The organism is Thiofilum flexile DSM 14609, assembly GCF_000380185.1.
Lineage (GTDB): Bacteria > Pseudomonadota > Gammaproteobacteria > Thiotrichales > Thiotrichaceae > Thiofilum > Thiofilum flexile.
The window spans coordinates 1-57,671 of record NZ_KB904746.1 but is presented as its reverse complement, the minus strand read 5'-3'; the positions used below and the strand labels follow the sequence as shown (position 1 = coordinate 57,671).

General features: G+C 45.0%; 40 protein-coding genes, 1 tRNA gene and 3 pseudogenes (1 of these 44 running past the window's edge). 24 read left to right on the top strand and 20 right to left on the bottom strand.

Annotated features, from left to right (window positions below; genetic code table 11):
* From tkt to A3IK_RS0100190, 8 genes are all read left to right on the top strand, one after another.
* A protein-coding gene (tkt, locus tag A3IK_RS0100230; RefSeq protein WP_020557941.1) for a transketolase crosses the window boundary here: on the top strand, positions 1–1,965 show its 3' portion. It extends 42 nt beyond the left edge of the window; only the last 1,965 of its 2,007 coding nucleotides appear in the window; its start codon lies beyond the left edge, outside the window; its stop codon occupies positions 1,963–1,965.
* Positions 1,966–2,100: 135 nt separating this feature from the next.
* Positions 2,101–3,102: a type I glyceraldehyde-3-phosphate dehydrogenase gene (gap, locus tag A3IK_RS0100225; RefSeq protein ID WP_020557940.1), complete on the top strand. Its 1,002-nt coding sequence runs from the start codon at positions 2,101–2,103 to the stop codon at positions 3,100–3,102.
* Between the two features lie 185 nt (positions 3,103–3,287).
* Entirely contained in the window at positions 3,288–4,472 is a 1,185-nt protein-coding gene (locus A3IK_RS0100220) for a phosphoglycerate kinase (protein ID WP_020557939.1), read from the top strand.
* A gap of 107 nt (positions 4,473–4,579) precedes the next feature.
* Positions 4,580–6,022 (top strand): pyruvate kinase, encoded by a 1,443-nt coding sequence (gene pyk, locus A3IK_RS0100215; protein ID WP_020557938.1) that lies wholly within the window; start codon positions 4,580–4,582, stop codon positions 6,020–6,022.
* A gap of 49 nt (positions 6,023–6,071) precedes the next feature.
* Entirely contained in the window at positions 6,072–7,136 is a 1,065-nt protein-coding gene (gene fba, locus A3IK_RS0100210) for a class II fructose-bisphosphate aldolase (RefSeq protein ID WP_020557937.1), read from the top strand.
* A gap of 246 nt (positions 7,137–7,382) precedes the next feature.
* The gene (locus tag A3IK_RS0100200; RefSeq protein WP_020557935.1) at positions 7,383–8,168 is read left to right on the top strand and encodes a HesA/MoeB/ThiF family protein; all 786 of its coding nucleotides are present in this window, start codon (positions 7,383–7,385) and stop codon (positions 8,166–8,168) included.
* Complete coding sequence (gene tadA, locus A3IK_RS0100195) at positions 8,161–8,643, top strand: tRNA adenosine(34) deaminase TadA (RefSeq protein WP_020557934.1); 483 nt, start codon at positions 8,161–8,163, stop codon at positions 8,641–8,643. The genes A3IK_RS0100200 and tadA overlap by 8 nt, the downstream gene beginning before the upstream one ends.
* A complete protein-coding gene (locus A3IK_RS0100190) occupies positions 8,633–10,363 on the top strand; it encodes a CHAT domain-containing protein (protein WP_020557933.1) in 1,731 nt (576 codons plus the stop codon). The genes tadA and A3IK_RS0100190 overlap by 11 nt, the downstream gene beginning before the upstream one ends.
* A gap of 33 nt (positions 10,364–10,396) precedes the next feature.
* Here A3IK_RS0100190 and A3IK_RS0100185 read toward each other — a convergent pair whose 3' ends face one another.
* Together A3IK_RS0100185 and prmB are read right to left on the bottom strand one after the other, a co-directional pair.
* Complete coding sequence (locus tag A3IK_RS0100185) at positions 10,397–12,031, bottom strand: hypothetical protein (protein WP_020557932.1); 1,635 nt, start codon at positions 12,029–12,031, stop codon at positions 10,397–10,399.
* 165 nt (positions 12,032–12,196) lie between these two features.
* Positions 12,197–13,099, bottom strand: a complete 903-nt coding sequence (prmB, locus tag A3IK_RS0100180) for a 50S ribosomal protein L3 N(5)-glutamine methyltransferase (RefSeq protein WP_020557931.1) — start codon at positions 13,097–13,099, stop codon at positions 12,197–12,199.
* A gap of 316 nt (positions 13,100–13,415) precedes the next feature.
* Here prmB and A3IK_RS18050 point away from each other — a divergent pair, with 316 nt between their 5' ends.
* Positions 13,416–13,925: a PRC-barrel domain-containing protein gene (locus tag A3IK_RS18050; RefSeq protein ID WP_020557930.1), complete on the top strand. Its 510-nt coding sequence runs from the start codon at positions 13,416–13,418 to the stop codon at positions 13,923–13,925.
* Between the two features lie 77 nt (positions 13,926–14,002).
* On the opposite strand, the gene A3IK_RS18045 is transcribed toward A3IK_RS18050, so the two are convergent.
* The 8 genes and pseudogenes from A3IK_RS18045 to A3IK_RS0100130 all read right to left on the bottom strand — a co-directional run bounded on the left by A3IK_RS18045 (position 14,003) and on the right by A3IK_RS0100130 (position 32,143).
* Positions 14,003–14,431, bottom strand: a complete 429-nt coding sequence (locus A3IK_RS18045) for an RICIN domain-containing protein (protein WP_020557929.1) — start codon at positions 14,429–14,431, stop codon at positions 14,003–14,005.
* Between the two features lie 341 nt (positions 14,432–14,772).
* Positions 14,773–16,593, bottom strand: coding sequence for a DUF6174 domain-containing protein (locus A3IK_RS0100165; RefSeq protein WP_020557928.1), 1,821 nt, complete (start codon positions 16,591–16,593; stop codon positions 14,773–14,775).
* A 36-nt stretch (positions 16,594–16,629) separates the two neighbouring features.
* Positions 16,630–18,855 carry a DUF6174 domain-containing protein gene (locus tag A3IK_RS0100160; protein ID WP_020557927.1) on the bottom strand — a complete coding sequence of 742 codons (2,226 nt, stop codon included), beginning with the start codon at positions 18,853–18,855 and terminating at the stop codon, positions 16,630–16,632.
* 336 nt (positions 18,856–19,191) lie between these two features.
* Positions 19,192–21,564 (bottom strand): DUF6174 domain-containing protein, encoded by a 2,373-nt coding sequence (locus A3IK_RS0100155; RefSeq protein ID WP_020557926.1) that lies wholly within the window; start codon positions 21,562–21,564, stop codon positions 19,192–19,194.
* 388 nt (positions 21,565–21,952) lie between these two features.
* The gene (locus A3IK_RS0100150) at positions 21,953–24,475 is read right to left on the bottom strand and encodes a DUF6174 domain-containing protein (RefSeq protein WP_020557925.1); all 2,523 of its coding nucleotides are present in this window, start codon (positions 24,473–24,475) and stop codon (positions 21,953–21,955) included.
* A gap of 251 nt (positions 24,476–24,726) precedes the next feature.
* Positions 24,727–25,398, bottom strand: a pseudogene (locus A3IK_RS18040) (ribonucleotide-diphosphate reductase subunit beta); the annotation flags it as partial.
* Between the two features lie 921 nt (positions 25,399–26,319).
* Positions 26,320–26,871, bottom strand: a pseudogene (locus A3IK_RS21010) (ribonucleotide-diphosphate reductase subunit beta); the annotation flags it as partial.
* Between the two features lie 118 nt (positions 26,872–26,989).
* Positions 26,990–32,143, bottom strand: coding sequence for a ribonucleoside-diphosphate reductase subunit alpha (locus tag A3IK_RS0100130; protein ID WP_020557922.1), 5,154 nt, complete (start codon positions 32,141–32,143; stop codon positions 26,990–26,992).
* Between the two features lie 331 nt (positions 32,144–32,474).
* Between A3IK_RS0100130 and A3IK_RS0100125 the strand changes: the two genes are divergently transcribed.
* From A3IK_RS0100125 to A3IK_RS0100095, 7 genes are all read left to right on the top strand, one after another.
* Positions 32,475–33,005 carry a hypothetical protein gene (locus A3IK_RS0100125; protein ID WP_020557921.1) on the top strand — a complete coding sequence of 177 codons (531 nt, stop codon included), beginning with the start codon at positions 32,475–32,477 and terminating at the stop codon, positions 33,003–33,005.
* A 120-nt stretch (positions 33,006–33,125) separates the two neighbouring features.
* Positions 33,126–33,719 carry a DUF1007 family protein gene (locus tag A3IK_RS0100120; protein ID WP_020557920.1) on the top strand — a complete coding sequence of 198 codons (594 nt, stop codon included), beginning with the start codon at positions 33,126–33,128 and terminating at the stop codon, positions 33,717–33,719.
* 11 nt (positions 33,720–33,730) lie between these two features.
* A complete protein-coding gene (locus tag A3IK_RS0100115) occupies positions 33,731–34,333 on the top strand; it encodes a DUF1007 family protein (protein WP_083915637.1) in 603 nt (200 codons plus the stop codon).
* Between the two features lie 69 nt (positions 34,334–34,402).
* Complete coding sequence (locus A3IK_RS0100110) at positions 34,403–34,732, top strand: hypothetical protein (RefSeq protein WP_020557918.1); 330 nt, start codon at positions 34,403–34,405, stop codon at positions 34,730–34,732.
* Between the two features lie 335 nt (positions 34,733–35,067).
* Positions 35,068–35,781 (top strand): hypothetical protein, encoded by a 714-nt coding sequence (locus tag A3IK_RS0100105; RefSeq protein WP_162596593.1) that lies wholly within the window; start codon positions 35,068–35,070, stop codon positions 35,779–35,781.
* A 479-nt stretch (positions 35,782–36,260) separates the two neighbouring features.
* The gene (locus tag A3IK_RS0100100; RefSeq protein WP_020557916.1) at positions 36,261–36,926 is read left to right on the top strand and encodes a nitroreductase; all 666 of its coding nucleotides are present in this window, start codon (positions 36,261–36,263) and stop codon (positions 36,924–36,926) included.
* A gap of 155 nt (positions 36,927–37,081) precedes the next feature.
* Complete coding sequence (locus tag A3IK_RS0100095; protein WP_020557915.1) at positions 37,082–37,540, top strand: universal stress protein; 459 nt, start codon at positions 37,082–37,084, stop codon at positions 37,538–37,540.
* On the opposite strand, the gene A3IK_RS0100090 is transcribed toward A3IK_RS0100095, so the two are convergent.
* Positions 37,527–38,513, bottom strand: a complete 987-nt coding sequence (locus A3IK_RS0100090) for an alpha/beta hydrolase (protein WP_020557914.1) — start codon at positions 38,511–38,513, stop codon at positions 37,527–37,529. The two genes, A3IK_RS0100095 and A3IK_RS0100090, sit on opposite strands and share 14 nt — an antisense overlap.
* Before the next feature lie 229 nt (positions 38,514–38,742).
* Between A3IK_RS0100090 and A3IK_RS0100085 the strand changes: the two genes are divergently transcribed.
* Positions 38,743–39,093 carry a YkvA family protein gene (locus A3IK_RS0100085; protein WP_020557913.1) on the top strand — a complete coding sequence of 117 codons (351 nt, stop codon included), beginning with the start codon at positions 38,743–38,745 and terminating at the stop codon, positions 39,091–39,093.
* Between the two features lie 41 nt (positions 39,094–39,134).
* Here the strand turns inward: A3IK_RS0100085 and A3IK_RS0100080 are convergent, their stop codons facing one another.
* Positions 39,135–39,884 (bottom strand): sialate O-acetylesterase, encoded by a 750-nt coding sequence (locus A3IK_RS0100080; RefSeq protein WP_020557912.1) that lies wholly within the window; start codon positions 39,882–39,884, stop codon positions 39,135–39,137.
* Positions 39,885–40,089: 205 nt separating this feature from the next.
* On the opposite strand from A3IK_RS0100080, the gene A3IK_RS0100075 reads away from it, so the two are divergent.
* Positions 40,090–40,914, top strand: a complete 825-nt coding sequence (locus tag A3IK_RS0100075; RefSeq protein ID WP_020557911.1) for an RnfABCDGE type electron transport complex subunit D — start codon at positions 40,090–40,092, stop codon at positions 40,912–40,914.
* Positions 40,915–40,931: 17 nt separating this feature from the next.
* On the opposite strand, the gene A3IK_RS21865 is transcribed toward A3IK_RS0100075, so the two are convergent.
* The 5 genes from A3IK_RS21865 to A3IK_RS19975 all read right to left on the bottom strand — a co-directional run bounded on the left by A3IK_RS21865 (position 40,932) and on the right by A3IK_RS19975 (position 47,305).
* Entirely contained in the window at positions 40,932–41,084 is a 153-nt protein-coding gene (locus A3IK_RS21865) for a CDGSH iron-sulfur domain-containing protein (RefSeq protein ID WP_083915635.1), read from the bottom strand.
* Positions 41,026–43,551, bottom strand: coding sequence for a leucine-rich repeat domain-containing protein (locus A3IK_RS0100070; protein ID WP_020557910.1), 2,526 nt, complete (start codon positions 43,549–43,551; stop codon positions 41,026–41,028). The genes A3IK_RS21865 and A3IK_RS0100070 overlap by 59 nt, the downstream gene beginning before the upstream one ends.
* Positions 43,552–43,695: 144 nt before the next feature.
* Positions 43,696–43,785: transfer RNA gene (locus tag A3IK_RS0100065), tRNA-Ser, on the bottom strand.
* A gap of 45 nt (positions 43,786–43,830) precedes the next feature.
* Positions 43,831–44,643 (bottom strand): 16S rRNA (adenine(1518)-N(6)/adenine(1519)-N(6))-dimethyltransferase RsmA, encoded by an 813-nt coding sequence (gene rsmA / locus A3IK_RS0100060; protein ID WP_020557909.1) that lies wholly within the window; start codon positions 44,641–44,643, stop codon positions 43,831–43,833.
* Positions 44,644–44,725: 82 nt separating this feature from the next.
* On the bottom strand, positions 44,726–47,305 hold the full coding sequence (locus A3IK_RS19975; RefSeq protein ID WP_020557908.1) for a thrombospondin type 3 repeat-containing protein: 2,580 nt from the start codon (positions 47,303–47,305) through the stop codon (positions 44,726–44,728).
* A 774-nt stretch (positions 47,306–48,079) separates the two neighbouring features.
* Between A3IK_RS19975 and A3IK_RS19970 the strand changes: the two genes are divergently transcribed.
* The 5 genes from A3IK_RS19970 (at position 48,080) to A3IK_RS0100025 (ending at position 54,578) form a co-directional block, all read left to right on the top strand.
* Entirely contained in the window at positions 48,080–49,945 is a 1,866-nt protein-coding gene (locus tag A3IK_RS19970; protein ID WP_020557906.1) for an OmpA family protein, read from the top strand.
* 151 nt (positions 49,946–50,096) lie between these two features.
* Entirely contained in the window at positions 50,097–50,645 is a 549-nt protein-coding gene (locus A3IK_RS0100040; protein WP_020557905.1) for a redoxin domain-containing protein, read from the top strand.
* A gap of 236 nt (positions 50,646–50,881) precedes the next feature.
* A complete protein-coding gene (locus A3IK_RS0100035) occupies positions 50,882–51,907 on the top strand; it encodes a Fe(3+) ABC transporter substrate-binding protein (RefSeq protein WP_020557904.1) in 1,026 nt (341 codons plus the stop codon).
* A 32-nt stretch (positions 51,908–51,939) separates the two neighbouring features.
* Positions 51,940–53,541: an ABC transporter permease gene (locus A3IK_RS0100030; RefSeq protein ID WP_083915644.1), complete on the top strand. Its 1,602-nt coding sequence runs from the start codon at positions 51,940–51,942 to the stop codon at positions 53,539–53,541.
* The gene (locus A3IK_RS0100025) at positions 53,538–54,578 is read left to right on the top strand and encodes an ABC transporter ATP-binding protein (RefSeq protein WP_020557902.1); all 1,041 of its coding nucleotides are present in this window, start codon (positions 53,538–53,540) and stop codon (positions 54,576–54,578) included. The genes A3IK_RS0100030 and A3IK_RS0100025 overlap by 4 nt, the downstream gene beginning before the upstream one ends.
* Positions 54,579–54,585: 7 nt before the next feature.
* Here A3IK_RS0100025 and A3IK_RS0100020 read toward each other — a convergent pair whose 3' ends face one another.
* Together A3IK_RS0100020 and A3IK_RS18020 are read right to left on the bottom strand one after the other, a co-directional pair.
* The gene (locus A3IK_RS0100020; protein ID WP_020557901.1) at positions 54,586–54,930 is read right to left on the bottom strand and encodes a hypothetical protein; all 345 of its coding nucleotides are present in this window, start codon (positions 54,928–54,930) and stop codon (positions 54,586–54,588) included.
* A 45-nt stretch (positions 54,931–54,975) separates the two neighbouring features.
* Positions 54,976–55,506 (bottom strand): hypothetical protein, encoded by a 531-nt coding sequence (locus A3IK_RS18020; protein WP_245539435.1) that lies wholly within the window; start codon positions 55,504–55,506, stop codon positions 54,976–54,978.
* 212 nt (positions 55,507–55,718) lie between these two features.
* Here A3IK_RS18020 and gabD point away from each other — a divergent pair, with 212 nt between their 5' ends.
* Positions 55,719–57,176, top strand: a complete 1,458-nt coding sequence (gabD, locus tag A3IK_RS0100010; RefSeq protein WP_020557899.1) for an NADP-dependent succinate-semialdehyde dehydrogenase — start codon at positions 55,719–55,721, stop codon at positions 57,174–57,176.
* Between the two features lie 252 nt (positions 57,177–57,428).
* On the opposite strand, the pseudogene A3IK_RS0100005 reads toward gabD, so the two are convergent.
* Positions 57,429–57,671 (bottom strand): annotated as a pseudogene (locus A3IK_RS0100005) (ISAs1 family transposase); the annotation flags it as partial.

Here is a 57,671-nt window from a genome sequence, read left to right as displayed (position 1 = left end):
GCAATGGATGCTGTGCAAAAAGCAAACTCAGGCCATCCCGGTGCTCCTATGGGTATGGCGGATATTGCCGAAGTGCTCTACAACGATTTCATGCACCACAATCCGACCAATCCTAAGTGGGCGAATCGAGATCGGTTTGTCATGTCCAATGGGCATGGCTCCATGCTGCCTTACTCGGTACTGCATTTAACCGGCTATGATCTGACGCTTGATGATCTTAAAGCCTTCCGTCAACTCCACTCTAAAACCCCCGGTCATCCTGAGTATGGCTATGCGCCCGGCATTGAAACCACTACCGGCCCCTTAGGTCAAGGTATTGCAAATGCGGTCGGTATGGCGTTGGCTGAGAAAGTATTAGCTGCTCAATTCAATAAACCCAATCACACTATTGTTGATCATTACACCTATGTATTCTTAGGTGATGGTTGCCTCATGGAAGGTATTTCTCATGAGGCGTGTTCACTAGCAGGGACTTTAAAATTAGGTAAATTAATCGCGTTCTATGATGACAATGGTATCTCGATTGATGGCGATGTAATCGGCTGGTTTGCGGATAATACACCGAAACGTTTTGAAGCCTATGGTTGGCATGTGGTGGCTAATGTCGATGGTCATAACCCAGATGCTATCAAACAAGCCATTGAACAAGCGCAAGCTGAAACCGAACGCCCCAGCCTAATTTGCTGCAAAACCATCATTGGTAAAGGCGCTCCGAATAAACAAGGTGGGCATGATGTGCATGGCGCACCCTTAGGGGCTGCAGAAATTGCTGCTGCGCGTGAAGCGATGCACTGGCCTTATGAGCCTTTTGTGATTCCGGCAGAAGTTTATTTAGGTTGGGATGCTAAAGAAAAGGGCCAAGCGCTAGAGTCAGAGTGGAATAAAACCTTTGCAGCCTATGCCGCAGAGTACCCTACCGAAGCGGCTGAGTTTCAACGTCGTATGAAGGGCGAGTTACCCGCTAATTGGGCTGAAGCTTCACAAGCTGCGATAGCAACTATTAATGCTAAAGCTGAATCACCCGCTACTCGTGTAGCCTCTAAAAATGCCTTAGACCAATTTGCGCCTTTATTGCCTGAGTTTTTAGGCGGTTCGGCGGATTTATCGCCTTCTAACAATACCTTTAATAAGGTCAGTAAAGCGATTAACTCGACTCATGGCCCTGAGCAGAATTTTAGTGGTAACTATATTTCCTACGGGGTGCGTGAGTTTGGGATGAGTGCCATTATGAATGGTGTGACTTTGCATGGCGGCTTTATTCCCTATGGTGCTACCTTCTTAATGTTCTCCGAGTATGCACGCAATGCCTTACGCATGGCGGCTTTAATGAAAATCCGCTCGATTTTTGTTTACACCCATGACTCTATCGGTTTAGGTGAAGATGGCCCTACCCACCAAGCGGTTGAGCAAATCCCCACTCTACGCATGATCCCCAATATGCAGGTCTGGCGTCCTTGTGATGGGGTGGAAAGTATTGTGGCGTGGAAGGCTGCTATTGAGTCTGAAACCATGCCGTCCTGCTTGATCTTTACCCGCCAAAATCTAGCGTTCCAAACCCGTACCCCAGAGCAAATCGCCAATATCGCCAAAGGTGGCTATGTGTTGAAGGATACCGAGGGTACGCCAGATGCCATTATTATTGCGACTGGGTCAGAGGTGGATTTAGCCATGAAAGCGGCGGCGCAAATGACCGACCGTAAAGTACGCGTGGTGTCTATGCCATCCACTAATATCTTTGATGCGCAATCCGCCGAATATAAAGAATCCGTGTTACCCAAAGCAGTAACAGCACGCGTCGCGGTTGAAGCCGCTGTGAGTGCGGGTTGGTATAAATATGTTGGTTTAAATGGCGAAGTGGTGGGTATGGATCGTTTTGGCGAATCGGCTCCTGCGAGTGAGTTATTTAAATACTTTGGGTTTACGGTTGATAATGTAGTCGCCGCCGTAAAACGTGTTTTGAGTTAACAGTCCGGTAAAATTAGAATGAGGGTTCATGGTGGCAAATGATGCAACTATGAACCATTAGGGTTATGCTTGACAGCGCACGCACACTAGCCATTGAAAGGCTAGCACACAGTTTTTTATCTAGGAGAGATAAGTATGGCAGTTAAAGTTGGTATTAATGGTTTCGGCCGTATTGGACGTATGGTTTTACGTGCGATTACTCAGGACTTTCCTGAGCTTCAGGTCGTCGGTATTAATGACCTATTAGAACCTGATTATTTAGCTTATATGCTGAAATACGATTCTGTACACGGTCGTTTTAAAGGTGATATTGCTGTTGAGGGCACAAACCTCATTGTTAATGGTAAAACCATTCGCCTCACGGCAGAAAAAGATCCTGCCAATTTAAAATGGAATGAAATTGGTGCGGATTTAGTGATTGAATGTACAGGCTTATTCTTAACTCAAGAAACATGCCAAAAGCATATTCAAGCCGGTGCTAAGAAAGTAGTGCAGTCAGCACCTTCTAAAGATGATACGCCGATGTTTGTGTATGGTGTGAATCATAAATCCTATGCCGGTCAAGCGATTGTTTCAGCCGCGTCTTGCACCACCAATTGCTTAGCGCCAGTTGCCAAAGTACTACATGATAACTGGGGTATTAAACGCGGTTTAATGACTACCGTACACGCGGCAACAGCGACTCAAAAAACCGTCGATGGCCCTTCAAATAAAGATTGGCGCGGTGGCCGTGGTATTTTAGAAAATATTATTCCCTCCTCCACCGGTGCGGCTAAAGCGGTCGGTAAAGTACTGCCTGAGTTAAATAAAAAGCTCACCGGTATGGCTTTCCGTGTTCCAACATCTGACGTATCTGTCGTGGATTTAACCGTTGAATTAACTAAACCAGCGACCTACGAAGCTATTTGTGCCGCGATGAAAGCAGCTTCTGAAGGTGAGTTAAAAGGTGTGTTGGGTTATACCGAAGAGAAAGTAGTCTCTACTGATTTCGTAGGGCATACAGCGCCTTCTACCTTTGATGCGGATGCGGGTATTGCTTTAGATGACACGTTCGTGAAAGTAGTGGCTTGGTATGACAATGAATATGGTTATACCTGCAATATGCTACGTTTCGTTGAGCATGTCGCAAAAAACTAACTAAGAAGTAAGTGGGTATTTCTGGAGCAGTCTTGGCGGCAAGGACGCTGCCTTGTAGCGTACAGGGATGTATTTACAGCGACTGCGGAGGAGATGCACACTTACTTTTTATTAGAGATATAGCTCAGTAAGGGCGAGTCTAGGTTTGCCCTTATGCTTAACTCATTTGACCGCGGAGTAGTGTAATGGCTTCTTTTATTAAAATGACGGATCTGGATTTAAAGGGTAAACGGGTGTTTATTCGTGCCGATCTCAATGTTCCCGTTGCTGAGGGTAAAGTAACTTCTGATGCGCGGATTACCGCCTCAATGCCTACGATTGAGCACGCTTTAAAGGCGGGTGCAAAAGTGATGGTTACCTCGCACTTAGGGCGTCCCACCGAAGGTGAGTGGACCGAAGAGTCCTCCTTAAAGCCGGTGGCTGATGATATTGCCGCTCGCTTAGGTAAGCCGGTGCGCCTGATTAAAGATTGGGTGAATGGTGGTTTTGACGTAGCGGATGGGGAACTCGTCATTTTAGAAAATTGCCGCATTAATAAAGGCGAAAAGAAAAATAACGACGATACTGCCAAAAAATATGCGGCATTATGTGATGTATTCGTGATGGATGCTTTTGGTACAGCGCATCGTGCGGAGGCCTCCACCTATGGTGTGGGTATGTTTGCCCCGGTTGCGGCGGCGGGTATGTTAATGACCGAAGAGTTAGATGCGCTAGCCAAAGCCTTAGCGAATCCTGCACGCCCGATGATGGCGATTGTGGGGGGTTCTAAAGTCTCTACTAAATTAACCGTACTAGAGTCATTGGCTGAAAAAGTAGATCAGTTAGTGGTCGGTGGCGGGATTGCTAATACCTTCTTGGCTGCTGCAGGTTATAATATCGGCCAGTCTTTAGCTGAAAAAGATTTAATTCCTACGGCAAAAGCGCTAATGGAAAAAATGTCTGCACGAGGTGCGACTATTCCCTTACCAACGGATGTGGTAGTAGGTAAAAAGTTTGACCCGAATGAACCCGCCGTTTTAAAAGATGTTAAAGATGTCGCAGACGATGACATGATTTTTGATATTGGCCCCGACTCGGCTCAAGTGCTGGCCGATATGATTATGAAGGCGGGCACTGTGGTCTGGAATGGCCCCGTAGGTGTATTTGAGTTTGAACAGTTTGGCGCTGGTACTAAAACGCTAGCACTGGCGATTGCTGAAACACCAGCCTTCACGCTAGCAGGTGGGGGCGATACCATTGCCGCGATTCAAAAATATGACATTTACGACAATATTTCTTATATCTCTACAGCAGGCGGTGCCTTTTTAGAGTACCTAGAGGGCAAAGTATTACCTGCGGTTGAGATGTTAGAAAAGCGGGCTAAAAGCTAATTTAGTTTACAACTAAAGTCTGAATACTAAGAGTAAAGATACATACCAAGTAAGCAATGGTTACCATGGCTTACTTCGATTACCACCATCATTGTTAGGAAGAAATTGTGAGAAGAACCAAAATTGTGGCAACGTTAGGCCCAGCTACCGATACGCCTGAAACGATTGAAGCGATTGTAAGAGCCGGTGTGGATGTAGTGCGTCTTAATTTTTCGCATGGCGAACCAGAAGACCATTTGAAGCGGGCGGAAATGATTCGTGACGCAGCAAAACGCGCAGGGCGCACAGTCGGTATTTTAGGTGACTTGCAGGGACCTAAACTACGTATTGCTCGCTTTGTGGATAGTAAAATTTATTTAAAGCGTGGTGATAGTTTTATTCTAGATGCGGCACTTGACTCTAAGGCAGGTACACAAGAGCGTGTAGGCTTAGGGTATAAAGAGCTGATTTATGATGTGACTTCAGGTGATGAGCTATGGCTTGATGATGGGCGTATGGTGCTCTTAGTCAAAGAAGTCAAAGGCAAAGAAATTTATACTGAAGTACTTACAGACGGCCCACTTTCTAATAATAAAGGTCTGAATCGTCGGGGTGGTGGTTTATCCGCAGCGGCGCTAACCGATAAAGACAAAGAAGATATTAAAACGGCTGCCATGATTGGGGTGGACTTTGTCGCGGTTTCTTTCCCACGTTCAGCCGCCGATATGATGGAAGCACGAGAATTATTACGTGCAGCACGTAGTAATGCAGCCTTAGTGGCTAAAATTGAGCGTGCTGAAGCGGTTGAGCAACCGGACTTAGATGACATTATTATTGCCTCGGATGCCATTATGGTGGCGCGGGGTGATTTAGGGGTCGAGATTGGTGATGCCAAGCTACCTTTGACACAAAAGAATCTGATTAGCCGCGCACGTGCCTTAAATCGGGCGGTCATTACGGCAACCCAGATGATGGAAACCATGATCGAAAACCCAATCCCGACACGGGCGGAAGTATTCGACGTAGCTAATGCAGTGTTTGATGGCACGGATGCGGTCATGCTTTCAGGTGAAACCGCAACGGGTAAGCATCCTGCTAAAGTCGTAGCAACGATGGCAAATATTTGTGAGGAAGCCGAGCAATCCATGCAAGTACGCATCTCTGGGCATCGTATGGATGACCAATTCGGACGGGTAGATGAGGCGATTGCCATGGCGACCATGTATATCGCGAACCATATGAATGTCCGTGCCATTGCGGCCTTAACAGAATCCGGTTCGACTGCATTATGGATGTCGCGCATTAGTTCGGGGATTCCGATTTATGCTATTACCACCAATGAGCGAGCAGCACGGCGGGTGAGTTTATATCGTGGGGTTTATCCCGTGTTAACTCGTGAGCCAGTGACTGATCCTAAGATTGCGAATCGCCAGTCTGTTGACTTCTTAGTCGAGCAGGGTGTGGTCGATAATGGCGATGCAGTCATTGTCACGAAAGGCGATTTAATGGGTGCTCAAGGTGGCACTAATCAGTTGAAAATTTTACGCGTTGGAGAGCACGAGAATGGCTAAAACTCCAATGAGCTAGGTTTAATACTCTACTAGTCTGAGGAGACACGTCATGGCATTAATTTCATTGCGTCAGTTGCTAGACCATGCGGCTGAGCATGGCTACGGTATGCCAGCCTTTAATGTGAATAATATGGAGCAGGTACAGGCCATTATGCAGGCGGCGGATGAAACCAATTCACCCGTTATTCTGCAAGGGTCAGCAGGGGCACGCTCTTATGCAGGCGAGCCTTTTCTGCGCCATTTGATCTTAGCGGCGATGGAAATGTATCCACATATTCCTTTGTGTATGCATCAGGATCATGGTGCAGAGCCTGCGGTTTGTTTCCGTTCTATTCAGTCGGGCTTTTCGTCTGTGATGATGGACGGTTCTTTAATGGCGGATGCTAAGACACCTTCGAGTTATGACTATAATGTCGAAGTAACTAGAAAGGTGGTGGAGTTAGCCCATGCCTGTGGCGTGTCGGTGGAGGGGGAACTAGGCTGCCTAGGCTCATTAGAGACGGGTATGATGGGAGAAGAGGATGGTCATGGGGCTGAGGGGCAACTGGATCATTCTATGCTGTTAACTGATCCCGAAGAAGCGGCTGATTTTGTGAAAAAAACCGGAGTCGATGCTTTAGCCATTGCCATTGGTACTTCACATGGGGCTTATAAATTCACCCAAAAGCCAACTGGTAAAGTACTCCGCATTGATCGGGTTAAAGAAATTCACGAACGTATTCCTAGTGTACATTTAGTGATGCATGGCTCCTCTTCAGTCCCCCAAGAGTGGCTTGAAATTATTAATAACTATGGCGGCGATATGGGGCAAACCTATGGCGTGCCAGTCGACGAAATTGTCGAAGGCATTAAGTATGGAGTGCGTAAGGTCAATATTGATACCGATTTACGCATGGCTTCCACTGGGTCTATACGACGTATGCTGGCGGAAGATCGTAAAAATTTTGACCCGCGTAAATACCTAAAAGTCTCTACTCAGGCCATGAAAGAGATTTGTAAGGCACGTTACGAAGCCTTTGGTAGTGCAGGTCAGGCCTCTAAAATTAAGCCTGTCTCTTTGGAAACGATGTTTAAGCGTTATGCTTCAGGCGCGTTAACGCCTAAAGTTAACTAATAAGCATTTAGACCCCACCCCGGCTCTCTCCTTAGTAGGTGAGGGAGCTTCTTCCTAGTGAGGTGAGGGGCTAGTTTGACTTCTCCCTCTGCAAAGGGGGAGATCGAGAGGGGGGCTACTACTTTCACAAGGGACTTCATTTCCCACCTATAAAAATCATCCTATTGTTGTGCGATGCGTTAAAATAGTCCATTAAGATGCGTACTATGATCGTATTCCTTAACCTTTTAACGTAGATGATTAGCCATGCCACACGATTTACCTACTGCTGATAGCCTGAGTGCTGATGAAGAGTTACTGCGCTATAGTCGCCAGATTATGCTGCCGCAAATTGACATTAAAGGGCAACAAGCATTGCTTAAAGCCACTGTGATTATTATTGGCTTAGGTGGCTTAGGTTCAGTGGTTTCGATGTATTTAGCCAGTAGTGGTATTGGGCGGTTGATCTTGGTCGACCCCGATCAGGTGGAGCTAACTAATTTACAACGTCAGATTGTGCATACCACCGAGCGTATTGGCATGTTTAAGGTCGAGTCCGCCGCGATTCAACTCACGGCCTTAAATCCTACGGTGGAGCTAGAGCTGATTCCGCGTGCTTTGAGTGAAGAGGGCTTAATCCAGTTAGCGCAACAGGCTGATATTGTGGTGGACTGTACCGATAATCTCAGCACGCGCTTTTTGATTAATCGTGCTTGTGTACAGACGCAAAAACCTTTGGTTTCGGGGGCTGCGATTCGTTGGGAGGGGCAGGTGAGTGTATTTGATAGTCGTAAGCCGGATAGCCCTTGTTATCATTGTTTTTATGGTGAACTCACTGAGGTTGAGCAGGCTTGTAGTGTGAATGGGGTTATCTCTCCTTTGCTGGGTATGATTGGTAGTACCCAAGCCTTAGAGGTCATTAAGCTACTCACGGGCGCGGGTAAGGGATTGGTGGGGCGTGTTTTATTATTAGATGCACTTGCTATGGAATGGCATAGTATTGTATTACCTAAAAATCCGCAGTGTAGGGTCTGTGGAGTGCCGCATGCTTGAGCAGGATTTGAGCTGGATGCAGTTAGCCTATGAGCTGGCATCTCAGGCTCAAGCGCAAGGTGAGGTTCCCGTCGGGGCGGTATTGGTAGCGGATAATCAACTGCTAGCTACCGGGTTTAATCAAGTCATCAGTACTCATGATCCGAGTGCTCATGCTGAAATGGTAGCATTACGTGCAGCAGGCTTAGTACGGCAAAATTATCGCCTCCCCTATACTACACTTTATGTCACTTTAGAACCTTGTGTGATGTGTGCGGGTGCCTTGATTCATGCCCGTGTAGAGCGGGTGGTATTTGGTGCATTTGACCCTAAAACGGGGGCAGCGGGATCGGTTTTTCAACTGATTCCAAATGAAGCACATAATCATCGCATCAGTGTGCAAGGGGGGCTTATGCAAGAACAATGTGCCGCACAATTACAAGCCTTTTTTCGCGAGCGGCGTTTAATACAAAAGGGTAAACGAGATGCAAGTTAATGCATGGATGGATACGCTATGGCAACGTATCAGTCAGTGGCTCAAACCCAAGACTACTATAGTGCCCGATAGCGTGCCAATAAATGAAATATCGCTTAATCCGAGTGAAACCACTATACCTAGGATAGAGCATACCGCTAATGATATACCCACTACCACCACCTCCGATCCCTCAGCGCTAGAGCCATTAGCAAATACTCCCACCCTCGCTCCAATTACTCATACTCTTGATGCTAGATTACTGCCCACTCTACGGGGTGAGATTTATCTACGCTTAGGCAGTCTTAGCACGAGTATTTATCCGGTAGCGGTAGGACATTATCAGCAGGATGTGATTAGTGGGGCAGAGGCAATACTCGATCAATGCCTCAAAGGGCAACTCACTCAATGGCAGCAATTAGGCATTTATGCGGGCAGCGTAGGCAGCAGCACCCTAGTAATCGACCGCTCCTTGAAACCCTGTGGGGCTTTAGTGTTAGGGTTAGGGGCGGCGGGGCAATTAGATGCTCATGAGCTAGCCAGCACCTATGCGCAAGGATTATTACGTTACACCCGCCATCCAGAGGTATTACCCAATACAGAGCAAGTTTGGCAATTAAGCACTTTATTAATTGGTGCTCAAGCGCCGACGCTGACCTTAGAGCAAGTACTGAGTAGTTTATTACTAGGTATTCGTGCGGCGAGTCAGCGTTTACAAGAGCAGCAATTACCCCATCGTTGGCAAATAGAAATCATTGAAATTGATCCATGGCGTGCCTTAGAGGCCAGTGATCTATTGTTTAAATTAACCAAGCAAGCCGAGTATGCCAGTGAATTTGTTTTAGCTGAATATTTGCAGCAATTACCGAGTACTACCCCTGTGACTAAACCGCCAAGTAATAATCAAGGCTGGTGGATGCGCTGGGATTTAAGTGCTAGTGCTTTGCCACGCGTGCCTAGTGGCGTGGAGCGAGTCTTACCTACTTTGAGCTTATTACCCACCTCAGCTCGCGCCCAGTGGTTGAGTGGTAGTAATGTGATTGTGCAGCTTGATCAAAGTACTTTGAGCGTACAGTGGGAGCGTTTACAAGAGGCGAATAGCTTAGCTTTGGGGCTGCAAGTCGCTGTGGTGCGGCAGTTAATAGATATACCTAGGCATGATGGTGAGCCTGTAAATAAGGAGCAAGGTTTACTGGCTATAGGCGAGAGTGAGCAAGCGCTTACCGTGCGTAATATCTTACCGGATGATTGGGTAGCCCATGAGCTAAGCCTAGAAGCCACCGAAAAGATTTTTTGTGCTTTACATACAGGTGATTACTCGATGCTGCATTGGACGGGGCATGTGGGAGGTTCTGCTAAGCAACCTTACTTAGCTGTGTCTCAAGAGTTGGTTATGAGCCTGAGTGATATTGCTCAAATACGTCAGGCACCTAGTTTAGTTATCTTAGAGCTTAGCAATGAAACGGCTGAATTAGAGGTATTACTACCGCCTTTAATTTATGCGTGGTTGCAGGCAGGGGCGCAGACTTTAGTAGTCAATCGACAAAAGCTCATACCACAGGCGAGTAAGATATGGTTACGCAGTTTTTATCAAGCCTTAGCGGCGGATAAGGAGGTAGGGGCAGCGGTATTTGAAGCGCGGAAAACCATTTGGGTGGTAGCCGGACAAAAAGGTAATGAGTGGCTGGGGTTTGAGTGTTATGGAGAGCCTAGTATGGCGAATCTCATTAAAGCAGCCTAATAGCTGCCTTAATGATAAAGCATGAGTTAATGCCTAGCGTCCGAATAAGCGCCGTAAGAAATCCATCAACCATGAGCCACTAGAAGTTGGGCTAGGGGTGGGTGTTGGCGCGGGGCGCGGTGTAGGATTCGGTACGGGAGCAGGAACAGGTGTTGGGGTTGGATTAGGAACCGGACTTGGTACAGGCGTTGGCGCGGGTGTGGGCTGTTGAATACTAGCATTAGAAAAACGAATTAAATGCTCCACAATCGCTGCTAAAGGCGCACCCTGAGATTGAGAGGCTGCCTTAGCCGCTGCTCGCCATGTCGCCGGAATCACTTGATCGGTATCCCATTCTCCCGTGGCTTGGCGGTCAAAGGTGGTGGTCGAGCGGCTTTTTACCGGAGCTGTCCATAAAAAGTCAGGATGACGGTTTTGATACCACTCACCACCAATAATATTTCCGCTGCTGTCTAGTTCGAGATCATATAAATACTCTACCGACTGAATCACATCAAAGCGGGGTTGATCGGTTTCACGATGAGTGGGTTTGGTTTCCACCACATAGCTGACCGTCATGGCTACCCCAACCAAATGGGTGGCTTTGCTGCTGCGATATTTTTTAAATTTATCCTGTGTAAAATCAGTGAGTTTTACAATGGCGTCAGAGAGTACATTCGTGCTCTTATTGGTTTGAGGATTGAAATAACGATATTCGTAGCTAAAGCAGGGTTGATTCCAGACTTCATAGTCATAGGTCACATCCAACACAAAACTACGTTGAGCAACCCCTATCTGATTGACAACCGCTAAATGCCAAGTCCCCGGATTCGTATCAAAACAGTCAGACGAGATAGAGCGTCCGGTAATAGGATCTTTTGCTGGATCTTTATCATTACAACGTCCACCAATAAAGCGCGTATCTCCCGCAGCATTCGCCCATAATAAGGAGGCGAGAGCTTTAATATCGGCAGGGTAAAAATTGAGATTAACCCCATTGGGGGCTTTGACCGTAATGGCGTTTTGGGGGCGTGCCAGCATAAAAGCGGCGGGTGCCCAACCGTGGCAAATTCCCATCCATGTTTCTACTTTGCCATATTGCTCATAATAGCTACGCCCGGAGCGCCACATGTATTGAGTTAAACTAAAGGTGGTATCGCCGACTAAGGCATCATATTTTTCAGCCGGTGAAAGCAGATCAATCGCATTCGCATTACCGCTGGCTAAAATCGTGCTAGCTGGGTTATTTACACTATACTGGCGGTTTTTATCCCAGTCGGTAGATTCTGGGAAATTAGGATCGGCATAACGCCACGCTAATATCCCCTTATAAATCGCCCAGTAATCATCTGACCAAGGTGATTCTTTTAAGCGACCTTTGCTCAGGTTGGCGTCTGCAATGGCTTGAAGTGAGGTATAGCGCACTGAGTCGACTAAGTTTTCGGGGCGATCATGCGAGGCAATAGGCGCACGGCTAGTATCATTAACGTGTAAGAAACCCGCGCGTAGGGTATCACGGGCATTGACATAGTCTTCTGCTTCAATGGCTGCCGCATCAAATAAACTAGGTGCCAAAATAGGATTACCATCACCATCCATTTTCTGGGGGAGGGTATTCATAAAAGCAATCGGGTCGCGAGCAAACTCAGCTAATTTAGCGTCAATCCGTTGCAGGTTAGTATCGGTCATATAGAAGTACTCCGTTCCTGAGTTAAAGCATTCATTGCATCATTACATTACACGTAAATTTTATTGAGTGTAGAGTGGAATGAGCAGAAGTATAGCGATTGATTAAAGTTTATACACACCTAATCTCCCCAATAAAATACCTAGATGTGTCTATAAAGCACCTTACTATGAGGAAAAATAATGAGTTAATTGCTCCGCAGTGAGTAAAAATATTCCACCACCCCCACGTTCAAATTCTAACCAATGAAAGTCTAAATCGGGATAAGCATTTATTAAAGCGGCTTGGCTATTGCCCACTTCAACCACCAAAATGCCTTGCTCAGTTAAATGTTGGCTCGCTTCGGCTAAAATGGTATGCACAATCTCCAAACCATCCTCACCCGCCGCTAAACCCAACGCTGGCTCATGTTGAAACTCCGGTGTAAGCACTGCCATATCTTCCGCATCGACATAAGGAGGATTACTAATAATCAGGTCGTAACGTTGCCCTTGTAACTGGGCAAATAGATTAGACTCGATAGCCGCCACATGCCCCTCCATCCCATGTCGCTCAATATTGATATGAGCCACAGCTAAAGCATCTGAAGAAATATCACTAAGATCTACTTCCGCATTCGGGAAGGCATAGGAGCAGGCAATCCCAATGCAGCCGCTACCCGTACATAGATCGAGTACGCGCGTAACCTGATCAGGATCAAGCCACGGTATAAATTGCTTTTCAATCCATTCGGCTAAAGGTGAGCGTGGCACTAATACACGCTCATCTACATAAAATGGTAAGCCTGCAAACCAAGCTTCTTGGGTTAAATACGCCGCTGGTTTGCGGGTACTAATGCGCTCCTCAATAATGGCAGCCACCGCCTCACGCTCGACAGAGGTTAATGTGCTAGGGAAGTACAGTGAGGGGGTATCAATCGGTAGGTGCAGGGTATGTAATACCAAATAGGCCGCCTCATCAATAGGGGAAGCCATACCATGCGCAAAGGTGAGTTCTGCCTCACGAAAGCGACTAGCTCCCCAGCGAATAAAATCCAAAATAGTCCGTAATTCAGAATAATCAACAGCCATAGTCAGTAACACCCAGAAAAGAGGTGAGTATGATGGCGTATTGTGTGGAGCGTGGGCAAGTTGCTTTTGGGGCATCCTATACCTGAGCACTTACGATTTTTGCGAAAGGTTTAACAGTGATCATTTTTTCCATAAAAAGTATAAACCCTCTTCTATACTTGAATAGGGGTGGGCTGTTAGGGGTTATTTTTATCTCTCACGCCATAAATCCCCCGCCATTCACGACTCCACTATCAATATAAAAACGCAAGAGTGTGATATGGAAAAAGGAGAGTATTAAGTTAATTAAACTATTTTTGATAAAAGGAGTTTATCAATGAGTTATCGTTTTGTTTTAGCATTGAGCGCTGTTTTATTCGCGGCAACTAGTTTGGTTCAAGTCTCTACTGCAGCAGATGAAACCCCTGCTGCTACAGCAGAGGCCACTCCAGCAACGGCAGCCGTAGATGTCGCTCCAGCAGAGGCTGCTTCAGCGGAAGCCGCACCGGCTGCTACGACCCCACCGGTAGCGGGTGCTTCATTGACAGGGGTGTCTGTGACCGAGTTTGTGAATGTGGTGAATGGTTGGAGTGTTAAAAAGTCATTGCTAGATAAAAAAGTGGTAAATGAGAAAGATGATAAAGTGGGTGAAGTTGAAGATTTAATTATTGCCCCTGATACTGCTCTTTCTTATGCGGTTTTAGAAGTGGGTGGATTTTTAGGAATGGGTGAGCATCGAGTTGCTATTCCGGTTAAATTCTTCCAAATGCAAGGTGATAAAATTGTATTAGATGGGGCAACAAAACAATTATTAGAGAAAATGCCTGCCTTTAATTACACTAAATAAGTCTGAAGTACTTAATAGCTCAACCTATCTGATAGGTTGAGCTTATGTCGTTGTATGCCCATACGTTGATGCAGAATCTACCGAACCTGCCAGCGCTGATTAGCGCCTCCGTGGCATTCCCAAAGAATGATTGATTTTCCATTAGCCGTGCTCACATCAAGACACTTGCCTCCAATCCCTCTGAGAGTTCCATTCACAAGCGACCAACGCTGGTTGGCTCTTCCGTGACAAGTCCAAAGAATAATCGGTGTTCCATTAGCAGTTTTGAAACTCTGCACATCCAGACATTTACCTCCCGCTCCTCGGACAGTTCCATTCACAAATTGCCAGCTTTGGTTCGCGCCGCCATGACACTGCCAAAGAATGATCGGTGTATCATTGGCTGTTCTATTATCAGTCACATCAAGGCACTTGCCCCCTATGCCGGTGATTTCGGCGGCGGAACTGATATTGAAAACAGCAGACATTAAAAATAAGAGAACTAGGGCTATCGCTTTCTTAAGCATTTTCATTCTCCTCTGGCCTATTAAATGATGCCAGACAGACCGTGCCAGTATGCGGTGCAGCCTGACCGTGGGTGAAAAATTGGCTCCATGTACCCTTGCTACATTCATACACAAACTATATTGATACCAATGTGATGCCATAAAGAGGTTTTTGCAAAAAACCACTTAAAATTTAGGGAGATCGCTGGGCCTAAGGGCTTGATACATTCGCAATACTTCATTCGAGGAGGGGTATTCATGCCTCTAGTATAAAGCTAAGTCACAAGGCTGGTATCCGGTTTGCGGACTCGATAATGAAACCCAAACGTTTTTAGAGTAAACGTTTGGGCTATAAGGGATGGTTAGGTACGGGCTTTCATCGTTTGCAGTAATTGCACGAGTGCCACTAATAAGCGGATTAATGTTTGCTGGTCGAGTCGGATCGTTTCAGTTGTATTCGTGGGTCTCTCTGGGCGTGTTGAGGGGGTAGTGGTAGTCACTGGCTGTGGTATGGGAATAGGAGCACTGGGTGGGGTGAGTGTCATTGTGCTGTCTAGTGATGGGATGCTAATCATATAGCTGGTATTACCTATAAAAAATTGTGTCGGAATACTCCGGCTATCGTAGTAAACATCAACCTTTTCCCCGCGATTAGCGGCGGCTTTTGCTAAATCAAAAAGCTTATCAATGGTAAGTTGAGCTAATTCAGCATCAGGTTGGGAGTTGGTAGTCGTATTAGGACCATATGCCACCGCTTCCTTAACCTGACCATTGACCACATTGGATTGAACCATAGTCCGATTTTGTCCGGTGCCACTGCTATCTTTACTAAGGTACATCGAATAGCTATTGATGCCTTGGTTTTGCCATTGCTGACGATGATAGTCTAGCGTTTGTGCGGGGTCTAAAAGCTGTGCTTTAGTCAGTGTCACATCATCAAATTGGAAGGTTTCAAAGTCTTTAGCCGTAATAGGCTGCCCTTTGTAGGGGCGAATCGCTACGGTGCTGTCATCATTAAATACTTGGCGAATATAATAATCACTGAGTTTTCCGGGGAGTATGGCGGTATCTTGTCCTGCCCCTGCTCGATAGGCTGTATTGATATAGTTGGGGTCATTAGAGCCTATTATGTTAGGGCTAAAAAGATAGGAGGAGGGTTTGACGGTTATCTTGACTTTATCATCCCCCTCTGTCGCCGGAACGATGGTTGAGAGTAAATCGGCAAAGTAGTTAATTCTAGCAACGTTGCCAATGTAGATACCGCGTGGTAATCCTTCGGGACTGTATTGAACCTTTACTGTTTTACCTTCGGCTATGGAGCGCTCAATCAGGTCAAAGAGAGAGTCCACTGTAAATTTAGCTAATTGTGGATCAACGGTTTGGTCGGGAGAAGTACCCTGTACTACGCCTGCATGTCCTACTAGTTGATTGAGTGAAGCAGAGACAACTTGACCATTTTGTACTTCGACTACCGCCATGCCACTAGAGGATTCTGGTGTAATATGCGTAACCCCATTTAAGACAGTGGTGGATTGCATCCCCTGACTATTACGTGAAAGGCGTATGATATAGTTATCGCTACCCTCACGCGCCCAGAGTTGTTTGTAATACTTGAGTTCTTGTAGTGGATCAATGAGTGCGGCTTTATCTAAAGTCACATCAGAAAATTGAAAACGCTCAATGCCCCTAATCGTGCGAGGGGGTTGAGAGGCCGTCATTGAGCTGGTGTTGCGGTCGGTAATGGTGATTTCATCTGAGCGACTAAGGGTGCCAGTGATGGGGTCCGCTGTGAGTTCGGGGATACTGACTTGATAATCCGCCAAGCGTTTGGGGAAAACTAGAGTATCCGTTCCGCCTTTGCCATAAATGCCATGATAACCCCTAGGAGGAGTAGCTGCCTGTGTTGTACTCACATTAGCCTGCAATACATCATCCCCCTCAGTCCCCTGAGTCGTAATGATTTCTTGATTAGGTACAGGGCCTGGGGCAGAGGCAGAGGAAGAGATAGAGGATGTACCACCCATATTAATTTGAGAGGTCGTTTGTTGGGTGAGATTAGTCACTGGCGCAAGTGTGCTAGAGGTTGCAAAGGGTGTTGGGGTCAGGCTTCGAGCCGGTGTTGCAGTTGTCGCACGAGTGGTGGATGGTGTGGCTGTTAGACGACTAGAATTAATAGCACTCATAATAAATTTTCCTTAATATACAATAAGTTGTCCTGCTCATCGTGTAGCTTGAGCAGAGGATGAATGATTGGCTTGCATAGTGTTGATCAATTGTCTTAGCACGGTTAAGACACGGGTTAATACCTGCGGATCGATTTGAATCCGCCCCGTGTTTTGCGCTGTTGATGGGCTAGTGTTGCTATGGCCTATTGTAGCTGGAGTTAGTGGGGTAGTCCCGCTAGTAGGGCTTATAGTGGCAGGGGTAACACCGCTGTAAGGAGTGATTCCAGTGTCTGTTATATTTACACTTCCTACACCTATACTGGTTCTCCCCTGAGGTATTTCTGGCTCCCCTGGTAGCCGCAAATGAGCACTATATCCACTACGGCTGTTATTAGCGGAGAGTTGAATAAAGCCGGGGTATCCCCTATCTCGGTTATAGGTAATCTCAGTTTTAGGATTATCAGTGAGCATCTGCTGTGCTAAGGTGAACAGCTTATCAGCCGTCAGATTGGCTAACTCAGGATCGGGTGTGGTGGCATTGCCGCGCATATCTTTTGCGCTCACCGAGGCAATTTGCCCATTTTTAACCTCAATAGAGGCTTGAGTATCATTGCGATAAGGGTAAACGCCTTGATCATTAAATTTAATGACGTCTAAGATGTAATCTTGTGGGGCGAAGTTATTCCATTGTTTTTGATAGTAATTGAGGATCTGAGGCTTGAGTTCAGCAGCCTCAATAGTGGCATCGCTAAATTGCAAGTGTTCTATGCCACTGGTGGAAACGGGATAGGAGCCACCACTAGAGCGCTGAATATCAAATGAGCCTGTATGACTAGGCAAGGGCTGCGTGACATTAAAATCGCGTAAGCGTCCATTAATCGTTAAAGTGTCATTGCCCGTGTCACCTATATAACGAGTAGATTTCATATTGCTCATAGTACCTGTGGGAAGTGAAGGATCAGTGGCGAATTGAGCCGTAAAATGATCATCCCTAGTGCTACCTGCAATAATGTCTGATTGCATAGTAATACGGTATTGTGTGGTTCCTATAAGAATACTGGCTGGAATCCCTTTAGCATTATAGTTAATCTCAACCTTTTCCCCTCGATTAATAGCTTGCTGAGCTAAGTCAAATAGAGCATCAATGGTGAGATTAGCCAGCTCTGGGCTGAGTGTAGAATTATCCTTAGTCCCACTAGCCTGCACCACTCGCCCATTGAGGATATCGAGTTGTGCGGATTGGTAATCTGCCCACATGGCAGGGGAGGCGGTTATTGTTCTGGGTACTTGGTTGGGATCAGTGAATTTTTCAACCGATAACGAATAATTATTCAGGCCTTGAGCTTGCCATTGTTGGCGACGGTAATCGAGTGTTGCTGCAGGATTCTTGAGTTGCTCTTTGCTTAAGCTAATGTCAGCAAATTGAAAGACTTCAAAGTCTTTAATAGTCACTGGCTGAAGTGCCGCATACTCGCTAGCGGGTGTGACTTTAATCTCTCCATTCGGTGGCGTTTGTACGAAATAGTCGCTCAATTTCCCTGCAAAGACGGCGGTATCTTGCCCTGCACCTCCCCAGTACGTTTTATTCCCGTAGGCTATTTCCTCCATAGAAATCGTGAAAGGTCTAGGGGCTGTAGTAGAGATAGGCGCAGGCAAAGGTGTAGCGATAACAACCGTATCATTGCCCGCCGTGGCAGGCGTAATAACCGATTCTATATAACCAGAATAGTGCTTATCTCCAACGCGAATACTACTAGGAATACCCCGTTCGCTAAAACGCAGACTAGAACCCATCCCCTCATTAATCGCTTGCTCAGCTAAATCGAATAAGTCACTGACTGTGAGTTGGGCTAAAGTGGAGTTAGCCGGGTCAGCGGTGTAACGATTAGCGGCATGAACCACTTGCCCATTAACCACATCCACTAGTGTTTCATCACCTAGCGATCCGGTAGAGAGGGCTAAAGTGTAGCTATTGAGGCCTTGGTTAGCCCAACGAGTACGTGCATCACTGAGCTGTTGGCGTGCCTGTGTTGGAGTTAACGTTCCACCACCTGGACCTATGGAGCCTGGTACAAAGATACCTCCGGTATATCCTGACACAGGTAGATGCACTTGAGCGGTAGTTTGCTGGCTAATATTTTGGACGGGTGTGCTCAGTGTGGCGGGTATTGTTGCACTCGGAGTGGGGCTAGACCGATTAGTCAGCGAGTTAGTAGGAGACCCCACAATAGTTGGATGGGGACGGGGGATATTGAGGCGGGTTGTATTAATAGTGCTCATAAAATATCTACCTTATTTTGCTAGCTTAAGTACCTTGGGATCACTGCACTCGAAATATTAAATTAATAAGGAAGTCTAAATGCTTGCACAATTACTAAAGGATAGGAGGTAAGGTTATAGCCATTAATGGAAAATGAGCCTTTGAAAAAAGTAAAATTTTACTTTTTTCAGAGAAGGGTTAATTAAAAATTTTTAATGAAGAATAAAAAATACTAGTTTCAAGCTAAGTATTTTATCAATTGAATGTTTTTTAAAATCATTACTTATTTAGTTGGTTTGATTGATGAAATAAGCAGCCCAAATACCTTGCTAAGTATTTGAGCTGCAAAAGGTAGGTTAATTACGGATACGTTGAGCGGCGTTATTATTCGCTGCATTATTATGCGCGGTATTGGTTTGATTATTAGCTTGCATATTTTTAATCAATTGAATCAGTGCGGTTAATAAACGAGTTAATACCTGCGGATCGATTTTAGGGCGATTGGCATTAGCTGTATTAGAAGCCGAGTTAGTATGGCCTGTGGTGGTACTGACTGGAGTAGGTGTACTACCAGAGGTCGTTGTGCCTGTTGTGGGAGTCGTTGTATTACCCCGTGGTGGCACCGCAACGGTGGGGGGTGTTACTGGTGTAGGTATAGCACCACCTCCACCTATTGTTATCGTACCATAAGCGATAGCATTCATCTCTTCTGGCTCACCCGCCACTTTCACTTGAGCACTGTAATAGGTGGATTTACCATTATTATCAGTGGTCTGAATCGATTGCGGGTAGGGTCTGCGTGAGCTATAGAAAATTTCCGCTTTATCATTAGCGGCTATGCTTTGTTGGGCTAAGCTAAAGAGTTTATCCACGGTAAAGTTGGCAAATTCAGGATCAGGTGTAGCGGTATTGCCCTGCATATCTTTGGCTGTTACCGAGGCCACTTGCCCATTTTTCACCTCAATAATAGTGCGACTGTAATCAGGAACATGATAAGAGGACGACCAAGCACTAACTGGGTCAGAGGTGTTTTTAGTCAGCTCTAAGGTATAGTCTTTTAAAGGCGCATTATTCCATTGTTGTTGATAATAATTGAGTATTTGCGATTTATATTGAGCGCTATCAATACTCACGTCATTAAATTGTAAACGCTCTATGCTACTAGTAGAGACGGGGAAAGCATTGTTAGTCGAGCTAAAAATATTAAATGAGCCGTTTTGAGCAGGAGATTGAGAGACATAAAAATCCTGTAAACGCCCATTAATCTTTAAAGTGTCATTGCCGCTATTCCCTACATAGCGAGTTTCTCCTAGTTCTGTATAGGGCATCATAGTACTAGGATAGGAGGTGAATTGAGCAGTGAAATTATCATCCCCTGTGGTGCCCGCTACAATTTTGGATTGAATATGTGCACTATAGTGTGTGCTACCTATCCGCACACTATTAGGGATACCTCTATAATCATACTGAATATCAACCTTCTCACCCCGATTAATGGCTTGTTGTGCCATATCAAATAGGTTATCAACGGTCATATTCGCCAAATCAGGGCTAAGTGGAGTGTTGTTATTACTGTTCTCCATCGCATTAGCATTTAATACCCGTCCATTGACAATATCGAGCTGAGCGGTTTGAAAGTTTGTCGCTAATATCGGGATGGGCGTAGTGCTAGAGATGGATGATGGCTCAGAACCAGTTGATTTTGAGACAATGAGCGAATAGTTATTCAACCCCTGTGACTGCCATTGTTGACGGCGGTAATTGAGCATTTGAGCGGGATCAGTGAGCTGCTCTTTGGTCATGCTGGTATCAGCAAAACGCAGCGTTTCAAAGCCTTTAATCGTGGCAGGTTGACCATTGAAGGGGGCTACTATAATCGATCCATCCGATTGGGTCTGTATAGAGTAATCGCTGAGTTTACCTGAAAAGACGGCAGTATCTTGCCCTTCACCACCCCAATAGGTTTTGCTATCTGAAGGATTAAAAATCATCTCTCCTGTGGTAGGGTTCTGATAACTAGGGGTCGCAATAGTGACGGTATCATTACCAGCGGTCGCAGGTATGATAATAGATTGTAAATACGCAGAATATTGTTTATCACCAATACGAATATTGGTAGGAATACCACGATCATCAAAATAGAGATTGGAGAAATTCCCCGCATTAATCGCTTTCTCGGCTAGGTCGAATAGGTCATTAACGGTCAACTTGGCTAGGGCGGTATCGACAGGCACCGTTGAATAAGGATTAGAAGCACTCACAGCTTGCCCATTGATAACATCGACGGTTGCACTTCCTCCTGTACCTATGGCTTCACTAAAATTATTGAGGCTTAACGAGTAATTAGTAATCCCTTTGTTTGCCCAACGTGTCCGTGCATCACTGAGCTGTTGGCGTGCCTCGGCTGCAGTAGCAGGGCCAGTGGACCAAACAACACCAGGCCCTACTATACCAACAGATCCGGGTACAACGGGTACAGAAGTACTACTAGTGAAACCTGTAGCGCCTGTAGTGGTGGTAGGCCGGATGGGTACAACGGGAGTCGGTGTGAGTTGTCCTACTTGAGCCGTGGTTTGTTGGGTAATGTTCTGAACGGGTGTGCTCAGTGTGGTAGGTATAGGGGCTGTTGTAGTTGATCTCGTGCGATTAGTCGCCGCATTATTACTAGCCGCTACGGTAGTAGGGTTAGTACGGGGGATATTGATACGAGTTGTATTAATAGTGCTCATAAAGTGTCTTCCTTATTTTGCTAGATTTAAGTACTGCTGGGATGACAGTATTCCTGATAGCTAATTAATAAAGAGGTCTAAATATTTGCACAATTGCTAAAGGATAGGAGGTAAGGTTAGTACCATTAATGGAAAAGTAGCGTTTGGAAAAAGTAAAATTTTACTTTTGTAATAGAGAAGTAAATTAAGTATTTCTGATGGGTAATATAAATAACTTATTTTAAATGACTGATTCGTTAATAGGGCTTAGCTTAATCTCTGTACTAACTTTATAGTTAGCGATATTTTATAAAATTGATAGCTTATATATCAAAATATTTAATGAGTGCTTTGGTAAGCAAGTCAGCCCAAATACCTTAGTGCTAGGTATTTGGGCTGAAGTGATAGGTTAATTACGAATACGCTGAGAAGCGTTGCTATTCACCGTATTATTATGCGCGGTATTGGTTTGATTATTAGCTTGCATGTTTTTAATCAACTGAATCAGCGCGGTTAATAAGCGAGTTAATACCTGCGGATCGATTTTAGGGCGATTGGCATTAGCATTATTGCTACCTTGATGAGTAGAGGTAGCACCGTTAGCCGTAGGAGTCGGGGTAGCTATGCTGCCACTAGTCGGGGTTGCTCCCGTCGCAGTTCCCTGTGAGGGGGGAGCGATGCTAGGGGTAGTCGGCGTTGGTACTGGAGTTGGAATAATGCCACCTGTTGTACCTGTCGTCGCAGTTCCAAAACTACCCATTCCACCTGTGGTAGTGGCATAGCCAAATATATTTTCAGGCTCGCCCGGTACTCTCACTTGAGCATTGTAATAGGTGGTATTACCATTATTCCCCGCCACTTGAATAGATTGCGGATAGGATTTTTTCGAGTCATAGTAAACAGTACTTTTATCATTAGCCGCTAAACCTTGTTGGGCTAAATCAAATAGTTTCTCCACCGTAAAATTAGCAAACTCTGGATCAGGTGTGAGCGTATTACCCATATAATCTTTAGCTGTTATTGAGGCAATTTGTCCGTTTTTAACCTCAATAATGGTACGGCGATTACTATCAGGGTTGGCAATAGGAGAAGTAGGTGTTGTCACGGTAGTAGTAGCAGTGGGGATAGTGGGAGCCGTATTTTTAGTCAGCTCTAAGGTATAGTCTTTTAAGGGCGCATTATTCCATTGCTGTTGATAATAATTGAGCATTTGTGGTTTAAGTTGAGCCGCATCAATTGTCGTGTCATTAAATTGCAAATGCTCTATGCCACTGGTTGAAATGGCGGGGCTATTATTACTGGAGTTATAAATAGTAAACGAGCCATTTTGGGTCGTAGAGTTTTGGTTTATTTGAAAATCCTGTAAGCGCCCATTTATCTTTAAGGTATCGTCGCCGCTGTCGCCCACATAGCGAGTATTTTCTGGGAGGCTATACGGGGTTGTAGCAGAGTAAGGCGTAAATTGAGCGGTGAAAGTATCATTCCCTGTCGTACCTGCCGTGATTTTAGAGTGAATATTGGCATGATATTGGGTGCTACCGATGCGCACACTCTGAGGGATGCCTGTATTACTGTATTGAATATCAACTTTCTCGCCACGGTTAATGGCTTGTTGCGCCATGTCAAAGAGGGAGTCAATGGTCATATTTGCTAGTTCTGGGCTGAGCGTTGTATTACCCATATCAGAGGTTTCAGCATTGACCACGCGCCCATTAATCACATCAATCTTGGCGGATTGGTAATTCATCATTACATCGGCAGTAATAGTACGACCATCATTATTATTCGTTGATTTTCCCACACCGAGCGAATAGTTAGTCAAACCCTGTGACTGCCATTGTTGGCGGCGATAGTTAAGCATTTGAGCGGGATCAGTGATCTGCTCTTTAGTCAAACTGGTGTCAGCAAATTGGAAGGTTTCAAAGGCTTTTAGGGTAACTGAGGGGCCATTGATCGGAGTGAGTACAATCGTGCCATCTGATTGGGTTTGCAGGGTGTAGTCACTGAGTTTACCAGAAAGTACGGCTGTATCTTGCCCCTCACCACCCCAATAGGTTTTGTTCTCTAAAGCCGGAGTCCCAATAGTAACGGGGACTGGTGCCGGGTAGGTGACACCTGGCTCCATACCGGGATAGTTAGGGGTCGCAATCGTTACTGTATCATTACCGGAGGTGGCAGGAGTGATCACAGATTGTAAATAGGCTTGGTATTGTTTATCACCCACATGAATATTGGTAGGGATACCACGCTCATCAAAATAGATATCGGAGAAGTTCCCCGCATTAATCGCTTTTTCGGCTAGATCGAATAAGTCATTAACGGTGAGCTTAGCTAAAGCAGTATCAGCAGGCTCAGTGGAATAAGGATTCGAGGCACCCACCACTTGTCCATTGATAATATCTACAGTAGCCGATTTACCCAGATCCATCATGGTGGTTGGAGTGGCGCTAGTATTTTGACTATTGATTTGTAGGCTGTAGTTTGTGATGCCTTTATTAGCCCAGCGTGTACGTGCATCACTGAGTTGTTGGCGTGCTTCAGTAGCAGTAGTAGAACCCCAAACGGTGATACCTGGCTCCATAACACCAACTGGAACGGGTGTCATTCCCACAGATCCGATAGGGCGTGGGACAGGAGTAGGGGTTACTGAGGGAGCAGGCGTGGGCGCAGTAGGTACAGGCGTTGGTGTCATCCACACTCCGATAGGAGGTGGGATCGGAGTAGGCATAGATATAGACACAGGAGCGGGCGTTGGTGTCAACCCCACTTGAGCCATCGTTTGCTGGGTAATATTCTGAACCGGTGTGGTCAGTGTGGTAGGTATCGGCGTAGTCGGGGTGGAGCTAGAGCGATTTGTAGTAGCGGTAGAGCCAACAGTAGTAGTTGGACGAATGGTAGTGATACGGGGTGAAGTCGTATTAATAGTGCTCATAAAGGGTCTTCCTTATTGTGCTAAATTAAGTACCGTATGGGTAATAGTATTTTTAATAACAAATTAATAAAGGAAGCTATGGGGATGTGCAACGGCGAGAGGATAGGAGGCAATGTTAATGCCATTAATGGAAAAACAGCGTGTCAAAAAAGTAAAATTTTACTTTTTTAATATAAGCGGCAATTAAGATTTTCTAATAAGCAATAAAAAAGGCCAGTTTAAAACTAGCCTTTTATTGCGGGGATTTTAAGTTAATCCCACTTTAACGCGCCACCTGTTTGATATTCGGTCACGCGAGTTTCAAAGAAGTTCTTTTCCTTACGCATATTCGATTGCTCATCAAGCCACGGCAAAGCATTCTTAGCCCCCGGAAATGGTTCATCTAATCCTAACTGACGCGCCCGCCGATTAGCGGTAAAGCGGAATTGCTCGCTGTGATCCTCTTTGGAATAGCCCAAAATTGGATTCGGTAATAAGAAATTAGCATAGCCTGCTTCTGCTGCTTCCGCCTCATCCCACATATACCGCAAAGCGGCAGGGTCTAATTGCACATTTTCTTCCAGCATAATTTGCCGCGCCACGCGAATACCAAAGGAACAATGCAATACTTCATCGCGCATAATATATTGCAATTGCTCCGCAGTACCTTTCATTAAACCACGGCGCTGCAAGGCAAAAACCGGCGAAAAGCCATTATAAAACCAACAGCCTTCAAATACACCGGAGAAAAATACATAAGACAACACGAATTGATGTAAATCATCCGCGTTTCTTAAATTTAAATCAGAACGCATCACCGCATTTAAACGCCGATTCGCAATTTGAATTTTGGCATTAATTTCAGGGACGACTCGATAGCGATTATAAATTTCGCCTTGATCCAGACCGATAGTTTCAATGCAGTGTTGATAGGTCCAAGTATTGCCCGACACGGTGACTTTATCGTTATAGCGCACTACTAGCATAGTGCTCGGTACACCCACACTATAAACATAACCACAATAGGCTTCGGTCGTTTTTTCAATCGTGCGCCCACTCACATAAGAGCGGTCTACAAAATTAATCGTCCATGCCATATTACCGGCGGAGGTTTTAGCTTTATGTACCCCACAACGGTAATTAGCCATAACGCCCAACGCCATAACCACATCATAGCAACTCTGATTGGTTGTTACATAACGCAACATATCACTCGAACGGCTGCCATCCCAATTCATAAGTTCGTCGATAAACTCACGAATCCACTCATAAGATATGGTTTTGAACGAAACCCATGAGAAGTCTTTTACTAATTCAAGATTTTGTTTGGGAATATCAAAGCGAGTACTTTCATCTGCACAGGTATATTTTGAATACTTAATATCTAAGTGATTTAAGATGGTTTCTAAACGTTCAATTTTATCAATACGTTTGAAATGGAAACGATAGCCTGTACCGGTAAAGTCATTGCTATGGCTATTGATTAGGGTGCCATCCGCTTGATAAGCAATAGCTAAACGCTCTAACCAAGATAGTTGAGTAATACTTTGGGGATTATTTAATTTGCCCGCTACCGGAATATTTTTATTATGAACACTAATTTTATCAGCGGTTTGAATCACTAGTTTATTATCATTGCGTATATCAAGCGCAACACAGCGATGATTTGGCGTGACAATAGATTCATAGACGCTAGAACTAAAACGAATTAAATCCCCTTCAAAATAATCACGCGTGATACCGAGTGGCTGGATAAACTCAATCGTACCGTCTGCGCAATATTGCGCGACAGTTTGCCCCTCCACTAGATTACGAAAATCGACCCAGCCCTGTGGGGTTAGTACTTCAGTGCCTTCTTTAAAACAATGCAACGCCTCTTCGTATACTTGCCGAGCTTGATAGATTTGCAATTCGGGGGCGGTCATTTTTTCCATCACCGCCAGCCCAATATTACGCATAGCTAAAATATCGGAGGTGGTGAGATAGGCGAGGACATTTTCATACACATGGCGCTCGGAGGGTTTGAGGTTGTGATGATAGTCATGCACATCCTGCGCCATATTAATGTCGAGCGGTGTCCAATGATTTTTATTGGCATTGAGGAAAAATTCCCAAGCCCAAGGGTATTTAAACGGCGCAAGCTGATTAATATCGCCCATCCCATTAATCACCCGTTTGTCTTCGGGGTTAATGGGTTGCATCGGGGTAAACTCAACCGGCGTCTGATCACAGTACGCCGGGGTTTGGCTTACCGACGTGCTTGACGACGGCGTTGGCGCAACTGACGGCTTAACGCTAGTTTGGCTCTCGCGCTGCTCATGCGACCATACCTCTTGGGTGGGTTTAGAAACTGTTTTATCGGCTACTTTGGCACCTTTTGGTGCAGTAGCCAGTGGGTCATCCCAATTTAGGGTCATGATTGTACTCTCCCAATACCTGAATGCCAACTAAATTGTAGGGGCTTTTGAACAGGCATGAATTGAAAAGATTAAGAGCTAATCTAGCTCTTAACCTTCACTATTTGGTAAAAATTGCTTACTGACAAGCTTCACAATCTGGATCAAGCAGCGAGCAGGCGCTAGGAGCCTCTGAGCCTACCGAGATTAGATTCTTCGACACTAAGTGCAGGTTAGGCTTTCCAGAGGAGGCCGGAAGGCTAGAGCTGCTAGGCGCACTACTGGTTGCTTTTGCACTAGGCATATCATCTGATCCGGTCTTCTCTGCACCCGTAGCGCCTAAAGTACGTAAGTAATAGGTCGTTTTTAAACCCCGTACCCAAGCCAGTTTATACAGATTATCAAGCTTCTGACCATTAGGTTCAGCCATATACAGGTTCAATGACTGGCCTTGATCAATCCATTTTTGACGGCGACTGGCAGCCTCCACTAACCAACGTGCATCCATTTCAAACGCCGTGGCATATTTCGCTTTAAAGGCTTCCGGTACACGATCTAGGCGTTGCACCGAACCATCAAAATACTTGAGATCATTCATCATCACCTCATCCCACATGCTCATCGCTTTCAGGTCTTTCACGAGATAGGGGTTAATGACCGTAAACTCACCTGATAGATTCGATTTCACAAAGAGGTTTTGATAGGTAGGCTCAATCGATTGCGATACACCACAAATATTAGAAATGGTCGCCGTCGGTGCGATAGCCATCACATTGGAATTACGCATCCCTTGGGTTTTGATGAGTTGACGTAAACCATCCCAATCTAAGGTTTGTGTTTTATCCACACTAAAATACTCACCACGCTCTTCAGCGAGTAAATCGAGTGAGTCAATGGGGAGAATCCCGCGACTCCAGAGCGAGCCTTGATAGGTAGCATATTTGCCCCGTTCTGCTGCTAATTGGCTAGAGGCACGAATGGCAAAATAAGACACCGCCTCCATACTACGATCGGCAAATTCCAGCGCTTCGGTGGAGCTATACGCCATATTCATTTCATACAAAGCGTCTTGGAAACCCATGATCCCTAAACCGACGGGACGATGTTTAAGGTTAGAGCGCCGCGCTTGAGGAACGCTGTAGTAGTTATAGTCAATCACATTATCCAGCATACGCATGGCGGTAGTAATGGTGCGCTCTAGTTTTTCGAGGTCGAGTTTACCATTGCTAGTATGGGCGGGTAGATTCACGGAGCCAAGATTGCAGTTATGTACCACTAAGCCATTGGCAATAAAGCTATGATCTTCGGTTAATGCTAAGTCATAAACAGGTTTAATACCTTTGGGCATAATACTAACTACAGCACTATGTTGTAGTGCGGGTTTGGTGGTTAGTTTAGCAAGGTAATTATGAAGTTTTTCATGTTTAACTGGGCTTAAATTAAAACCAATTAACTCGGCAAAGTTTACTATGGAGGCTCCACCTTTGACTTCTAATTGACCCTGCCAACGACCCTCACGCCCGCTCACTTGACCACCACGAATGCGACCATGTACCCCAAAAGGTTTGAGCAGTAACTGCACATCCCGTAACAGCTCAATACTGGCAGAGGATAGGGAAACCGTAATACCACCTTTAGTACGACGAGCATCCTCCATTACACAACCATCAGCAGAGAATAAGCCCGATAAGAAACTGGCGATTTGTTCCGGCTTGGCTTGCCAAATGGGTTGGCCTATACGCTTTTCGGGGCCAGTCGCTGTTTTAAAACCAAAGCGCTCTTCGACATAGCGAATAAAACCAGCGCGTTGCGTATGCCAATTAACGACCCCATTAGGTTGTGTGTAAGGGGCAGGGGCATAGTGATGGGGCGTGTTATGGCCTAATTCAGAGTTTTGATGCCACTTATTCAAAATAGGTAAGACAAAGTCTTGTGCATATTGCTCGTGTGGACCAAAACAGGCTCCATAGCTACTAGACATCCAGCCATCACCTAGCATCCAACCCGCAGCAGTAAAGTCGGTATCTTGTTGTCCTAACTCAGGATAAATATTTTCAGTCAAAGGTGTGGCAATAAAATCACCCGCTGTTAATTCTTTGAGCTTTTTCCATTGATAGGTCTTAGGTTTATCACGATCAACCGGATTTTGAACTAAGAAAGGGTGATCCTCTGTTGCTTCAATGGTTAAACCATTTTTGGTAGTTAATTCATAAACAGGTTTCTCGCCTTGTAAAACTAAGCGAGCAGGTAGGAAACGAGTTTGCTGTTGTAAGCTTTCAGAGAAAGGTACTAATACCTCGCGACCATCACAGTCTTCAATAGCACGTTGACCCTCACGAGTTAGAATTTGTGTGCCCGCTGGAAAGCAAACGGCAATTTCTGCATCGGTAGTGTGTAAGGCGATTTCAGTGCAAAGATTACTAGAGTGCACCACACCCACATGCTGGTTGCTATAACGAATATTGCTAGGGTCTTTGAAGGTAATCCAAGGATGACCTGTTTCAAACAGCATCCCTAGCATTTTGCGCCATAATTGTTGAGCAGGTAGTTTCCGGTGTAGTTTAATTTCACCACGTGCCGCTTTCGCTTCATACTCGGTATAACGCGCTTCAAAGGCTTTACCGGTCAGATCATGTAGATCAGGAACCTCATCTGGTGAGAAAAGTGTCCACTCTTGATCAGCCGCAACCCGTTTCATAAACAAATCGGGAATCCAATTCGCGGTATTCATATCATGAGTACGGCGGCGCTCATCCCCCGTGTTTTTGCGCAGCTCTAAAAAGTCTTCAATATCAATATGCCAGGTTTCTAAGTAAGCACAGACCGCCCCCTTCCTTTTTCCACCATTGTGGTTCAGGCCGGAGGTAGTCATGTATGACTCATCACCTTCAACAATGAGGTCAAATACAAACGGTACGGCTTCGATAGCTTCTACACTACGTACTCGGCTATAGACGCAACCATTATAGGTAAACCAGTTTTGCTTAGTTAAAGGTTGGCAATTGACTCGTTCAGCCAAAGGGGCAAGTGCTGGAATGCGAATATCGTAGGTTTTAGTAATACCTTGGAATTGGATGCTAGAGCCGTCAGAGCGTGTAGCGCTATGGCTATTATCCCGCTCACGATATTGTCCTGCGGTAGGAACGCCTAGACGTAAACATTGATAACGCACACCCTCAGCTAGCTCTTGAGAGGTACTCGTAAAATAAATTTCTTTGCCGCGACTAATACCACCATCCGTTTCAAGCAAGCCTTGTAAGAGAGCAAGCGTTTGATTTTTGGGTAAGTGGCTAAAGCGCCGCGCAATGCGTTTTTCGCCTTTGCTATTGTATAAGTCGTCATAAGTAAAGGGCAGAGTAGCAGCCCCTGCGCCTACAATACGTCCGGTGCTGCCATCCCGTAGCGCACCACGTCCGCTAGCCCAGTGAATTTGTAGATAGGTTTCGCCACGTGTGGTTTCCCATGAGTGAATACCTCTTTCACTGAGATAGGCACGCACAAACTCAAGGTGGGTATCCTGTTGTGGATTACCTGAAACACCCCACTGTGTACCCTCTTTAGAGAGATGACCATCACCGAGTAAAATACCATATAAACGAGCATCGTCTTCGAAGAAGCCCGCGACCATGACGGTTTCAGTCGGGATAACTTGGGCAACAAAATCACCTTTTTGTAGTTGACCCGCCTCTACCCATTGCGGAGCGACTTTGCCTTTAGCTAACCATTCAGCAGTGCGCTCATTCGCTTGTCCTAAAGGAATGCCTTGAATGGCATACATAGGGTGTCCTGCCGTCACACGCACCGGAGCGATGGAGTGTTTAATATCCACGGCAACCATAGCATCCGTTTGGTTATACACCATGGTTTGCTTCACTTCGCGGTAAGTACCACTAATACCTAGTACTAAATCACCTGTTTTGATTTCTTTAATAGGTTTAATGCCATTGGCTGTAAATAATGGGGTTTCAGGAGCAAAACATTGATTGACAGCTACTGCAGTATCATTGGCTACTTTCAGGAAGGGAACCACACCTTGCGATTTGCCATTGGTGCCGTGAATGTGTGCTCCCATACCGCGTACTTGCGTCCAGTCATTACCTAGGCCACCGGCATATTTGGAGAGTAGGGCATTATCTTTAATCGCATTATAGATACCATCTAAGTCATCCCCTACAGTTGTTAAATAACAAGAGGATAATTGTGGGCGTAGCGTGCCAGAGTTAAACAGAGTAGGGGTGCTGCTCATAAAGTCAAAACTAGAGAGCAGGTTATAAAATTCAATAGTACGCGCTTCACGGTCGACTTCATTAATCGCAAGACCCATGGCCACCCGCATAAAGAATACTTGTGGTAATTCAAAGCGTACCCCATTGTGATGCAGGAAATAGCGATCATACAGCGTCTGCAAACCTAAATAGGTAAATTGCAAATCGCGCTCAGGTTTAATGGCAGCACCTAATGCGTTCAAGTCATAGCGCAACAATTCATCACTGAGCAGTTTGACCTCCACCCCTTTACGCAGTGCTTTTTGTAGGGTTTCAGCATAGAGGCCTTGCATTTCGACTTGAGTCGCTTCGGTGTGAGTACCTTCTAATAGCGTGAGTACCTCACGACGTAAGGTATCAAGCAACATGCGCGAGGCTACATAGGAATAATTGGGGTCACGATCAATTAAAATACGGGTACTGATAATGAGCGCAGTTGCCACTTCTTTTTCAGTAATGCCATCGTATAAATTACGCAGCGCGTCTTTATACACCTGCTCCGCATCAACCCCTTCTAAACCGGCGACGGCTTCCGCAATCAGGCGTTTCATTCGGTCTTCATCAAGGGGGCGTAGCTCACCATTGGCATATTTAACTTTAATGGTGGTTTCGGTTTTTTTCTTACCTTTGCGGGTTTTGGCTTCTTTTTCGGCACGTAGACGGGCGCGATCTTCGCGATATAACACATAGCTCCGCGCTACTTTATGCTCACCCGCTCGCATCATGGCGAGTTCGACTTGATCTTGAATTTCTTCAATGTGGATATTCGCACCCTCAGCCGTGCGACGATTTAATTGTTCGATCACTCTTTCAGTAAGACTGGTGACAACATCATGAATCCGGGCCGAGCCAGAGGCGGAACTACCTTCTACATCTAAAAAGGCTTTGGTCATAGCGACATAAATTTTACGCGCATCAAATTGAGTCACTTCGCCCGTGCGACGAATTACGCGCCATTCAGGGTGTTGTAATGCAGGGGCTTGGATAGTAGGACTAGACTCTTTATCCGTGATGTGTGTTGTTGACATGCGTAAAAATCCTCTAGCACTCTGCTGGAGCAGCGTGATAAATCATGAAAATAATGTATGGAAAGACAAATGCGACTTTAATTACAGAACACTATAGAATGTGTGTTAGGTTAGGGTCAAGCACAAGATATTGATGAAACCTAGGGTTTGCCCTAGAGAAAAACTGCTTGCAAATAGCCAATGTGGCATTGGCTCAAGGTTTCACGAGGGGCGAGAATACCGCAAAGTATGCACTAATGAAACCCAAAAATTTTTTAGGGAGCTACTTGCTTTTTGCTCACCTTGAATAGGGTATGCTATAGCACCTCTTAATTTAGCTGGGTATCTGTGAATGACCTATTTTATGAATGGTGTAATGGAAGTATTGAATGACCCCATTGCTCTATTAGTGTTAGTTGCTTTGGGACTCTTTTTGGGGCAACAACCCACACGGGTACTCAAATTTACGCTACCCGTTTTTGTGCTAGCGCTATTAGTAGGGCTGATGTTAGTACGTGCTCGTCTATTCACCGCTAATGCAGGGGAGGCTAGCTTGGCTCTTGCGGGCGGGATGGCATTGAGTACCGTGCTGTATTTAAAGCCACCGATCAGTATTAGCACGATGCTGGCTTTACTCAGTGGTTTAGCAGTAGGTGTCATGGTGAAACCCTTTTTATTACCCGGTTTTGCTGGGTTTAAGGTTTATAGCACTTTCGCCGGAGTGGCCTGTAGTGCTGCTTTAATACTAGTGGGGGTGATTGCCATTACGGTAGGGCTAAAGCGCTTTTGGGAGGGGGTATTAGTACGAGCAGTAGCGTCATGGATTGTCGCGAGTGCTTTAATGGTCTTGGTGTTAGCAGCGACTAAAGTGCTCAAGCTTTAAGTCTATTTAATAGTTAATCTGATAATGATGCGTATTCAGGCTGAACATTGGTTGAGATGTGCGGTCGATTACGAGTAATGATTTAGTTGGTTGATATAATTTAATTGGGAGAATTAAAAAATGAAACGTATTGCTTTATATGCCGCTTTACTAACGGCTTTATGGGGGGCTATGCCGGCTTATGCGGATGGTTTTCATTATGATATCGATGTGACGAGTGAGTTAGAGCTAGATAATGAAGGTAAGGTGATGGGCGTGCGTCAGGTATGGGACTACGCACCTGAAATTACTAATATTATGCTAGAGAGTATGGACGTGATCTCCGATCAGTCACTCGATGAGTTAGGTCTTGATATGATGAAGGATCTAAAGAAATTAGGGTATTTTGTCGATTTTAGAGTCGATGGTGCCGATATTAATCACAGTGAAGTCGAGGACTATGACATTCTGCTGCCTTCTGAAAAGCAATTAGAACTACAAATGTTCCATCCTTTTGCTGAGCCTGTGGATATTAAAGGTAAACGATTAGTGATTGATATGGCTGACCCCGATGGAACCGGTATTTTAAGACATGCTAGTGCGGCCTCGGTGAATTTACCCGATGCATTAAAGTCACAGTGCAGAGTATCCCTAGAGAAAAAACAAGATCCTAATAATGCGGCAACCTATGTGCATGGTGATCCCGTTCAGTTAGTCACCATTGACTGCACCTAATAGGTATACTTATGCGAATCATAGTGGGGAAGGGCTTAGGGCTAATCATCGGGATGCTTATTAGCATTACGCTATGGGCGCATGGCTATCAATATTTAATTCAAGTACAAAGTCGCTTAGTTCTCAATGCCGCAGGGGAGCTAAGCGCTATTGAGCAAATATGGCGTTATGATCGCCCCACCTCGGCGATTTTAATCGCTGATTTAGGTTTAAGTGATCAGAGTAGCCCTGCTGAGTTGAATGCTTTAAAAGAGCAACTGGTGCAGGATTTGACGGGCTTGGCCTATTTCACTGAGTTGCGTTTTAATGGTGTTGTTTTGCCACGTGAGCTGGTCAGTGAATCTGACTTGAGCCTACAACAGGGGCAGTTGGTGTTAAAACTTAAGCAGCCTTTATCCTCTCCATTACGCCTCAAGGGTGAGTTAGTGATTGATATGGCAGACCCTACGGGTGCGGCTATTCCCTATCACGGTCAAGTGAATCAGGTCATTCTACCAGCGGCATTACAAGCATATTGCCAAACCACCATTGAGCAACGCCAAGCGATAGCTAATAGGGCAGAGTTTGAGCATGGCAAACCGGCTGAGTGGGTTAAGATTACCTGTGCTAAGTAAGGGGTTTAACAATCGACTTTAAACCCGTTAACATGTGTGTTTTATTTCCGCGATTCGAGAGCAATAACAATGGCGCAAAATTCCTTGTTTAAACTAGTTAATTTAATAGGCCTAGCATTGAGTGCAGCCTTATTGACAGGCTGTGAGTCTGCACCACCACCAGAGCCGGCGACTACTGCTGTAGCAACTGAGACGACTACGGTCGCGGTTGCTAAACCTAAACGTATTAAAGAAGTGTTAGTCATTGAACACGTCACTTGTAATCCCGAACAGGCTCAAAAGCTTCGTGCTGAAATTAATAAGCGTGAAGCTGCACGCCGTGCTAAGGGAGAAGAAATGGCAGAAGATTTATTATCTCAAGAACGTATTAGACAACTAGAGTCTGCACCGGCTAGTTAATTATTCTAAGAAAGGTAACACCTGCCTAATTAGTCATCTAGTTAGCAGGTAAGCCGTCATTCTGAAACGCTTTAATACCCTTTTAGTTACACCTCTTGCTATAAAAATAAATAAAAACCATATAGTTATACTATTTATAGTCAAGTTATTTCATGTGAAAGTATTCGGCTAACTCATCGTGATCGATAGATTTTTTTAGGATAAGTCACGAATTTATCAGTTCCTTTAGATTTGCACATTTGTATCCGATTTGCTGCGTAATTGAGCTGTACTATGCACTCATACAAACAAGAACAACATTAACTTAAACAAACTTAATTACTCGAAAGGATAATATGATGAAAAAATTAGTAATGACCGTTTTAGTAGCATTAGCTTTAGGTACTTCAGCAGTAATGGCAGATCGTGATGGCATGGGTGGCCCGCGTGGTGGTAAAGGTGGCCCGATGTCACATTTACAGTCACAACTGAGCTTAACTGACGCTCAAATGGAACAATTAAAAACCATGCGTGATGAGCAACGTAAGCAAATGGATGCCGCGCATACCGCTACTCAAGCGCGTATTGCTCAAATCTTGACAGCGGATCAGGCTACTAAGTTTAAAGAAATGACCGATAAAATGGAACAACGTCGGGCAGAGCGTGAAAAACGCATGGCAGAGGGCAAAGGTGGTCGCGGTGAGTTCAGAGGACATCACGAAGGTCGTGGTCACGGTGGACATGGTTTTGATGGACATAAAGGACGCGGTCATGGCGGCCCTGACTTCGCAGGCAAAGGTGGTCCACGCGGGCCGGGTGCAGGTGGTGATCGCATGGTCAGTCGTTTAACAGATGACTTAAAACTAACACCTGAGCAAGTGACTCAAGTACAAGCCATTATGAAGGATCAACAAGCACAAATGGATCAATTCCGCCAAGCCTCTAAAGATAGCTTAGTGAAACTGTTGACGCCGGATCAAGCGACTAAATTTCAGTCACTACAGAATGAGCGTAAACAACGTATGCAAGAGCAAATTAAAAACATGCAACAACGTTTAGAGCGTATGTAATTGTAAGTTTTAACCTCCTTTTCTCTTCTGAATGTCGTATTAGCCCTCGCAAGAGGGCTTTTTCTTTGCAGCTTATCGAATATCCTCTTAAAACTCTCGGATTTCTTCTAATTTTTGTTGACCGTTCAGGTGGTTTTAATTATCTTATACCCACCAGTTACCCTTACGTAAACGTCACTATGACATTTACGTAAGGGTAACTCGCTAGGAGGAGTTTTCATGACAGAGCCAACCACACCTATATTGCAGGTGTGTGTTGTGCTTAGTCGATTCTTACAATATCCCACCCAGTTGCCTCAATCATGCAACCCAATATCTAATAAAATTACTACCCATGAAATAGCTTGGAAAATTTCATCCGAGTCAATAATATGAGACTAATTAAGTAGCTAGCTAAAACTAGTTCATTAAGAAAGGATATGGCGAGGAGTGATATTCGTTAGTATGATTAACACCTCAACAAAATCTGGAGCAAGGGAATGAAGGTAGCAGACGCTTTACGTACACGGCAATCGATTCGTGCATTTTTGCCTCAAGCGGTTGATAAGGCAGTCATTGAAGAGATTTTAACCTTAGCCTCTACCGCACCCTCAGGTACTAATACTCAGCCGTGGCGTGTAGCCGTTGTGTCGGGTGAGTCTAAAATAAAACTCCAGTCCGCTATTGAAACCGCATTCCGCACTAATCAGCCTAAGACTATGGAGTATAAGTATTATCCTGATAACTGGGTCTCTCCCTATATTGATCGGCGCAGAGCGTGTGGTTTGCAAATGTATAGTACTTTGGAGATTAAACGCGAAGATAAGCAACGCCAATTAGATCAGTGGGCGGCTAATTATCGAGCCTTTGATGCTCCCGTTATGTTGTTATTTTTCATGGACAAAGTGATGGAGACCGGGTCTTATATGGATTACGGTATGTTTTTGCAATCCATTATGTTAGCCGCTCTAGAAAAGGGTTTAGCCACTTGCCCACAAGCCGCCTTAGGTGAGTTTCCGCAAATTGTGAGAGAGCAATTGGGTTATAGTGATAATGAAATACTCCTGGCAGGTATGGCATTGGGCTATCCTGATATGGATGCTTTAGTGAATAGCTATCGTACTCCTAGAGAACCTGTAGCCAGTTTCGCAAGATTTTTTGATTAAATCCCTTTTTCAAATTTGAGTGTTTCTTGGGCTGTTTATGCTAATTGTCCGAAACCTCAAGGGTAAATAGAGATTTATCATGGTAGTTTGCTGAGATTGCGTTAGTATGAGGGTAAGATAACTATAATTCTTACCCTCAAGCTAAGGAGATTGCCATGAAAGCGTATCAGCACGTTTTAGTTCCAGTCGACTTTTCCCCTGTAAGCCCACGTTTGATTAATCGTGGTAAAGAACTCGCCGCTCACTATCAAAGCCGTCTCACCTTATTGCATGTAGTGCAGGATTTGCCCCTTACTGCGCAAGCCTTTGGTGATGTGCCGAGTATTACGATTGAGCCTGAGCTGCAAGCCAAACTAATTGATGATGCTCAAAAGCAATTAGCCGATTTAGCCAAGCAATTAGAGTTAAGTTCTGAGGTAGTGCTCGAAATTGCTGAAGGCTTGCCCTATGACAGTATTATGGAATATGTAGCAGACCATGAGGTAGACCTGATCCTCACCGGACATAGTGCTAAAAAGGGTTTAATCGGTTTTATGATGGGATCTACTGCCGAAAGCATTGTCAAACATGCCAAATGCGATGTATTTGTCATGCAAGCCCCTAAAGATGCTTAAGTAACCAGCTACCCATTTCAGCATATAACGGCATGGGGGTTGATAAAACGGATCGATGCCCCGCGCCTGCTACCGTGACCCAGCGCTTTTGTGAGCTGCCGACCGCTTCATAAAGGGATTGCCCTTGTTTGACGCCAATGAGTTGATCATGGTCGCCATGTACCACTAAGGTTGGTGTTTGAATATGCTGCGCCCATTGTGCGGGGGTGATAGTACTGACAACCGTTTTACCCCTAAAGTATCGAATTTGATCAATCGCGGCTCGTGCCCAAATACCCGCAAACTGTAAACGCTGGGGTATTTTCTCCAACATAATACGCTCCATCTGATCAAAGCTACTGACTACAATTAAACTATTCCAATAATTCGGTGTTTCACTTGCAGCAGCTACTGCAAAAGCCCCACCCATGGATATGCCCCATAAGAATGCAGGCTGCTTAGGCCAATTAAACTGTCGTGCCGCATCTTCAAAGGCTAAGCGGGGGAGTTGGCGCTCAAACGGAGTTGCTCCAAAATACGTTTCTCGCAAAGGACTAGCGCCATGTGCGGGTAGGTCAATCAGCAAGCACCGTAAGCCTAACGCAGCAAAACGCTCCGCGACGGGTAATAAATCTTCTTTGCGTCCTTTACGTCCGTGTAATAGCACTACTGTTCCTAGCGTTTTGCCATACGGTGCAAGGTTTGGATTTTGATTGCCTACCTGTCGACGAATTCGTTTACCAATATTGCTGATGTAATGGGGATCGCTTTCAACAATTAAACAAGGCGCTTTACCCTGTAAGCAACCATAGCTTTGGATTTTGAGAGCGAAGTGGGTGGGATTATTCAGCCGTTCTTGATGATAGGGTAAGAGAGGGCGGCGTGGTGGGGTGAAAATAGTATCCGTCCAATGATTCAGCGCCCATAACGTAGGGCTAAGTATGAGTAATAAACCCAGTATAGTTTGACGTAATGCACGACCGAATATTTTCACAGCGACTCCTTCATTCTTATTGTTAAGTACTTGGGTATACCTAGTTATTTTGACTTTGAAAATTGCAAAAGATATCCGGCTAAGCTGGATTTTTTGTGCAGACTCAACCATGGAGAGCTGCACAGCTAAGGAGCCTAACTACAGCATAATGGGGTAATTACATAGCCTATATCAGCCTTGGTTTATACTCATTAGACTAAGTATTGCAACCATTTAAAGGGGAGTGTTTATGTTACCCAAACCCTATCAGCAGTTTGAGCAGCATTATTCTGAGGCTGGTTTATGGAGTAAGTTAGCGCAGTTTGCCAAAGGTGCGGGGCGCGAGTTAATTTTAAAGGTATTACAGTTATTTTATGCCTCACGCCGTAAAGATCTACCTGTGTGGGCAAAAACGACTATCTATGGAGCCTTAGGATATTTTATTAGCTTGATTGATTTTGTACCGGATATTACGCCCGTCGTAGGATATATGGATGATATGGGTGTCTTAACCGTCGCGCTAGGTCTTGTGGCTAGTTATATTGATGATGAAGTCAAGGCTCAAGCCCAAGCTCGCTATAATCAATGGTTTAATACCTAGACTAAGCGTCTTAAGGGCTTAGTCTACTATAGGTGCAGCATCTAGCGTCGCGACCGAATATAGGCGCGTGCCATGCGTCGCCCTAGTTCCATTTGCCCCTTAGCACTGTAGTGAATACGATCGCGTAAGGTGCCTAGGCCATCGGTATTGACTAATAGGGTATAGGGCAGAGTACGGGTTAATTGCGCTTGACTATTTTGTACCATGCCTACCATTTTAAAGTAGGGCGTGCGCGGATTCACCCGCCCCATAATCAGTAGGCTTTTAGGTGCAGCAATATCACTGCGTAGCTGACTAATAAAGTGCCACACTAGCGTTTGGTAATTTCGTGCATCGACCCATTTGCGCGCATCTTGTTCGCCTTGCATCCAAATAATGGCTTCAACCGGAGGGGTTGCTCGGTAAAAATACTCCGGCAAAGCAAGCTGTAAGTGGCGGAGTAAACCATAGTATAGCGGTTGACCATATTGCCATTGTTTAATAGAACTACCCGTCGCTGCCATTTTGATCAAAATATGCTGGTCATTGGGGAAGGCGCGTGCAACCTCATGTGCAAAAGTGACTTCGGGGCCAAAGTAGGTCGTCTGGGCTAACGGCTTTAAGCGTCCTTGGTAGAAAAAATGTACATTGGGTGGGGTTCTTTTATAGCGTGGTGGTAGTTCATGGGTTTTACCGTGCCCCATCATATTGGATTGTCCGGCGAGTAAATAAATGCGCTCCTTAGCAAGCAGAGGGGAGAGCGGGGCGAGCATGCCTAAAGTAACTGCCGCGATAATAATAAATTTAAGCATGGATATCCTTATCCTTTATTTTGTTGATGATTTAAGATGAGCTTGTATTGAGTGTAGAACCCCGGCTTAAAAGTCGCTAACGAATCGGATAAGGTGTTTATCTGCACTTATCAGGTTGCATACTCCAAACATTTTGCACATTCATCTGTCACACTCCCTATGATGGCTTAAACTAAGAAAATTCGGCGCTTCACTTGGGTGTGCAATGCAAAAATTATTGGCCTTTGATCCGCGTTATTATCAATTAGTGGTACAGGTTTCTTTGCTCGGTTGGGGAATGGTTTTTTTGCAATTTCCTATTGCTTGGCAACATATTGTTATTGTATTAGGGTGTGCATTAATTGCTCAATGGGCTTGCACGACTTATAAGCAATTACCTGCAGTATATTTGAGTAGCTTCAATACCAGTTTATCGATTTTATTATTACTCACTGCCCAAAACCCTTGGTGGTTAGGTTTAGCCGCCGTTATTGCTATTGTTAGTAAGTTTGTCTTGCGCTTTGAAGGACGACATATTTTTAATCCTTCTAATATAGGTATAGTGGTCGTGCTGTTACTGACGCACAATGTATGGGTATCGTCAGGTAAGTGGGGACATGAGTTATGGTTATTTTTATTAGTGGCAGGACTAGGACTCATCCCGCAGGTGGGAGGCAAAACCATGTTAGTCTCCATCAGTTTTTTATTGAGTTATGCGGCCTTGTTATTTAGTCGTGCGTGGTATTTAGGTGATCCGTGGGCGATTCCAGAGCATCAGATGAATAATGGTTCTCTATTGTTGTTTACCTTTTTTATGCTCTCTGATCCTAAAACCACGCCGGCTCATGCCTTAGCCCGTTTGCTGTATGGGGTAGGGGTGGCAATTGTGGCTGCTTTAATCCAATTTAAGCTCTATGTGCCCAATGCGTTTTTATATGCTTTAGTGCTGATGTCGCCCTTAGTGGTGGTGCTAAATCGTTGGTTTCCCGCTCAGGGCTTTGAATGGAATACAGATAGTTTAAGCAAACCTGTGAGTCGGTATTCGGCTTGAAGGAGGTCGCTTTAGAGTTATGAAATGCCGTCTTGATATTTGACCGCAACATGGGTGCCATCACAAAAGGGTTTATTATTTGACTGTCCACAGCGGCATAGGGCTTGACGGTTACTCAAGTCTAGGTAAAGCACTAGCCGCCTTTTGCCCACGCTGTAACCATTCCTCATAACGAGCGTGGGGACTAATTTGTTTTACTACATGACGCAAAGCATCCAGTAAATCCTCTTGATACAATCCGCGTAGACTAAACTGTAGATAGCCTTGATTTGATTGAGGTTTGTCAGGAGTATGGCACACTAAGGACACTTGTCCCCATTCTGTTTCGCAGTAAATGCCCTTGCGCCACGGTTGGACATTATGTTTATAGGTTTCGCCTAGACGAATAATCAAGCGCTCAATAATACTATGGTGCAAGAAAGCATAGTGAACGATGTATTGCCAATCCTTAGGGGCGTTGCCCCATAATTTCTCAGTCGGATTTTTCTCAGGTAAAAGGGCGGGAATAATGTATTCGCGCTCTTCAAAGGGAGTGTCCCGCTCACGGTTTGCTTCATAGCAAATATGACAATCGCGCATGAAATTAATATAAACCTCCCGCTCAGCTTCATCGGTGTTTTGCCAAATCAATTGACTTTCAAAACCTGAGAATTTTCCCCCTTTTTTGAGTAACCATTGCCGCTTGTCTGTCTTACGATCAAAAACTTTATAGACGGCTTCTATGATCCAGTTTTGATCTAAGATAAGTTGGTTTTCAAAGGTATTAGACTGATAAAACACGACTCCTATTTTATGTAGGTAGTCTGCAAACCACTTCGCATAATCAATCTGATGCTGTTGGCACAGCGTGATAAATGTGTCAAAACTTAGAGTTTTGTGGTGAGCGAGTTTATAGCGGTTAATCGCCTCTTCAACAGCTAACCATGAGCGCGGTAATTGAAGATAGACCCGCCCTTCGAGTTCTTCAATCACATCATCAATCATCCCCCTTAAGCCCTTAATATTTTTATACTGTATTGCAGAGATTTTAGTGGCTTGGCGAATTTGATCAGCCCCAAGCATGTCAGCGTTGAAGTCAGCAGGATATGGGGTAGGGTGTTTGTCTGAGCGATCTATCTGATTTTTGACTAGAATCACCGGACTATTCGGCGCTAAATCATGGATAGCCTCTAGCCAATAGCTCACAGGGTGATTTATTTCTGTGGGTTGCTCTTCAGTCTCCTCTGCCCACACTAAGAGATATAAACAGTCATCACTTAAAAAGAGGCGGTGAGTAGCATGATAGATTTCTTGCCCACCAAAGTCCCATAGTTGCCATGTGATAGGCTCGCTACTCTCAGAGGAGAGGGAGCAGGTTTCAATGGTAATCCCATGAGTGGATTCCATATTCGGAGGTGCGGCCTTATTGTGTTGTAGGGCATAGGCTAGGCTAGTTTTGCCGACGCGACCATTGCCGATGAATTGAATCTTGAGTTGACGCCGCCATTCAAAGCCTTGTTGAAAGGCTAGGTAGTAATGACGCAAGTTTTCATAACAGTTGTCGTAGTTGTTGTCTCCTAACAGCACAGAGGGAATAGAAGCAATGGGGTTCTTGGCTAAGGTTAGTTGCTTGAATCGAGGAGACAACAGGGTTTCAATAAAAGGACTTAAGTCGGTGATCTGATTGCCACTGCAATGGAGTTTTTTTAACTGGTGGAGTGATTGCAGATGGATTAAGTTGTTGATTTTATTGTTAGTACAATCGAGTGATTGTAACTGGTGAAGTGATTGCAGAGGACTTAAGTCGGTGATCTTATTCCTACTACAATCGAGTGATTGTAACTGGTGGAGTGATTGCAGAGGACTTAAGTCGGTGATCTTATTCCTACTACAATCGAGTGATTGTAACTGGAGGAGTGATTGCAGAGGGCTTAAGTCGGTAATCTCATTACAACTACAATCGAGTGATTGTAACTGGAGGAGTGAATGTAGAGGGCTGAAGTCGGTGATCTGATTGTAACTGCAATTGAGTGATTGTAACTGGAGGAGTGATTGCAGAGGGCTTAAGTCGGTAATCTCATTACAACTACAATCGAGTGATTGTAACTGGAGGAGTGATTGCAGGGGGCTTAAATCAGTGATCTGATAGTCATTGCAATGGAGTGATTGTAACTGGTGAAGTGATTGTAGAGGGCTGAAGTCGGTGATCTGATTGCCACCACAATCGAGTGATTGTAATTGGAGGAGTGAATGTAGAGGGCTTAAGTCGGTAATCTCATTACAACTACAATCGAGTATTTGTAACTGATGGAGTGAATGCAGAGGGCTTAAGTCGGTGATCTGATTGTTCCAGCAATCGAGTTCTTGTAACTGGTGGAGTGATTGCAGAGGGATTAAATCACTCAGGCGTTGCCATGCTATGTTTAAACGTAACAACTTAGTTAATTGAGCAATTTCTGTAGGAATAGTCTCGATAAACCTGTTAGGCCTATTAAATTTCTCTATTGGCATGGAAAGGTCTAATTCCTCTAACCAATCCAGCTCAAACACACTAGGCGGGATTTCATCTAATAGTAGATCACTCAAGTCCAAGCTGAGGGCTTGGGTTTGACGGCAAGCTTCAATACGTTCTAAAGCAATCTCTAGGGGAGTGGGCATAATAGACCTAGGGTTAAAGGCGCGAATAGAAAGATTTTAAAGCAAGGACAATGACTAAGTAAATCTTAGTCAAATACGGTAGGCATAAAAAAACCCGCTATAATGCAGGTTCTTACTATTCTTCGTTATTTTTATAGTAATACTTGGCGGAGAGGAAGGGATTCGAACCCTTGATAGGGGTTAACCTATACACACTTTCCAGGCGTGCTCCTTCAACCACTCGGACACCTCTCCAGATAGGCTCGCAATCCTACCCCACTAGGCCGGTAAAGTAAATAACTAGCCCGTAGCTTTACTGAGTGCAGTTTGCTCTAACCAATAATTAGTCAACCGCACAAAGTCACTCACCTCTAATGTTTCCGCCCGCCGACTCGGATCAATCCCTAAAGCCTCAAAGCCCGCATCACTAATAATGCTTTTAAGATTATTACGCAAGGTCTTACGCCGCTGGGCAAAGGCGAGAGCGACTAATTCAGAGAGCTTTTGCGTATTTTGTACGGGGTCTTTAATCACACGGCGCGGTGTTAACCGTACTACCGCAGAATCGACTTTAGGGGGAGGGCTAAAGGCACTCGGTGGTACATCAAATAAAAACTCCGTCTCACACCAATACTGCACCATCACCGCCATACGCCCATGATCTTTATTACCTGCTACCGCCACAAGGCGGTCTACCACCTCCTTCTGCAGCATAAAGTGCATATCTTCAATCACATCCACTTGTTCCAGTAAATGAAAAATAAGCGGGGTCGAAATATTGTAAGGCAGATTACCTACCACACGAATCTTGTCATGGCGAGCAAGCGCTTTAAAATCAATCGTTAAGGCATCTTGAGCGTGAATAGTGAGTTTATCGTTTAAATCAGTTTGTGATTGCCACCATGCGATCACATCCCGATCTAGTTCTACCACCTCTAAATGATCAACATAGTCCAACAGTGGAAACGTCAAGGCACCTCCACCCGGGCCGATTTCAATAATCTGTTGTTCTGATTTGGGGTAAATAGCACGGACTAAGCTATTAATAATCGAAGTGTCTTGTAGGAAATGCTGTCCAAAACGCTTTTTGGTGCGGTTTTGATAATGGCTCATAGGCTTCTAATTTAAAAAATACTAATAAAAAAATGGCGGACTCAGCGCCCGCCATTTTCCATAAATAACCCTAGGAAAAGAGTTAAGGCAGGATTTTAAGTTCTACCCGACGATTTTGTGCTCGACCTTCACTAGTGGTATTGGGTACTAGGGGCTGAGTTTCACCATAGCCCTTAGCGGTTAAGTTAGCAGCATTAATGCCTTTGCTCACTAAGTAATTTAATACTGCTTGAGCACGGGCTTGTGAAAGGGTCATATTGCTCTCATCATTGCCTACATTATCAGTATGTCCATCCACTTCCAATTTCAGCTCAGGGTATTTACGCAATGCTTCTGCAGCATCGTCCAGAATAGGTAAGGATTCAGAGGTTAATTGATCAGAACCACGCTCAAAGTTGACACCTTTGAGATTAATATTAGCATCTTTAGCACAACCGACCTGATTGACTGCCGCACCGGCTGCGGTGTCTGGGCAAAGATCGTCATTATCCGCTACCCCATCAGCATCCGTGTCTGATACTAAGTCGCAACCTTTCTCATCCACTTTGGTATTAGGGGCAGTCATTGAGCATTGATCTTTGCTATCGACCACACCATCTTTATCGGTATCGAGTTCACAGCCTTGATCATTGACTTTGGCTCCAACGGGAGTCTCAGCACAGCTATCCTTACTATTGACGACGCCATCTTGGTCAGAGTCAGGCTCACAACCCTTAGCATCCACTCTAATACCCTCTGGAGTCGCAGGGCATTGGTCTTTGCTATTCACCACACCGTCTTTATCCGTATCTAGCTCACAACCATTGGCCTCAACAGGTACGGTATTAGGTGTACCTAAACACTGATCTTTACTATCAGGGACACCATCACTATCCTCATCGACTTCACAGCCGAGAGCATCGACTTTTGTACCGGCTGCTGTCTCAGGGCAGGCGTCTTGGCTATTAGCTACACCATCCTGATCATCATCTAGCTCGCAACCTTTATCATTCACCTTAGTGCCTTGAGGGGTCAAAGCACATTGATCCAGACTATCCACCACGCCATCTTGATCGGTGTCTAGCTCACAACCCGTCGCATCGACCCGTACACCGGCGGGGGTATTAGGGCATTTATCACGAGGATCGACGACTAAATCGCTATCAGAGTCTGTCGTAGCCACTTTGAGCTGCTCAGCAAGTTGCTGTTGTTCAGTGGCAGCTAGTTTTAACTGCTCCTCTAATTGCTTTTGCGCGGTTTGAGAGTTATTGAGTTCGCTAGCGACTTCTGTAACGGCACCGACCTGTGCAGTTAGGGCTTGTTTTTCTGTAGTCCACGCCTGTAGCTTTTGATCTTTTTCAGTTAAATCAGCTAAGAGTTTATCCCGCTCTTGTTGCCACGTTTGGCTGGTTTGCTCTTGCGCTTTGACTTGGGTTTGGAGTTGTTCACGTTCCTTAGCAAGCGTATTTTCTAGTTCGGCACGTTGAGCCATCAGGTCGCTGGATTGCTTTTCAATATCTTCCAGATTAGTTTGTAATTGCTGCTTTTCCTCACTTACCTTAGTAATTTGAGCGGCAATCTCTGGAATCGTATGAACTTGAGCGGTGAGGGCGCTGATTTGCTCACTTAAGTCTTGTTTTTCGGTCGTCCATTGTGACTCTGAGCCTTTCAGGGTATCGAGACTAGCCAAGAGCTGTTGCTTACTTTGACTAAATTGGGCCGCAATTTCAGGAATAGTACCCACTTGCATATTAAGGGTAGCGACCCTATCGCTCAGGGTTTTTTGCTGGGTTAGCCACTCTTGCTCTTTAGTTGCCAAATTTGCCTTTAGATCAGCAATATCTTTTTCTTTAGTGACTACTAAGGTTTTAAGCTCATCAAGCTCTTTATCCTGCGCACTCAGTACCTTGTGCAGATCATCTAGAGCCGCATCTTTTTCCTTGAGAATAGTATTGAGGCTTTCAGTCTTACCATCAACCGAACCTTGTAACTCACTCAGCGCTTGGGCTTTGGTGTTTAATTGATTTCTTAGATCGGTTGCCTCCGTTTGGGTTTTGCTGAGCTGAGTCTTGAGATTGCTTAGCGTCTCATTAGTGGTTTTTAATTCTTGCTGTAATGCGCCAATTTGCTGAGCTTTAGCACTGAGGTTTTGTTGGATTTCCTTAATGTCATTCCATGAAAACTCTAGGCCTGATGAGCGTGGAGCTTGAGTAGTGGCTTGTCCACCCATTAATGACATCGCACCGGCGGGGACAGCTTGGGGATTCATGGTGTCAGTAGGCCATGCCCCGCCACCATAAGGATAGGCCGGAACCCACATAGGTGTAGTCGTCGTATCCTGTGGATTGGCTGTATTGGGGGTTTGAGCCGTATCAGGAGAGGTGGAGCCATCGCCATAATAAGGCGGATAAAATGGCACACCAATCGCATAAGGCATAGGTGCTACCGCCCCTTCCGCACTCCCTTGGCCTACACTCACGCCATTAGTCATTTCTTGGGTGGAGGTCATTGGATAAACAAATACACCATTGGTATTAAGATCACTGGGAGGGGAGGTCGGGGAAGTCGAGGGGGCTATACCTTCTTTGGGTAAAGCATTCGGATTAGGCAACTGATTTTCTGCATGGATGGCGGTGCTTACCAATGCAGTGATCAGAGTTACTCCAGTAATCAGTTTATACATGCGTCAAACCTCACGCTGAGTTTGGGAAAATAGGGTCAGAGTCATTTGCCACCTATGGTTAGGTCACGTCGTGCTGAGGAAATTGTAATCGTAAAGCCCGCTATAACGTCCAAAAAAGACATACAAGCAAGAATTAAAAACACGGAATTACCTCCCCACGGATAAATTAGCCAACATACTAAATAAAAAATCAATACTATGGTGGACAGTAAGTGGTCAATAATAGTGGTTTCTGAAGTACGAGTGGACTTAAATATCTCGATATATAACACTAGTATACCAGCCAAAACCATAAAGTCTCCCCACGTAGGCCGCCAAATATGCCCTGAAGGTAAAGTAATATTAAAAAGGATAATATTTAAGCCACGGGGAAAAATACCAAACTGTACGCATAGCCAATAAATCAATAACAGAATACCGAATAGAGGCATAAAAGGCAGTAAACGAAGCATATTTTATCTCTAGATGAGTGGTTCTGGTGCCATGAACAACATGGGGTAAGCAAGTCCTAGGTACTCATAGAGCTAAGTCGTTAGGAGTAAGTGAGCTGTTCAAGTCAAACATTGTAAAGGAATATGGCACTTAACGTTAGATTGAGATCGGAGCAGCGGTCATGTTAAGGGGATGATTCCGTTTATCGAATAGCAGACAAAACACACCGCGCTCGTCGGTAATCGGTATAAGTCAGGGGATAAAGTTGCTTATACTAAGGGGAATAGGCGCTGCCCTGAGTCCATAACAATAAAAAAATAATAAAACTATAGCGAGAAAACTATGAAAATTACCAAGCGCTACCCATTTTCACAATGGCTGTTGCTACCCCTATTATCATGTTCTTCTATCGTACTAGCAAATGAGTTAGCTGCAGGTGGAGTGCCTAATTCGGTACTCACTTTGGAAGATAATTATGTAGAGACCCCGAATACTACTATCAGAACTACGACTCCTAATGCAAAGGCTCAAGCCACAGCATTAGCCAATAATAGCAATGGTTTTCTAGAGACCCAAACGACCTCTACTGCGGGGGGTAGTAAAAGCTATATGGGCGGAAATACCCGTATTGGCGTTAGTGTTGATAGCCAATACAAATTGCGTTTGGATGGGACACAAGTTTTTTCTGATACCAAGGATTCGGTCACTAGTGGTGAGGGCTGGATTGGTTTTAACCCTAAACCAAATGAGGATGAGGATGAAAAAGCACTAACGGGAGCAGGGCTTAAAATCAATCATAACTGGGTGGGAAAAAATGACACTGGCGGTGTGAGTCGGGTACACAAAGTCTTTGGTGCTTATGATCAAAACGAGCAAAAAGATAAAAAAGTTACCGCAGGTTATGGTCAAGAAACCCAGAATATGTTCTGGTCAGGCCAAGCGAGTTTTGCTAAGGGCGATGAGCGTGTAGTGGGGACTTCTGGTAAAACCCCTATTATAGAACGCCCCTATGACTATGGTGTCGGTGGTCGTGTAGGTACTTTCTTACCTAATCAATTGATGCAAGTGCAAGGTGGCTTGGATCTTGAGTTTGGTAAAACCTATGCTGATAACGAAAAGCGTCCTACTCAAGTGACTGTATCGGGTGGCGTGGAAAAATTCTTTATGGATTCCCCCCACAGCATCGGTGCGAATATTGAGTTACTCAATAAATCGGGTGGTACCGAGGAAGAGAAGAAAAATGATGCACGCGGTAGCCTAAGTTATCGTTATGAATTCGGTGGCGCGAATGGTTTATACGAACCGAATCAAATGTATAAACGTGTTCGTGTAGAGATACCGGGTGAGGTTAAAGTCGTTCAGACTCCGGGCAAAAAAATAGAACAGAAAATGGTGAAAAACACCATGGAGCTGGAAGGGGATACCTTCTTCGCACGGGGTAAATGGGAACTATTGCCTGCCGCTAAGCAACGCCTACAAAGTATCATGGCGCAAATGCGTAATGGGGTAAAAGGTAATATTCATATCGTGGGTAGTACTTGCGATTTAGGTACAGCAGAGAGTAATAAATTCCTCTCAGAAAAACGAGCCAATGCAGTACGTGAGTATTTCATTTCTAATGGTTTTGATCCTAATACCTTGCTTGCCGAAGGTATGGGTGAGGCTAATCCTAAGTATCCTAATGATGAGGCACATCGTTACCGGAACCGTCGGGTTGATATTGAGTATCTCACCTATCAAAATAGCTATAAAAACGTGGTTGTTGATGAAACTAAAACGACCACAGTACGTACCGCTCCACGGGTAGTATGGCGTCAAGAGTTGGTTAAAACACCACCAAGATGGGTAGAACGTGCATTACGTAACAATATTCAACACAAACGTTCTATTGATACATATCGCACAGGTGGAGTAGCAGGTAATACTAATACCAGTACTATCAATGTAAAAGACGACTCCTTTAGCGTTGTATTGAATGATACTAATACAAAAACTATTAATGTCTTGACTAATGACACAGGCGATGGGTTGACTATTATTAATGTCAGTACCCCACAATATGGTACAGCGGTGATTAGTAAAGATGGTAAGTCAATCAGCTATACCTTACGTCATGGTTACTGTGAGAGCCATACTTTTACCTATACCGTACAAGATAAAAATGGCAATACTGCTCAAGCCACTGTTTATGTGGATGTTCAAAGTTAATTTATCTTAAGTACGTAATAGCTATTAAGGTTAGGGCAAAGCCACTTATTAAGAGTGGCTTTGTTCTTTTTATGAGCTATATTTTGCCCACCTCCCTATACAACCCCTATGCTATGCTAGAGGCCATTATGGTTTTTAGGATTTGTCATTATTGCTGCGCCGTTCATCTACTCTTATTAAGCCTGCTAAACAACGCTCACGTTGGTGGTGGGTAGTAGAGTTACTGATTATTTTGCTCATCGTGCTAGGTATTAGGGTTTGGAATCAAGCGGAATTAATTACAGGAGCAGCTCCTAATGTTAAGGCCGAAATGACCAGCGGTGAGCGGGTAGAGTTAATTGATTATCGAGGTGAACCCCTTTTACTCTATTTTTGGTATCCAGACTGTACTATGTGTCAGTTTCAGCAATCGACTATTAGTGATCTGGCTAAAAATCATTCTGTTTTAACGGTAGTGCAGGCGAGTCATCAAGAGCAATTACGCGCCTACATGGAAGAAAAAGGTATTAGTAGCTGGCCCACCATTATGGATGAAGAGGGCAATATCCATCGGCAATTCGCAGTGAAAGCAACACCTACCTATTATATTATTGATGGTGAGGGCATGATTCGCTTTCGTGAAGTGGGCTTAAGTACGAGCTGGGGCTTACGTTTGCGTTTATGGTTTGCCGGTGAGCATATGAGCGATGAGAGCCTATAAGTATCTGAGCCAAGGTAATCGGGTATTTCTTCCGCAGCCGCTGTGAATACATCCCTGCCGCCAAGACTGCTTCAGAAATACCTGACTACTTTGGTATACCTAACTAACTATAAATGTAGGATAGGGAAGCAAACAAGAAAGTGCTGAAAATTAATTCCACTGATGAATCGAAGTTAGGTTGCAAATGATAATAGTTATCATTAATATCATGTTCAGTTTTAACTACGATTCGAGGCATGGGATTAATGCGTAAACTATTCAGTTGTGTATTGGGATTAGTTTTAGCGACACCCGTTTGGGCGGATGGCGCTGTGAATGTTTACTCTTCCCGTCAAGAGCAATTGATTAAACCGATACTAGATCAATTCACCACTAGCACAGGTATTAAAGTCAACCTCGTCACGGGTAAAGATGATGCGCTGATTGAGCGCCTTAAGTTAGAAGGTGAAAACTCTCCTGCTGATGTACTGATGACCGCCGATGCGGGACGTCTATATCGTGCTAAAAGTATGGAATTAACCCAAGCCATAGCATCAGATGCACTAAAAGCAAATATTCCTGAGCATCTACGTGACCCCGAAAATCACTGGTTTGGCTTAACCTATCGCGCTCGTCCTATTTTCTATGTTAAAGACAAGGTAAAGCCTGAGCAGCTCTCTACCTATGCCGATTTAGCCGATCCTAAATGGAAAGGGAAAATCTGCGTGCGTAGCTCGGACAATATTTACAATCAATCCCTCGTAGGCTCTATGATTGCGAGCACAGGTGCTGAGGCTACCGAAAAATGGGTGACTGGTTTTGTGCAGAATTTTGCGCGTCCCCCCGAAGGTGGCGACCGTGATCAAATCAAAGCTGCCGCTGCGGGTCAATGCGAGTTAGCGCTGGCTAATACCTATTACTTTGGGCAAATGCTCAGTGGTGAGAATGCTGAGGACAAAGCTGCTGCTGAGAAAGTTGCTATTTTCTGGCCAGATCAAGGTGAGGGGCAACGTGGCACCCATATTAATATCAGTGGTGCTGCGGTCACTAAAGCGGCAAAAAATAAAGACAATGCGGTAAAACTACTCGAATATTTGACCCATGATGAAGCACAGCATTGGTATGCTGAGCATAATCAAGAGTACCCTGTCAAAGCAGGCGTTAGTCCTAGTGCCTTATTAAAAGGTTGGGGGGAGTTTAAAGCCGATAGCCTTAATCTTTCTGAGCTAGGTAAAAATAATGCTGAAGCCGTGAAGATCATGGATAAAGCGAATTGGAAATAAGCAAAGGTATTTGGCGCACCCTCATCATAGGGATGGCTACCTTTACCGCATTGCCGATTATTGCGGTGTTCAGCTATGTCTTTGTGCCTGCACCAGAGGTGTGGGCGCATTTATTTGACACGGTATTAGTGGACTACATCAGTAATACCCTATGGCTGATGCTCGGTGTCAGTGTCGGTGTATTGCTCATAGGAATACCGGCGGCTTGGCTAATGAGTATGTGTGATTTTCCCGCACAGCGTTTTTTTGAGTGGGCCTTATTACTGCCCCTCGCCATGCCCGCCTATATTATTGCCTATACCTATACCGGCATGTTGGATTTTGCGGGGCCTGTACAGAGCCTGATTCGCTCGCTCACGGGATGGGGGTATGGTGATTATTGGTTCCCTAAGGTACGTTCTTTAGGGGGGGCGATTACTATGTTGTCCTTAGTCCTATTCCCCTATGTCTATTTATTAGCCCGTGCGGCCTTTTTGGAGCAATCCATTTGTGTGCTGGAGGTCAGCCGTACCTTAGGTGCGAATCGTTGGCAAAGTTTTTTCCGAGTCGCTTTACCCTTAGCCCGTCCTGCGGTGATTACTGGCTTATCACTGGCACTCATGGAAACAGTAGCAGATTTTGGTACGGTGCAATACTTTGGGGTGAGTACGTTCACTACGGGTATTTTTCGCACGTGGTTTGGCTTAGGGGATCATGCAGCAGCTTCTCAATTAGCGGCCTTACTCATGACCTTGGTGTTGGTATTGATTTTATTAGAACTCTGGTCACGACAACGCGCCCGCTATCACCATACCTCTAGCAAATATTCTCGTATTCCTAAATATCAACTCAAGGGTTGGTGGGCTATAGGCGCTTTTCTAGTCTGTGCCTTACCGTTAGCGTTAGGGTTTATTATTCCTGTCGCGCAATTAGTGTATTGGGGTATTAGTACCGCTCACTTGACCTTGGATAGTAGCTTTTGGGAGTTAGTGCTTAATAGCTTAATCTTGGCCGCTTTAGCCGCCTTGTCTGCTTTAATCTTGGCGCTGATTTTGGGCTATGGTAAGCGTATTAATCCCGACCCTATGGTAAAAACAGCCACTCGCATTGCCGCTCTAGGCTATGCCATTCCCGGAACTGTGATTGCGATTGGGGTACTCATACCCTTAGCGTGGTTAGATACTCAGCTCAATATATTGGCTAAATATGTATGGGGTACTTCGGTAGGTCTGATTTTCAGCGGCTCTTTATTGACCTTACTCTATGCCTATAATGTACGTTTTTTAGCGGTATCCCTACAAACCGTAGAAGCAGGGCTGGGTAAGATTAAACCGACGATTGATAATGCAGGGCGTTCGTTAGGGCTAGGCTCTGTCGGTGTTTTGCGGTATTTACATCTACCTTTAATGAAAGGAACATTACTCACGGCTTTGCTTTTAGTATTTGTCGATGTATTAAAAGAATTACCCGCGACCTTAATTCTGCGTCCTTTTAATTTTAATACCTTAGCGGTAAAAGCCTATGAGTTAGCCTCAGATGAGCGTTTAGCTGAAGCGGGTTTGCCTGCTTTAATGATTGTGGCTGCAGGCATTTTACCCGTGATTTTATTAAGTCGTTCTATTGCCACTTCACGAGCAGGTACTTCAAGCTCATGAGTCAACTCAGTCTTCAAAATATTGTTATTCAATATGGTCAACAAGTCGTCATTCATGACGTGTCTTTGCAAGTCGAGCATGGGCAAATTGGCTGCTTATTAGGCCCTAGTGGTTGTGGTAAAACGACCTTATTACGAGCTATTGCCGGATTTGAGGCGGTAACGAGTGGTCAAATTGCTTTAGGCGATACCATTATTAGCTCACCTCAAATTCATATCCCCCCTGAAAAACGTCAGATCGGGATGGTATTTCAGGATTATGCGTTATTTCCGCATTTAACGATTGCTAATAATATTAGTTTTGGCATTCGCCAGCTTAGTAAAGTGGCACAAACGAAACGAATCGAGCAGTTATTAGAGTTAGTTAATTTATCCGGTTATCAAAAACGTTATCCACATGAATTATCGGGTGGACAACAGCAACGTATTGCCTTAGCTAGAGCTTTAGCACCTAAACCTAAGCTTATGCTGCTGGATGAGCCGTTTGGTAGTCAGGATGTGGAGTTGCGGGAAATACTGGCGCGAGAAGTGCGGGATATTTTAAAACAAGAGCAAACGACCGCCATTTTAGTCACCCATGATCAACATGAGGCCTTTGCAATGGCCGATGAGATTGGGGTGCTAAAAGCAGGGCGCTTGCAGCAATGGGATAATCCCTATCATCTGTATCATCGCCCCGCTAATGCATTTGTAGCGGAGTTTATTGGGCAGGGTGTGCTGATTGCAGGTGAAGTACTTGATAATTATACCGTTCAAACGGCTGTTGGTGTGGTGTCGGGTAGTTTGCCCGTGGGGGCGACCCCGCATATGCCCTTACAGGTATTGATTCGCCCTGATGATATTCGTCTGGTCGCTAAGGCGGAGCGTAAAGCGGTGGTCATATCGCGAGTGTTTCGCGGGGCTGAGTATTTATATACGCTACAATTGAGCGATCAAAAAACGACTATTTTGGCTTTAGCACCTAGTCATCAACAGTACGAAATTGGGGAAACCGTTTATTTTGAACTGGATATGCAGCACTTAGTACTAGTCCCCTAAGTGCGTACTAGCGATACTCCGCTATAACCTCAATTAGCCCGACGATATGAGCATTTAATTCTGCTAAATCTTCGGCTGGAATCCACCATTCCGTGTGAATAGCACCGCCTACCTTTTGAATAGGGTAGCGCTCCATAAAGGCTTTCTGCACCTGAAAGCGCGTCACATATCCTACTCCACTGTCTTTAATATTCCATTGAATAGCGATTTGTTTCGCATACTCTTCATTAGTTACGGGGTAAAAGATCGGCTGTTCGGGTAAACGCGGCGGCCAAGCTGTAAAACCACTTTGCCTGACTAACTCTAATTCTTTAGGACCAATAGGGCGGTATAAGGTAACGACTTCTTCCATTGGTTTTCCGTTTTCGTATTGGCAAAGATATCGCTTCCTGCCTCTTCAGTGTTGTGTGGGTGCAGTGGAACCCGCAATCTGCTCAACTTCGGCTAGTGACAACTGAAATAAATCAGCAATCGCCTGATGACTCATGGTGTTCATACTAATTAATTGCTTGACCCCTTGTAATAAGCGTTGTTTTTCCGCATCTAATAAGGGCTGAAGCTCTTCACGCGCTTGCTCAATCCCTTTCTCAAAGCCCCAACGATAGGTAGAAAAACGGGTAATATCGACTTGAGTTAACATATGTTTGGCCTCATCTAGGTTGGCTTGTAGGTTACGATTATCGGCAAGTGTTTCTAACATTTCATAATAATTACGAAAGGCTTTTTCATCATCGCCGGTTAACTCGCGCAAACGCACGACAATATAATTGACCACTTCCTGCACAGGACGCTGTTTGAAGTCACACAAAATGGCGAGTACTAAGGCTTCAGGGGTATCTTGTGCCAGTAGCAGACTACAATCCACTGTATACATATCCAGCACTTGATAACGATAATCCAGATTGGGTAACAGCAATTGGCTTTGCATGCCCAAACCACGTTGCCCAATATAGACCAAATATTGTATACCCGCTAGGTCGTGGAGTAGGTAGTTGTTACGGGTATTTGCCGCTTTATAATGGTGAGTGAAAATATATCCATTATATCACTAATGAGGCAGGTAATGAGTGTGTTAGGCTGCAAGCATCATCGTATTTATCATGATAAATTAAGATTTTTACTCTCATAGGATGAAGCATAATGTCATTAGCAACTAGTCATCTATTTAAACAACAAGCGTTTATTAATGGACAGTGGGTAAGTGCTCACTCTAACCACACCTACCCCGTGCATAATCCTGCGACCGGCGAGCAATTAGGCTCCGTTCCTGCCATGGGAGCGGCGGAGACCGAACAAGCCATTCAAGCGGCTGAGGTTGCACTACCCGCTTGGCGAGCCTTAACGGCTAAAGAGCGTGCCGGTAAACTTCGCACTTGGTTTAATCTCATGATGCAAAACCAAGACGAGCTAGCCCGTATCATGACCCTAGAGCAGGGTAAACCCTTAGCCGAGGCAAAAGGCGAAATTGCCTATGCGGCCTCATTTATCGAATGGTTTGCAGAAGAAGCCAAGCGTGTTTATGGCGAAACAATCCCCGGACATCAGGCGGATAAACGTCTCGTTGTGATTAAACAACCGATAGGGGTCGCGGCTGCGATTACTCCGTGGAATTTCCCCTCCGCCATGATTACCCGTAAAGCGGCTCCGGCCTTAGCTGCGGGCTGCACTATGATCTTAAAACCCGCCTCGCAAACCCCGTTTTCTGCGCTTGCCCTTGCCGAATTAGCTACCCAAGCCGGTATTCCGGCGGGCGTGTTTAATATTGTCACGGCAGGTATGAGCGGAGCCTCTGAGATTGGTAATGTGCTCTGCAATAGCCCTGTGGTGCGTAAATTATCCTTTACTGGCTCTACCGCAGTCGGGATGAAGCTGATGGCTCAATGTGCGCCTACACTCAAAAAGCTCTCTTTAGAATTAGGGGGGAATGCGCCGTTTATTGTATTTGACGATGCGGACGTGGATGCAGCGGTACAGGGCGCGATTATTTCTAAATACCGTAATGCCGGACAAACCTGTGTGTGCGCTAATCGTATTTATGTACAAGCCGGTATTTATGATCAATTCGCTGCAAAACTAACACAGGCCGTAGAGCAGCTCAAAGTCGGCAATGGTTTAGAGGCAGGTATTACCACCGGGCCTTTGATTGATGAACGCGCGGTGCAAAAAGTCGAAAGCCATTTACAGGATGCGCTGAGTAAAGGAGCAACATTAGTCACAGGTGGGCATCGCCATGCTTTGGGTAAAACCTTTTTCGAGCCAACAGTATTAACTGGCGCAACGCTGGATATGTTGGTCGCACGGGAAGAAACCTTTGGCCCTTTAGCACCCTTATTTAAATTTGACACCGAAGCCGATGTGATTCAGATGGCGAATGCGACCGAATTTGGTTTAGCTGCCTATTTTTATGCACGAGATGTGAGCCGAGTCTGGCGAGTAGCGGAAGCCTTGGAATATGGTATGGTGGGGATTAATACCGGCTTGATTTCCACCGAAGTGGCACCCTTTGGTGGGGTGAAGTATTCAGGGTTAGGACGTGAGGGTTCGCGGCATGGGATAGAGGAATACTTAGAAATGAAGTATCTGTGCTTTAATATTTGATAATTCTGCTTAGCAACTAACCGTCATAGGGCGGTTAGTGCTTGGTTAAATCAGGGAGTTAGGCAGGAGTTTTTCCTTTGATTTGTGCTAGGAAGAGGGGGATTAGTTTGAAAAGACTAAGGAATATCTGGAATTCACGATCCTTTCGAGCTTGATCTTCAGGAGTCCAGGTCGAACTGGCAGTTATTTTAGCAGGAACCCATTGGATAGTATATTTTCCGGGGTTATTTATCAGGGCAATCGCTTGAATCTTTATTGTTGTAGAGGGATGAGTGGCTCCAAGAGTTCGGCGAGATAATCGGTTGACCAAGCGGCCTGCTTGCGCCGTACTTTGAGACTATGCTTATTTGTCTGGCTGTACCGAAGTAAGTTAGTCGCCATCTGGCGTAGGAGGGAGAAATTGTGAGGCCCATCGCCGGTACGGTTACGCGCCCGATCCTCCTGCATCAGCACATCCAAGACCCAATGGAGTCGGTTCTCAATCCCCCAATGGGA

Bases quoted from the DNA above. Each gene is read 5' to 3' on its own strand.
- gap (WP_020557940.1), top strand. From the start codon at position 2,101: ATGGCAGTTAAAGTTGGTATTAATGGTTTCGGCCGTATTGGACGTATG.
- A3IK_RS0100220 (WP_020557939.1), top strand. From the start codon at position 3,288: ATGGCTTCTTTTATTAAAATGACGGATCTGGATTTAAAGGGTAAACGG.
- fba (WP_020557937.1), top strand. From the start codon at position 6,072: ATGGCATTAATTTCATTGCGTCAGTTGCTAGACCATGCGGCTGAGCAT.
- A3IK_RS0100200 (WP_020557935.1), top strand. From the start codon at position 7,383: ATGCCACACGATTTACCTACTGCTGATAGCCTGAGTGCTGATGAAGAG.
- tadA (WP_020557934.1), top strand. From the start codon at position 8,161: ATGCTTGAGCAGGATTTGAGCTGGATGCAGTTAGCCTATGAGCTGGCA.
- A3IK_RS0100190 (WP_020557933.1), top strand. From the start codon at position 8,633: ATGCAAGTTAATGCATGGATGGATACGCTATGGCAACGTATCAGTCAG.
- A3IK_RS0100185 (WP_020557932.1), bottom strand. From the start codon at position 12,031: ATGACCGATACTAACCTGCAACGGATTGACGCTAAATTAGCTGAGTTT.
- prmB (WP_020557931.1), bottom strand. From the start codon at position 13,099: ATGGCTGTTGATTATTCTGAATTACGGACTATTTTGGATTTTATTCGC.
- A3IK_RS18050 (WP_020557930.1), top strand. From the start codon at position 13,416: ATGAGTTATCGTTTTGTTTTAGCATTGAGCGCTGTTTTATTCGCGGCA.
- A3IK_RS18045 (WP_020557929.1), bottom strand. From the start codon at position 14,431: ATGCTTAAGAAAGCGATAGCCCTAGTTCTCTTATTTTTAATGTCTGCT.
- A3IK_RS0100165 (WP_020557928.1), bottom strand. From the start codon at position 16,593: ATGAGTGCTATTAATTCTAGTCGTCTAACAGCCACACCATCCACCACT.
- A3IK_RS0100160 (WP_020557927.1), bottom strand. From the start codon at position 18,855: ATGAGCACTATTAATACAACCCGCCTCAATATCCCCCGTCCCCATCCA.
- A3IK_RS0100155 (WP_020557926.1), bottom strand. From the start codon at position 21,564: ATGAGCACTATTAATACAACTCGTATCAATATCCCCCGTACTAACCCT.
- A3IK_RS0100150 (WP_020557925.1), bottom strand. From the start codon at position 24,475: ATGAGCACTATTAATACGACTTCACCCCGTATCACTACCATTCGTCCA.
- A3IK_RS0100130 (WP_020557922.1), bottom strand. From the start codon at position 32,143: ATGTCAACAACACACATCACGGATAAAGAGTCTAGTCCTACTATCCAA.
- A3IK_RS0100125 (WP_020557921.1), top strand. From the start codon at position 32,475: ATGACCTATTTTATGAATGGTGTAATGGAAGTATTGAATGACCCCATT.
- A3IK_RS0100120 (WP_020557920.1), top strand. From the start codon at position 33,126: ATGAAACGTATTGCTTTATATGCCGCTTTACTAACGGCTTTATGGGGG.
- A3IK_RS0100115 (WP_083915637.1), top strand. From the start codon at position 33,731: ATGCGAATCATAGTGGGGAAGGGCTTAGGGCTAATCATCGGGATGCTT.
- A3IK_RS0100110 (WP_020557918.1), top strand. From the start codon at position 34,403: ATGGCGCAAAATTCCTTGTTTAAACTAGTTAATTTAATAGGCCTAGCA.
- A3IK_RS0100105 (WP_162596593.1), top strand. From the start codon at position 35,068: ATGATGAAAAAATTAGTAATGACCGTTTTAGTAGCATTAGCTTTAGGT.
- A3IK_RS0100100 (WP_020557916.1), top strand. From the start codon at position 36,261: ATGAAGGTAGCAGACGCTTTACGTACACGGCAATCGATTCGTGCATTT.
- A3IK_RS0100095 (WP_020557915.1), top strand. From the start codon at position 37,082: ATGAAAGCGTATCAGCACGTTTTAGTTCCAGTCGACTTTTCCCCTGTA.
- A3IK_RS0100085 (WP_020557913.1), top strand. From the start codon at position 38,743: ATGTTACCCAAACCCTATCAGCAGTTTGAGCAGCATTATTCTGAGGCT.
- A3IK_RS0100080 (WP_020557912.1), bottom strand. From the start codon at position 39,884: ATGCTTAAATTTATTATTATCGCGGCAGTTACTTTAGGCATGCTCGCC.
- A3IK_RS0100075 (WP_020557911.1), top strand. From the start codon at position 40,090: ATGCAAAAATTATTGGCCTTTGATCCGCGTTATTATCAATTAGTGGTA.
- A3IK_RS21865 (WP_083915635.1), bottom strand. From the start codon at position 41,084: ATGAGGAATGGTTACAGCGTGGGCAAAAGGCGGCTAGTGCTTTACCTA.
- A3IK_RS0100070 (WP_020557910.1), bottom strand. From the start codon at position 43,551: ATGCCCACTCCCCTAGAGATTGCTTTAGAACGTATTGAAGCTTGCCGT.
- rsmA (WP_020557909.1), bottom strand. From the start codon at position 44,643: ATGAGCCATTATCAAAACCGCACCAAAAAGCGTTTTGGACAGCATTTC.
- A3IK_RS19975 (WP_020557908.1), bottom strand. From the start codon at position 47,305: ATGTATAAACTGATTACTGGAGTAACTCTGATCACTGCATTGGTAAGC.
- A3IK_RS19970 (WP_020557906.1), top strand. From the start codon at position 48,080: ATGAAAATTACCAAGCGCTACCCATTTTCACAATGGCTGTTGCTACCC.
- A3IK_RS0100035 (WP_020557904.1), top strand. From the start codon at position 50,882: ATGGGATTAATGCGTAAACTATTCAGTTGTGTATTGGGATTAGTTTTA.
- A3IK_RS0100030 (WP_083915644.1), top strand. From the start codon at position 51,940: ATGGCTACCTTTACCGCATTGCCGATTATTGCGGTGTTCAGCTATGTC.
- A3IK_RS0100025 (WP_020557902.1), top strand. From the start codon at position 53,538: ATGAGTCAACTCAGTCTTCAAAATATTGTTATTCAATATGGTCAACAA.
- A3IK_RS0100020 (WP_020557901.1), bottom strand. From the start codon at position 54,930: ATGGAAGAAGTCGTTACCTTATACCGCCCTATTGGTCCTAAAGAATTA.
- A3IK_RS18020 (WP_245539435.1), bottom strand. From the start codon at position 55,506: ATGCAAAGCCAATTGCTGTTACCCAATCTGGATTATCGTTATCAAGTG.
- gabD (WP_020557899.1), top strand. From the start codon at position 55,719: ATGTCATTAGCAACTAGTCATCTATTTAAACAACAAGCGTTTATTAAT.